At 69.1% G+C, this 57671-nt stretch carries 26 protein-coding genes (2 of these 26 cut by a window edge); 13 read left to right on the forward strand and 13 right to left on the reverse strand.

Features of this window, described 5'->3' with window-relative positions; translation table 11 throughout:
• The 5 genes from ACF8ME_RS22995 to ACF8ME_RS23015 all read left to right on the forward strand — a co-directional run.
• A protein-coding gene (locus ACF8ME_RS22995) for an amino acid adenylation domain-containing protein (RefSeq protein ID WP_392418312.1) crosses the window boundary here: on the forward strand, positions 1-635 show its 3' end. 4696 nt of this gene lie to the left of the window's left edge; the window shows 635 of its 5331 coding nt (coding positions 4697-5331); its start codon lies off the left edge, out of view; its stop codon occupies positions 633-635.
• Complete coding sequence (locus tag ACF8ME_RS23000; protein ID WP_392418313.1) at positions 635-5305, forward strand: SDR family NAD(P)-dependent oxidoreductase; 4671 nt, start codon at positions 635-637, stop codon at positions 5303-5305. The genes ACF8ME_RS22995 and ACF8ME_RS23000 overlap by 1 nt, the downstream gene beginning before the upstream one ends.
• 10 nt (positions 5306-5315) lie before the next feature.
• Positions 5316-15251 (forward strand): amino acid adenylation domain-containing protein, encoded by a 9936-nt coding sequence (locus ACF8ME_RS23005; protein WP_392418315.1) that lies wholly within the window; start codon positions 5316-5318, stop codon positions 15249-15251.
• A complete protein-coding gene (locus ACF8ME_RS23010) occupies positions 15251-33817 on the forward strand; it encodes a non-ribosomal peptide synthase/polyketide synthase (protein WP_392418317.1) in 18567 nt (6188 codons plus the stop codon). The genes ACF8ME_RS23005 and ACF8ME_RS23010 overlap by 1 nt, the downstream gene beginning before the upstream one ends.
• 183 nt (positions 33818-34000) lie before the next feature.
• Positions 34001-36400 (forward strand): TonB-dependent siderophore receptor, encoded by a 2400-nt coding sequence (locus tag ACF8ME_RS23015; RefSeq protein ID WP_392418319.1) that lies wholly within the window; start codon positions 34001-34003, stop codon positions 36398-36400.
• Positions 36401-36483: 83 nt separating this feature from the next.
• On the opposite strand, the gene ACF8ME_RS23020 is transcribed toward ACF8ME_RS23015, so the two are convergent.
• From ACF8ME_RS23020 to ACF8ME_RS23040, 5 genes are all read right to left on the reverse strand, one after another.
• Positions 36484-37518: a FecR family protein gene (locus ACF8ME_RS23020; protein WP_279494880.1), complete on the reverse strand. Its 1035-nt coding sequence runs from the start codon at positions 37516-37518 to the stop codon at positions 36484-36486.
• A gap of 12 nt (positions 37519-37530) precedes the next feature.
• Complete coding sequence (locus tag ACF8ME_RS23025; protein WP_046238052.1) at positions 37531-38130, reverse strand: RNA polymerase sigma factor; 600 nt, start codon at positions 38128-38130, stop codon at positions 37531-37533.
• Positions 38131-38344: 214 nt separating this feature from the next.
• Positions 38345-39643 carry a lysine N(6)-hydroxylase/L-ornithine N(5)-oxygenase family protein gene (locus ACF8ME_RS23030; protein ID WP_392418321.1) on the reverse strand — a complete coding sequence of 433 codons (1299 nt, stop codon included), beginning with the start codon at positions 39641-39643 and terminating at the stop codon, positions 38345-38347.
• Between the two features lie 11 nt (positions 39644-39654).
• Positions 39655-40767 carry a GNAT family N-acetyltransferase gene (locus ACF8ME_RS23035; protein ID WP_392418322.1) on the reverse strand — a complete coding sequence of 371 codons (1113 nt, stop codon included), beginning with the start codon at positions 40765-40767 and terminating at the stop codon, positions 39655-39657.
• 158 nt (positions 40768-40925) lie between these two features.
• Positions 40926-41891 carry an alpha/beta hydrolase gene (locus tag ACF8ME_RS23040; protein ID WP_392418324.1) on the reverse strand — a complete coding sequence of 322 codons (966 nt, stop codon included), beginning with the start codon at positions 41889-41891 and terminating at the stop codon, positions 40926-40928.
• A 245-nt stretch (positions 41892-42136) separates the two neighbouring features.
• Here ACF8ME_RS23040 and ACF8ME_RS23045 point away from each other — a divergent pair, with 245 nt between their 5' ends.
• Both ACF8ME_RS23045 and ACF8ME_RS23050 read left to right on the forward strand, forming a co-directional pair.
• The gene (locus ACF8ME_RS23045) at positions 42137-43852 is read left to right on the forward strand and encodes a cyclic peptide export ABC transporter (RefSeq protein ID WP_392418325.1); all 1716 of its coding nucleotides are present in this window, start codon (positions 42137-42139) and stop codon (positions 43850-43852) included.
• Between the two features lie 21 nt (positions 43853-43873).
• A complete protein-coding gene (locus ACF8ME_RS23050) occupies positions 43874-44716 on the forward strand; it encodes a N(5)-hydroxyornithine transformylase PvdF (protein ID WP_392418326.1) in 843 nt (280 codons plus the stop codon).
• 153 nt (positions 44717-44869) lie between these two features.
• Here ACF8ME_RS23050 and ACF8ME_RS23055 read toward each other — a convergent pair whose 3' ends face one another.
• The 3 genes from ACF8ME_RS23055 to ACF8ME_RS23065 all read right to left on the reverse strand — a co-directional run bounded on the left by ACF8ME_RS23055 (position 44870) and on the right by ACF8ME_RS23065 (position 47657).
• Positions 44870-45628, reverse strand: coding sequence for a 3-hydroxyacyl-CoA dehydrogenase (locus tag ACF8ME_RS23055; protein ID WP_034363673.1), 759 nt, complete (start codon positions 45626-45628; stop codon positions 44870-44872).
• A gap of 131 nt (positions 45629-45759) precedes the next feature.
• Entirely contained in the window at positions 45760-46806 is a 1047-nt protein-coding gene (locus ACF8ME_RS23060) for an extracellular solute-binding protein (RefSeq protein WP_016450487.1), read from the reverse strand.
• Between the two features lie 302 nt (positions 46807-47108).
• Positions 47109-47657: a phasin family protein gene (locus tag ACF8ME_RS23065; RefSeq protein WP_016450488.1), complete on the reverse strand. Its 549-nt coding sequence runs from the start codon at positions 47655-47657 to the stop codon at positions 47109-47111.
• Between the two features lie 323 nt (positions 47658-47980).
• On the opposite strand from ACF8ME_RS23065, the gene ACF8ME_RS23070 reads away from it, so the two are divergent.
• From ACF8ME_RS23070 to ACF8ME_RS23095, 6 genes are all read left to right on the forward strand, one after another.
• Complete coding sequence (locus tag ACF8ME_RS23070) at positions 47981-48442, forward strand: acyl-CoA thioesterase (protein ID WP_392418327.1); 462 nt, start codon at positions 47981-47983, stop codon at positions 48440-48442.
• A gap of 115 nt (positions 48443-48557) precedes the next feature.
• Positions 48558-49778 (forward strand): nicotinate phosphoribosyltransferase, encoded by a 1221-nt coding sequence (pncB, locus tag ACF8ME_RS23075; protein WP_392418328.1) that lies wholly within the window; start codon positions 48558-48560, stop codon positions 49776-49778.
• A gap of 61 nt (positions 49779-49839) precedes the next feature.
• Positions 49840-51267: a sodium:proton antiporter gene (locus tag ACF8ME_RS23080; RefSeq protein ID WP_026062206.1), complete on the forward strand. Its 1428-nt coding sequence runs from the start codon at positions 49840-49842 to the stop codon at positions 51265-51267.
• 37 nt (positions 51268-51304) lie between these two features.
• Positions 51305-52312, forward strand: a complete 1008-nt coding sequence (locus ACF8ME_RS23085) for a D-glycerate dehydrogenase (RefSeq protein ID WP_016450492.1) — start codon at positions 51305-51307, stop codon at positions 52310-52312.
• Positions 52313-52422: 110 nt separating this feature from the next.
• Positions 52423-53913 (forward strand): DNA recombination protein RmuC, encoded by a 1491-nt coding sequence (rmuC, locus tag ACF8ME_RS23090; protein WP_313281229.1) that lies wholly within the window; start codon positions 52423-52425, stop codon positions 53911-53913.
• A 1-nt stretch (position 53914) separates the two neighbouring features.
• The gene (locus ACF8ME_RS23095) at positions 53915-55096 is read left to right on the forward strand and encodes an MFS transporter (protein ID WP_392418330.1); all 1182 of its coding nucleotides are present in this window, start codon (positions 53915-53917) and stop codon (positions 55094-55096) included.
• 70 nt (positions 55097-55166) lie between these two features.
• Here ACF8ME_RS23095 and ACF8ME_RS23100 read toward each other — a convergent pair whose 3' ends face one another.
• The 5 genes from ACF8ME_RS23100 to ACF8ME_RS23120 all read right to left on the reverse strand — a co-directional run.
• A complete protein-coding gene (locus ACF8ME_RS23100; RefSeq protein ID WP_016450495.1) occupies positions 55167-56036 on the reverse strand; it encodes an LOG family protein in 870 nt (289 codons plus the stop codon).
• A 242-nt stretch (positions 56037-56278) separates the two neighbouring features.
• Positions 56279-56665, reverse strand: coding sequence for a monovalent cation/H(+) antiporter subunit G (locus ACF8ME_RS23105; protein WP_017404730.1), 387 nt, complete (start codon positions 56663-56665; stop codon positions 56279-56281).
• Complete coding sequence (locus ACF8ME_RS23110) at positions 56662-56940, reverse strand: K+/H+ antiporter subunit F (RefSeq protein ID WP_012206532.1); 279 nt, start codon at positions 56938-56940, stop codon at positions 56662-56664. The genes ACF8ME_RS23105 and ACF8ME_RS23110 overlap by 4 nt, the downstream gene beginning before the upstream one ends.
• On the reverse strand, positions 56937-57428 hold the full coding sequence (locus ACF8ME_RS23115; RefSeq protein WP_016450497.1) for a Na+/H+ antiporter subunit E: 492 nt from the start codon (positions 57426-57428) through the stop codon (positions 56937-56939). Before ACF8ME_RS23115 ends, ACF8ME_RS23110 begins: the two co-directional genes overlap by 4 nt.
• On the reverse strand, positions 57425-57671 hold the 3' end of the coding sequence (locus tag ACF8ME_RS23120) for a monovalent cation/H+ antiporter subunit D (protein WP_392418331.1). 1550 nt of this gene lie beyond the right edge of the window; 247 of the gene's 1797 nt are visible here — the last part of the coding sequence; the start codon falls outside the window, past its right edge — the gene reads right to left on this strand; it ends in the stop codon at positions 57425-57427. The genes ACF8ME_RS23115 and ACF8ME_RS23120 overlap by 4 nt, the downstream gene beginning before the upstream one ends.

Here is a 57671-nt window from a genome sequence, read left to right on the forward strand (position 1 = left end):
GCTTTCGCATCGAGCTGGCCGAGGTGGAGGCGCAACTGCTGGCCCACCCCGCCGTGCGCGAGGCCGTGGTGGTCGCCCGCCAGGCGGCCGACGGCGCGCGGCTGGCAGCCTTTGTCTCGGTGCAGCAGGGGCAGACCCTGGACATGGCCGCGCTGCGCAGCGCGCTGGCCGCAGCCCTGCCCGACTACATGCTGCCCTCGTCCATCACCGTACTGGATGCCTTGCCTCTGAACGCCAACGGCAAGGTGGACCGCAAGGCGCTGCCCGAGGCGCCCGCCCTGCCGGCCCTGGAGCGCCAGGCTTACGAGCCGCCCGAAGGCGGCGTGGCCGCGACCATTGCCGCCCTCTGGGCCCAGGTGCTGGGCGTGGAGCGCATAGGCGCCAGCGACAACTTCTTCGACCTGGGCGGGCATTCGCTGCAGCTCATCCGCGTGCATGGCCTGCTGGAGTCGCGGCTGGGCCGGGGGCTGTCCCTGGTCGATCTCTTCAAGCACCCCACGGTGTCGGCCCTGGCGCGGCGCATCGAGCAAGGAGCAGATGGCGAGGGCGACGGCGCCCGGGACGGCATGGACGCGGCCCAGCGCCGCCGCGAGGCGCTGCTGCAGCGCAAGCGCCACATCGAAAGGACCCTCTGATGTCTTCTTCCTCCGAAACCACCGGCCTGGAGATCGCCGTCATCGGCATGGCCGGGCGCTTTCCGGGCGCCGACGACATCGACCGCTTCTGGGCCAACATCCGTGACGGCGTCGAATCCGTGAAGCGCTACAGCGACGATGAGCTGCGCGCCATGGGCGTGCCCCAGGCCCTGCTGGACGATGCCGGCTACGTGAAGGCCGGCGTGCCGCTGGCCGGCATGGACCTCTTCGATGCCGACTTCTTCGGCTACACCCCGCGCGATGCCGAGCAGCTGGACCCGCAGCACCGCCTTTTCCTGGAATGCGCGTGGCAGGCGCTGGAGCATGCGGGCTACGAGGGCCGGCGCTACCCCGGCGCCATCGGCGTGTATGCGGGCACGGGCGCCAGCGTCTACCTGATGCGCCATCTGCTGCCCCGCCATGCGCCGGGCCCTGGCGCCCAGGTCGCCGATCTGCTGGGCCTGATGAGCGGCAACATGGCCGATGCCCTGGCCACGCGCGTGGCCTACAAGCTGGACCTGCGCGGCCCGGCCGTCACCGTGCAGACGGCCTGCTCGACCTCGCTGATGGCGGTGCACACCGCCTGCCAGGCGCTGCTGGGCCATGAATGCGCCATGGCGCTGGCCGGGGGCGTCTCGCTCAACCTGCTGCAAAACGGCGGCTACCGCTACCAGGCCGGCGCCATCTTCTCGCCGGACGGGCATTGCCGCGCCTTCGATGCCCAGGCCGCAGGCACGCTGCAGGGCAGCGGCGCGGGCATTGTGGTGCTCAAGCGCCTGGACGATGCGCTGCACGACGGCGACACCATCCACGCCGTCATCCTGGCCAGCGCCGCCAACAACGATGGCGCAGACAAGGTGGGCTTCACGGCGCCCGGCGTCAACGGCCAGGCCGCCGTGGTGCGCGCGGCGCAGGCCCTGGCGGGCGTGCCGGCCGACACCATCGGCTATGTGGAAGCCCATGGCACGGGCACCGCGCTGGGCGACCCCATCGAGATCGCGGCGCTGACCCAGGCCTTTCGCGCCAGCACGCAGCGCAGGGGCTACTGCGCCATCGGCTCGGTGAAGACCAATATCGGCCATCTCGATGCGGCCGCCGGTGTCACGGGCCTGATCAAGGCGGTGCTCTCGCTGCGGCATGCCACCTTGCCGCCCAGCCTGCATTTCGAGCGGCCGCATCCGCAGATCGACTTCGAGCGCAGTCCCTTCCATGTCAACACCGTGGCCAGGCCCTGGCCCCAGGCGGCCACACCGCGCCGCGCGGGCGTGAGCGCCTTCGGCATTGGCGGCACCAATGTCCATGTGGTGCTGCAGGAGGCTGCTGCCGCCCCTGCCACCTCTGCCGCCCCTTCCGGTACACAGGCGGATGCCGCTCGGGGCTGGCAGGTGCTGCCGCTGTCGGCACGCAGCCCCCGTGCGCTGGATGAAGCGGCGCGCCGCCTGGCTGCCCATCTGCAGCAGGCCGGCAGCGGCCTGTCGCTGGACGATGTGGCCCACACCCTGCAGCAGGGCCGCCGCGCCTTCGGCCATCGCCGTGCCGTGGTGGCCGACGGCATGGGCATGGCGGTGGAGGGCCTGCACCTCGCTGCTTCTGCTGCTGCGCCGCCAGGCCAGGCCACCGAGGTGCCGGCACAGCCGCCCGGCGTGGCCTTTCTTTTCCCGGGCGGGGGCGTGCAGCACGCCAACATGGGCCTGGACCTGTACCGCGACGGCGGTGTGTTCCGTCAGGAGGTGGACCGCTGCTGCGAGCTGCTGCAGGCCGAAACAGGCTGGGACCTGCGCCAGTGGCTGTTCCCCGCCCCGGGTGAAGAGGTGGAGGCCGACGCGGCGCTGTCCGCCATGGACAAGGCCCAGCCGGCCCTGTTCGTGATCGGCTATGCGCTGGCCCGGATGTGGATGGCGTGCGGCGTGCAGCCCGTGTCCATGCTGGGCCACAGCCTGGGCGAGTATGTGGCGGCCTGCCTGGCCGGCGTGTTCGAACTGCCGCATGCCCTGCGCATCGTGGCGGCGCGCGGCCGCCTGCTGCAGTCGCTGCCGCAGGGCGCCATGACCTCGGTGCCCCTGCCCGAGGCCGAGCTGCAATCGCTGCTGGATGCGGGCTGCGACCTGGGTGCCGTCAACGGCGAACGCCTGTGCGTGCTGTCCGGCCCGCTGGCCGCCATCGAGGCGGCCGAAGAGGCGCTGCGCGCGCGCGACATCACCGCGCGCCGGCTGCACATTGCCGTGGCCTCGCACTCGGCCATGACCGAGCCCCTGCTGGCGCAGCTGGAGCAGGTGGTGGCCAGCGTGCCCCGGCATGCGCCGCGCCTGGCCTTCATCTCCAGCGTGACCGGCAGGCCCATCACGGCCGAGCAGGCCATGAGCCCCGCCTACTGGGCCCGCCACCTGCGCCATACCGTGCGCTTTGCGGACGGGCTGGACGAGCTTGTGCGAAAGCCGGGCCGCGTGCTGCTGGAGGTGGGCCCCGGCCAGGCCCTTGCCGCCCTGGCTCGCCAGCATGCGCGCGCCGCCACGGCGGCCGGCATCTGGCCCAGCCAGGCCCATCCCCAGCAGACCGCACGCAGCGCGCAACTGCTGGCGCAGGCCGTAGCCGGACTGTGGTGCGCGGGCGTGGACATCGACTGGACTGCCTGCCGGGGCGGGCGGCCAGGCCGGCGCGTGCCGCTGCCGACCTATGCCTTCCAGCGCCGCTCCTTCTGGGTGCAGGCTGCGGGGCAGGGTGGCGATGCACCGAAAGCGGCAGGCACGGCAGGCCCCTCGGCGACCGCGGGTCCGTTCTACGCCGCCGCCTGGCAGCGCAGTCCCTTGCAGTGGGAGGCAGGCACCACCGGCGCAGCCCAGGTGGCCCTGGTGTTTGGCGACGGCAGTGCCACGGCCGAGGCCCTGGTGCACGCATTGCGCGCGCAGGGCACCGATGTGGTCTGCGTGGAAACGGGCGCCGCCCCCGCCTGCCTGGCCCCGGGCCGGCATGCCGTGCGCCCCGGCGAGCACCGCGATTGCGAGGACTTGCTCGATGCGGTGCAGGCGCAGTTCGGCCCCGTGGGCGCCATCTACCACCTGTGGGCCATGGATGCGGCCGCCCCTGCGCCGCTGGAGCGCGGCTTTCACAGCGTGCTGGCCCTGGCGCAGGCGCTGGAGGCCCGTGCGCACGGCGCTGGAGGCCCGCGCACACGGCGGCTGCTGCTGGTGGCCGCAGGCGGTTCGGAGGATGTGACCGGAGCGGAAGCGCTGAACCCCGAGATGGCCGCCGTCTTTCCGCTGTGCAAGGCGATAGGGCAGGAATGCCCGTCCATCGACTGCCGTTTCGTCGATGTGGTGCAGGCGGGTTCGCCCGCAATGCAGGCCCGGCTGGCGCGCCAGCTGCTGGACGAAGCCCGCGCGCCGCATGGGCTGCGCGCGGCCGACACGGCCATCGCCCTGCGCGGTGCCCACCGCTGGCGCAAGACCTATGAGCCCCTGCAATGGCAGGACGCCGCGGCGCCGCGCCTGCGCAGGCAGGGCGTGTACCTGATCACGGGCGGCCTGGGCGGCGTGGGCCTGGCGCTGGCCCGGCATCTGGCCGCGCACTGGCAGGCCCGCCTGGTGCTGCTGGGTCGCACGGCGCTGCCTGCGCGCAGCCAATGGGAGGCGCTGGCCGCCGATGACGGGCAGCCGAGCACCCTGCGCCAGCAACTGCTGCAATTGCTGGCCCTGGAGGCCGAGGGCGCCCAGGTGCTGACCCTGGCCGCCGATGTGGCCGACGCCGCGCAGATGCAGGCGGCGCTGGCGCAGGCGCACCAGCGCTTTGGCGCGCTGCATGGCGTGGTCCATGCCGCAGGCCATGCCGACAGCGGCATGCTGGCCACCCGCACGCGGGACGGCGTGGAGCGCACGTTCGCCCCCAAGCTGCGCGGCACCCGGCTGCTGCTGGACCTGCTGGGCACGCAGGGCACGCTGGACATGCAGGCGCCGGACTTCGTGCTGCTGTGCTCGTCCATCTCCAGCCTCACCGCAGGCCTGGGCAAGAGCGACTACGCCGCCGCCAATGCCTGCATGGATGCACTGGCGGCACTGGCCAGCCGCCAGCGCGCCTGGCCCGTCATCTCCGTGGACTGGGACGCCTGGCGTGACCTGGGCATGGCCGCCGGCATGCGCATTCCCGAGGGCATAGGCTGGAGCGGCGCAGAAGCGGCAGCGGTGTTCGAGCGCATCGTCAACGGCGATGTGCCGCACCAGGTGGTCATCTCCACCACCGACCTGCGGCAGCGCCTGGGCGAGATCGATGCCGGGCTGGTGGATGCGCTGGCAGAACCTGCCGCCGAAGCCGTCGCCGAACCTGCCAACGGATCGCAGGCCCGTGGCGGCCATCCGCGCCCGGCGCTGCAGACCGCCTACGTCGCGGCCGAAGGCGAGCTGCAGCAGGCCCTGGCCGCGCTGTGGACCGACATGCTGGGCATTGCCCCGGTGGGCGTGGACGACAACCTGTTCGAGCTGGGCGGCGACTCGCTGCTGGCCCTGCAGATCCTGGGCCGCGTGAAAAAGCGCTTTGGTGCCGAGCTGCACCCTGCGGCCTTCTTCAAGGCCCCCACCGTCGGCGAGCTGGCCGTGCTGGTGGAGACCCGGCTGATCGAGGAGATCGAGGCCACCGTTACCGATGAAGGCGATGCCCTTGCCGCCTTCGCATCTGCGTGAGAAGACCACCATGTCCCTGAACGATCTCGATTCCCGCAAGTCCCGCCTGTCCGATGCGCAGCGTGCCGCACTGGCCCTGAGGCTCCGGGGTGCATCCGGCGCACCCGCTGCATCCGACGCAGGTGGCGCAGGTGGCCTGCCGGACGGCGACGCCCGCAACACGGCCCACACCATCACCCGCTGCGACCGCACGCTGGCCATTGCCCTGTCCCCCGCGCAGCGCAGCCTCTGGCTCACCTGGCGGCTGGAGCCCGCCAGCCCCGCTTACAACATGGTGGGATCGCTGTCGCTCAAGGGGCCGCTGGATGCGTGGGCGCTGGAGCAGGCGCTGCAGGCCCTGGCCGAGCGCCACGAGATCCTGCGCACCTGCTATCCGGCCGGCGAGGACGGCGATCCCCGGCAGTCCATCCAGCCCGCCGCGCCCGTGCCCCTGCGCCACGTCGATCTGGGCGCATGGACGGACGGCGATCCGCAGGCCGAGGCGCAGCGCCAGGTACTGCTGCTGGCCCGCCAGCCCTTTGCGCTGGATACGGAAACGCCATTGCGCGCCGTCCTGTGCCGGCTGGGCGCGCAGGAGCATGTGCTGGGCCTGTCGCTGCACCACATTGCTGGCGATGGCTGGTCCAACGGCATCGTGGTCGAGGAACTGTTCCACCTGTACGAGGCCCTGCGCACGCAGCAGCCATCGCGCCTGCCGGCCATGGCCCTGCAGTTCGCCGACTACGCCGTCTGGCAGCGCCGCTGGTTCGATGCCGGTGAGCGCGAGCGGCAGCTGGCCTACTGGCGCGCCCGGCTGGGCACCGAGCATGAGGCCCTGGCCCTGCCGATGAAGCAGGCCAGGGCTGCCGTGCAGGAAGCACAGGAGCAGCGCCTGGAGTTCACGCTGCCCGCCGCGCTGGCCACCCGCGTGCGCGCCCTGGGCCGCGCGCATGGCGCCTCGCTGTTCATGGTGATGCTGGCGCTGCTCAAGCTGGTGCTGTACCGCTTCAGCGGCACGCGCGAGCTGCGCGTGGGCACGCCCGTGGCCAACCGCCAGAAGGCCGAGACGCATGGGCTGATCGGCTACTTCCTGAACCTGCTGGTGCTGCGCACGCACATCGATCCCGCGCAGGACTTCCGCGCGCTGCTGGCGCAGGTGCGCGAGGCGGTGCTGGGCGCGCAGGCCCACCAGGACCTGCCGTTCCACCTGCTGGTCGAGGCGCTGCAGCCGGCCCGCCAGCCGGGCGTTCACCCGCTGTTCCAGGTCAAGTGCACCCAGCAGGAAGACGCCTCGGCCGCGCGCCACATCGCCGGCCTGGAGATCGCCATGCAGGCCGTCTCCAGCGGCCAGGCGCATTTCGACCTGAGCCTGGACTTCACCGACCGGCAGGACGGCATCGACTGCGTGCTGATCTACGCCCATGAACTGTTCGACGAAGCCGTGGTGCGTGACATGGCCGGCGCATTCCAGGATCTTGCGCGGCAGGTCACCGGCGCAATCAGCGACAGGCAGCCCAGGCTGGGCGAGCTGTCGCTGCCAGGCCGCGTGTCGGAGTCTGCAGGCCCGGTGCAGGCCTTTGGCGCCGACAGCGTGCTGGAGCTGTGGTCGCGCGCCGTGCAGGCCCATCCCGATGGCACGGCGGTCAGGGACGCGGGCTCGGCCCTGGGCTACGCGCAGCTGGACCGGCAGTCCGACCAGTTGGCCCGGGCCCTGGTGGCGCGCGGCGTGGGGGCCGATGTGCGCGTGGCCCTGCATGCCGAGCGCAGCTGCGCCTTTGTGCTGGGCCTGCTTGCCGTGCTCAAGGCCGGTGGCACCTATGTGCCCCTGGACCCCGGCCTGCCGGCGCAGCGGCTGGCCTGGCAGCTGCGCGACAGCGGCGCGGTGCTGATGCTCTGCCAGCAGGCGCCCGCCTGGGACGCGGGCGTTCCCCTGCTGAGCCTGGACCCGAATGCCTGCCAGGAGCCGTGCATTGCGGGGCAGGCGCTGCCGGCCGCGCCGCCGCATTCCGCACAGGGTGCCTATGTGATCTACACCTCGGGATCGACCGGGCAGCCCAAGGGCGTGGTCGTCAGCCACGGGGCGCTGGCCCACTATGTGCAGGCCGTGCTGCAGCGGCTGGACCTGCCCGATGCGGCGCGCAGCATGGCCATGGTCTCGACCGTGGCGGCGGACCTGGGGCACACCGTGCTGTTCGGCGCGCTGTGCTCGGGGCGCGCGCTGCATCTGATGGCGCCCGAACTGGCCTTCGACCCCGACGGCTTCGCGCGCTACATGGCAGAGCACCGGGTGGACGTGCTCAAGATCGTGCCCAGCCATCTGCAGGGGCTGCTGAATGCCGGCATGCCCGCTGACGTGCTGCCTGCCAGCCGCCTGGTGCTGGGCGGCGAGGCCACGCGCTGGCCGCTGATCGACCGCATCGCCGCGCTCAGGCCCGGCTGCCGCGTGCTCAACCATTACGGCCCCACCGAAACCACGGTGGGCATCCTCACCCAGGAGGCGGGCGAGGCGCTGCGCGGCGGCGAAAGCCTGCCCGTGGGCAGGCCGCTGGCCAATAGCCGCGCCCTGGTGCTGGATGCCGACCTGCAGCCCGTGCCTCGGGGCGCCAGCGGCGAGCTGTACCTGGGCGGGCCGGGCCTGGCGCGCGGCTACCAGGCCCGGCCCGGGCAGACGGCAGAGCGATTCGTGGCCAGCCCGTTCCAGCCGGGCGAGCGCCTGTACCGCACGGGCGACCGCGTGACCATGCTGGCCGATGGCAGCCTGCAGTTCCTGGGCCGCATGGACGACCAGGTGAAGGTGCGCGGCTACCGCGTGGAGCTGCGCGAGGTGGCGCTGGCGCTGCAGGCCGTGCCCGGCGTGGCCCAGGCCGAAGTCGTGGCGCGGCTGGATGGGGAGGGCGGCGGGGACGGGCGCATGCAGCTGCATGCCTATGCCGTGTCCCAGGCGGGCGTTCCCGCCGACAGGCAGGGGTGGGCCGCCGCGCTGGCGCAGGCGCTGCCCGAATACATGGTGCCCGCCAGCATCACCGTGCTGGAGGGCATGCCCCTGACGGCCAACGGCAAGATCGACCGCAAGGCCCTGCCCGTGCCGGAGCAGGCGGCCGCCGATCTGTTCGAGGCGCCCCAAGGCGAGGCCGAGCAGGCGCTGGCCGCCGTCTGGGCCGACCTCTTCGGCCTGGAGCGCGCGGGCCGGCATGACGACTTCTTCGCGCTGGGCGGGGACTCCATCCTCGCGCTCAAGCTGGTGGCGCGCGCCCGCAAGCGCGGCGTCAAGCTCACGCCCAAGCAGCTGTTCACGGGCAAGACGCCCGCGGGTGTGGCACGGCTGGTGGAGGGGCCGGTTGCCGGCGCCGAGCAGACCGAAGGCACAGCGCCCCTGCCCAGGGCCGACCGCAGTGGCCCGCTGCCGCTGTCCTTTGCGCAATTGCGCCAGTGGTTCCTGTGGCAGCTGGAGCCGGCCGGCACCGCCTATCACATCAGCGGCGCGCTGCGTCTGCTGGGCACGCTCGATGTGCTGGCGCTGCAGCAAAGCTTCGACGCGCTGGTGGCGCGCCACGAGTCGCTGCGCACGGTGTTCCGCATGGGCGGGGACGGGCAGGTGGTGCAGGTGATCGCCGCACAGGGCGGTGTGCGGGTCGAGCAAACGGATCTGTCCGAACTCCCCGCTGCGCAGCGCCAGGAGCAACTGGAACAGGCGGCGGCCGCCGTGCACCGCCAGCCCTTCGACCTGCAGGCCGGGCCGCTGCTGCGCGTGGGCCTGATCCGGGAGTCGGCCGAGGCGCATCTGCTGGTCGTGGCCATGCACCACATCGTCTCCGACGGCTGGTCCATGCAGATCATCGTGGATGAATTCGTGCAGCAGTACCGCGCACGGTGCCAGGGACAGGTGCCGCAGGCCGCACCCCTGCCGCTGCAGTACGCCGACTACGCGGCCTGGCAGCGCCAGTGGCTGGGGGCCGGCGAGCGGCAGCGGCAACTGGCCTACTGGCGCGCCCAGCTGGGCGACACGCACCCCGTGCTGCAACTGCCCACCGACCACCCGCGCCGGCCCGGCGCGGACCATGTGGCCGCCAGCCATGGCCTGCAGCTGCCGGCCGAACTGGTCGGCAGCCTGCGCCGCCGCGCCCAGGCGCAGGACGCAACGCTGTTCGTGCTGCTGCTGGCGGGCCTGCAGGCCGTGCTGCACCGCTACACGGGCCAGGAAGACATTCGCGTGGGCGTGCCCATTGCCAACCGCCACCGGGTGGAAACGCAGGGCACGGTGGGCTTTTTCGTGAACACCCAGGTTCTGCACGCCACGCTGGACGGGCGCATGGGACTGGCGCAGCTGCTGGACCAGGCCCGGCAGGCCGCCCAGGGCGCGCAGGCCCACCAGGACCTGCCCTTCGAGCAACTGGTCGAGGCGCTGCAGCCCGAACGCAACGCCGGCACCCAGCCGCTGTTCCAGGTGCTGTTCAACCACCAGCGCCAGGACCGCAGCGCGCTGCAGCAACTGCCTGGGCTGGAGCTGCAGGAATATGCGCTGCAGGGCCAGGGCGCCCAGTTCGAGCTGACCGTGGACACCACCGAGGATGCGCAGGGCTGCCTGCATCTGCGCCTGACCTATGCCCGCGAATTGTTCGAGGCCGCCACCATCGGCGCGCTGGCCGGCCACTATGTGGCCATGCTGCAGGCGCTGGCCGATGATCCGGCCCGCAAGGTGGGCGAAGTCGCCTTGCTGGGCGCGGCCGAACTGCACAGGCAGCAGGCCTGGGGCCGCGCCGCTGCCCTGCCTGCCGGCCGGCCGGCCGCAGCGCAGACGCTGCACGGCCGCTTCGCCAGCCAGGCATTGGCGCGGGCCGGGGCGCAGGCGCTGTCCTTCGAGCACCACGTTCTCGGCTACGCCGAACTCGACGCCCGGGCCAACCGTCTGGCCCACCGCCTCATCGCCCTGGGCGTGCGCCCGGAGACCCGCGTGGGCATCGCCATGCAGCGCTCGGTGGAGATGGTGGTCGGCCTGCTGGCCATCCTCAAGGCCGGTGGCGCCTACGTGCCGCTGGACCCGGATTACCCTGCCGACCGGCTGGCGCACATGGTGGCCGACAGTGGGATCTCCCTGGTGCTGACGCAGGCTGCGCTGCGCGAGCGCATTCCCGGCGCTGCTGCGCTGCAGGTACTGGAGATCGACATGCTGGACCTGTCGGGCGAACCCGATACCGATCCGCAGGTTGAAGTCTCGGCAGACAGCCTGGCCTATGTGATCTACACCTCGGGCTCCACGGGCCGCCCCAAGGGCGCACAACTGAGCCACCGCAACGTGGCGCGGCTGCTGGATGCCACCGATGCCTGGTTCGGCTTCGGGCCTGACGATGTCTGGACCCTGTTCCACTCCTACGCCTTCGACTTCTCGGTCTGGGAGATCTTTGGCGCGCTGTGCACGGGGGGCAGGCTGGTGGTGGTGCCGTACTGGGTCAGCCGCTCGCCCCAGGACTTCCTGGCTTTGCTGTGTGCGGAGCGCGTAACGGTTCTCAATCAAACGCCCTCGGCCTTCGGGCAGTTGGTGCATGCCGTGGAGCAGGATGAAGAAGGCGGCGCTGGCCTGGCGCTGCGCCAGGTGATCTTCGGCGGCGAGGCGCTGGAGCCCGAGAGCCTGCGGCCCTGGTTCCACCGCTTCGGTGACCAGGGCCCCCAACTCATCAACATGTACGGCATCACCGAGACCACGGTGCATGTGACATACCGGGAGATCACCCGGAAGGATCTGGAGGGCGGACGCAGCCCCGTGGGCGTGGCGATTCCGGACCTGGGCCTGTACGTGCTCGATGGCAGCCTGAACCTGCTGCCGCAGGGCGTGGCGGGAGAGTTGTATGTGGCGGGTGAGGGCTTGGCACGCGGCTATCTCAACAGGCAAGGACTGACGGCAGAGCGCTTCATTGCCAACCCGTTCAGCGAGACAGGCGAGCGCCTGTACCGCACGGGCGATCTGGTGCGCTGGAACACTCAGCGCGAACTCGAATACCTGGGCCGTGCCGACCAGCAGGTCAAGATCCGGGGCTTCCGCATCGAACTGGGCGAGGTGCAGTCGCAGCTGCTGGCCCAGCCCGAGGTGCGCGAGGCCGTGGTTTTGGCCAAGGATGGTGCAAGGCTGATCGCCTATGTCTCCCTGCGTGACGCGGTGGAGGAAAGCCAGCTCAAGCAGCGGCTGGGCCAGGCGCTGCCCGACTACATGGTGCCCTCGGCCATCGTCGTGCTCGAAGCCCTGCCGCTGACAGCCAACGGCAAGGTGGACCGCAAGGCGCTGCCCGAGCCGGAGATGGCGAGTGCGCAGGAATACGAGGCACCGCAAGGTGAACTCGAAGAAACGCTGGCGAAGATCTGGGCCGAGGTGCTGGGCGTGGAGCGCGTGGGCCGGCAGGACGGCTTCTTCGAGCTGGGCGGGCATTCGCTGCTCGCCCTGGGCCTGCTGGAGCGCGTACGCGCCCAGGGCCTGCGCGTGCAGGTGCGCACGCTGTTCCAGCATCCGAGGCTGGCGGAGTTTGCGCAGGCGGTGCGGCAGGAGCAGCAGGGTGAGCAAGGGGAGGAGGTGGCCGGCGAGATCGACGTGCCACCCAACGGCATCCCCGAAGGCTGCACGGCGATCACGCCGGACATGCTGACCCTGGTGGCGCTGGATGAAGATGAGATTGCACGCATTGCCGCTGCGGTGCCCGGTGGGGCGGCCAACATCCAGGACATCTACCCGCTGGCGCCGCTGCAGGAGGGAATTCTGTTCCACCACCTGCTGCAGTCCGGGGGCGATGTGTTCGTCTCGCCCAACCTGCTGAGCTTCGGGGCGCGCGAGCAGCTGCAATCCTTCGTGCACAGCCTCAACCAGGTGATTGCGCGCCATGACATCCTGCGCACGGCCGTGCTCTGGGAAGGGCTGTCCGAGCCGGTGCAGGTGGTGCTGCGCCAGGCACCGCTGCAGCTGCAGTGGCCTGATGCGGATGAGGCACATGAGGCGCTGGTGCCGCAGATGCTGGAGCAACTGCGCAGCCACGACCTGCGCCTGGACGTGCGGCAGGCGCCGATGATAGGGGTGCGGGCCGCGCACGATGCCGGGCAAGGCCGCTGGCTGCTGCAGCTGCTGAGTCACCACCTCGTGATGGACCGCATCACGCTGGACCTGCTGCTGCAGGAAGTGCTGCGGCTCCAGCAGGGCCGCGTGGCCGAGCTGCCGGTGCCCGTGCCCTTCCGGCGCTTTGTGGCGCAGGCGCGCCAGGGCGTGGCGGCCGAGGCGCACGAGCGGTTCTTCCGCCGCATGCTGGCCGATGTGCAGGAGCCCACGGCCGCCTTCGGCCTGCTGGATGTGCAAGGCGATGGCCGTGGCATGGAGGAGGCCCGCCTGCGGTTGGACGCCCCACTGGCCCAGGGCATGCGCCGCCAGGCGCGTGCGCACGGGGTCAGTCCCGCCGCGCTCTGCCACCTGGCCTGGGCGCTGGTGCTGGCCCGCACCAGCGGCAGGCAGGAGCCGGTCTTCGGCACCGTGCTGATGGGCCGCATGGACGGCGGCGCCGGTGCGCAGCAGGCGCTGGGCATGTTCATCAACACCTTGCCGCTGCGCCTGCCGCTGGGCGAAGGCAGCGTGCTCCAGGGCCTGCGCAGCACAGCGGCGGCGCTTGCGGCGCTGCTGCAGCACGAGCATGCCAGCCTGTCGCTGGCCCAGCGCTGCAGCGGCCTGCCTGCGGGAACGCCGCTGTTCAGCGCATTGCTGAACTACCGGCATGGCGCGGCCGAGGGTGCTGCGCAAGAGCTGGCCCGGGCCGGCGTGCAGGTGCTGGGCCGCCCCGAGCGCAGCAACTATCCCGTGGGCATGGCCGTGGATGACGAAGGCCAGGGCTTTGTGCTCGTCGCCCAGGTGGTTCGCAGCGTGGGGGCCGGGCGCGTCTGCGCCTACATGCAGCGGGCCCTGCAGGCGCTGGTGCAGGCGCTGCAGCAGCAGCCCGGCCGCGACCTGCGCACGCTGGACGTGGTGCCCCCGGCCGAGCGCCAGGCGCTGCTGGCGCAGGCCGGCAACCCCCGGTCCTGGCCGCAGGCCTTGCCGGTGCACCGCATGTTCGAGGCGCAGGCAAGGCAGCGGCCCCAGGCCCCGGCCCTGGCCGCGGACGGGCAGGTGTTCAGCTACGGCGATCTGGACCGGCGGGCCAGCCGCCTGGCGCAGGTCCTGATCGCCCAGGGGCTGCGGCCCGGGCAGCGCGTGGGCCTGGTGGCCGAGCGCGGGGCCGCCATGGTGGCCGGCCTGCTGGCCATCCTCAAGGCGGGCGCCGCCTACGTGCCCGTCGATCCGGCCCTGCCCGATGAGCGCATGCAGTACATGCTGCAGGACAGCGGGGCCTGCCTGGTGCTAGCCTCGGGCCTGGCGCCGGGCCGGCTGGCCGTGCTCGCCGCCAGCGTGCCGAAGGTGCTGGAACTGGAGGCGCTGGAGGTGCTGGAGGCAGTGGAGGCAAGGGAGCCAGGGCCGCAGGCAGGCACGGAACGCGCGCCCCGCGTCGAGGTGCATGGCGACCAGGCGGCCTATGTGATCTACACCTCGGGCTCCACCGGCCGGCCCAAGGGCGTGGTGGTGCGGCATGCGGCCTTCTCCAACTTCCTGCAGTCCATGGCGGCACAGCCGGGCCTGCAGGCGCAGGACGTGGTGCTGGCCACGACCTCCGTGTCCTTCGACATTGCGGGCCTGGAGATCTTCCTGCCCCTGGCCGTGGGCGCGCAGCTGGTGGTGGCCGGGCGCGAACAGGTGCGCGACGCGGCCGCGCTGGCGGCGCTGCTGGAGCGCAGCCGCGCCAGCGTGATGCAGGCCACGCCCTCGGGCTGGCGCCTGCTGCTGGCCGGTGGCTGGAAGGCGGCACGGCCCCTGAAGGCGCTGTGCGGCGGCGAGGCGCTTGCGCCGGACCTGATTGCCCTGTTGCGCGCGGCGGGCGTGGACCTCTGGAACCTCTACGGCCCGACCGAGACCACGATCTGGTCCAGCCTGCAGCAGGTGCAGGGCGATGCCGCCACGCTGGGCCAGGCCATCGCGGCCACCCGGCTGCTGGTGCTTGACGAAGGACTGCGCTGCGTGCCGCAAGGCGTGGCCGGTGAGCTGTTCATTGGCGGCCAGGGCCTGGCGCGCGGCTACTGGCAGCGGCCGGGCCTGAGCGCAGAGCGTTTTGTGGCCGATCCTTTCGCGGGACCGGGCGCGGCTGGCGAACGCCTGTACCGCACGGGCGATCTGGTGCGCCGCAATGCCGATGGCGCGCTGGAATACCTGGGCCGGCTGGACCACCAGGTCAAGATCCGCGGCCACCGCATCGAGCTGGGCGAGGTGGAGGCCGCACTGCTGGCCCAGCCCGAGGTGCGCGAGGCCGTGGTCACGGCAGCGGGGTCCGGCAGTGATACGCGCCTTGTGGCGCACATATCTCTACATGCATCGCTGCATGCGTCGCTGCATGCACCGCTGCATGCAGGCCCGCCCCTGGACGCTGCGGCACTGCGCGCAAGACTGGCCAGCGGCCTGCCCGACTACATGCTGCCGTCCGCCATCGTGGTGCTGGACACGCTGCCGCTGAACAACAGCGGCAAGGTGGACCGTGCCGCGCTGCCTGCGGCGCAGGCACCGGCCGGGCAGTCCTACGAGGCGCCCTCGGGGCAGGCCGAGGAAATGCTGGCCGGGCTGTGGTCCGAGCTGCTGGGTGGTGGCCGCGTGGACCGCCGCGACAGCTTCTTCGAGCGCGGCGGGCACTCGCTCAAGGTGGTGCAACTGCTGGCGCGACTGCAGGGGGCAGGCGCTGCGGGGCTGACCGCCCAGGACGTTTTCCGCACCCCGGTGCTGCAGGACATGGCGGGCCTGGTGCGCCTGCCGGCCCATGGCAGCGCGGATGCTGCGGGTGCAACAGGCACGACAGGCACGACAGGCGCGGACGCGCAGGCGCTCGATGCGCTGGATTCCTTTCTCGAAACTCTGGGAGATATCTGATGGACCGTGGCCGCCTGCGCCAAATCGCCGAGCGCTTTGCAAGCCTGAGCCCTGCCCAGCGCACGCTGGCATTGCAAAAGATCCGGGCCGAGGGACTGGATCTCTCGCATTTCCCCATCCCGGTCCGCACACCATCGTCCGACCAGACCGAAGCCCTGTCCCATGCGCAGCTGCGCCAGTGGTTCCTGTGGAAGCTGGACCCGCAAAGCTCGGCCTACCACATCGCCCAGGCCTCGTGGATGCATGGCGAGCTGGATCTGGCGGCCTTGCGGCAGGCGTTCGGCGTGCTGCTGGAGCGCCACGGCGGACTGCGCACGGTGTTCGAGGAAAGCCCCGACGGCCTGGCGCGGCAGCGCATCGTGCCGCAGCTGGCCCTGGAGCTTCCGCTGATCGACCTCAGTTCCCTGCCCGCCGCGCAGCGCCACGACCGGGCCCTGGCCGAAGCCGAGCGCCTGTGTCTCACGCCCTTTGACCTGACGCGCGGACCGCTGCTGCGCGTGGCCGCCGTTCGCCTGGACAGCCGCCAGCACCTGCTGGTGGTGGTGATGCACCACATCATCTCCGACGGCCGCTCCATGCAGATCCTGCTGGAGGAGTTCGCCGGCCTGTACGCGGCACTGGTGCAGCAGCGCCCGACCCGCCTGCCGCCGCTGCCCATTGCCTACGCCGACTACGCCGCCTGGCAGCGCGACTGGCTGGAGGCCGGGGAAAGGCAGCGCCTGCTGGACTACTGGCTGCCCGAGCTGGCCGGGGGGCAGGACCTGCATCTGGAGCTGCCCTCCGACCATGCCCGCGCGCCGGGCGCCGAGACCCGCTGGCATGCCGCTTGGCACCGGCTGGAACTGCCCGCCAGCCTGGTGGCCGGACTGGAGCAGCGCGCCCGCGAGCAGGGCACCTCCCTCTTCGTGGCGCTGCTGGCCGGTTTCCAGGCCCTGCTGCACCGCTATACCGCCGAGACCGATATCCGCGTGGGCGTGCCCGTGGCCAACCGCAACCAGCCCGAGGCCGAGCCGCTGGTCGGCTTCTTCGTCAACACGCTGGTGATGCGTGGCCGGCTCGATACCCGCATGCGCCTGCAGGAGCTGCTGGCCCAGCTGGCCGAGCGGGTCCGCCTGGGCCTGGCCCACCAGGACCTGCCCTACGAGCAACTGGTCGAGGCGCTGCAGCCGCGCCGCAGCCTGGACGGCAGCTCGCTGTTCCAGGTGATGCTGAACTACCAGCACGAAGAGGCGGCCGGCCTGGCGGGCCTGGAGATCCAGAAGCTGGAGCTGGACGGCCTGGCAGCCCAGTTCGAGCTGACCCTGCACGCCAGCCGCCGCGCCAACGGCAGCCTGCAGCTGGGCTTTGCCTATGCGCGCGAGCGCTTCGAGCCGGCCACGGTGCAGCGCATGGGCGCGCATCTGTCGCTGCTGCTGCAGGCGCTGGCGCATGCGCCGCAGTGCACGCTGGACCAGGTGCAGCTGCTGCCCGGCGATGAGCAGGCGCGGCTTCTGGACCGCAGTGCGCGCCGCAGTACCCGCAATGGACCTGTCCTCAACCATGCGCAGCCCGCCTGCCTGCACCAGCGCTTTGCCACAAGCGCGCAGCAACGGCCGGAGGCGGTGGCGTTGACCTGCGAGTCCGCACGACTGACCTACGCCGAACTCGATGCCCAGGCCAACCGCCTGGCCCGCCGCCTGATCGCTCTGGGCGTGCGCCCGGAGACGCGCGTGGGCATTGCCATGCAGCGCTCGGTGGAGATGGTGGTCGGCCTGCTGGCCATCCTCAAGGCCGGTGGCGCCTATGTGCCGCTGGACCCGGATTACCCGGCGGATCGTCTGGCACATATGGTCGAGGACAGTGGCATTGCCCTGGTGCTGACGCAGGCTGCGGTGCGCGAGCGCATTCCCGGCGCTGCTGCGCTGCAGGTGCTGGAGATCGACACGCTGGACCTGTCGGGCGAACCCGATACCGATCCGCAGGTCGATGTGAACCCGGACAGCCTGGCCTATGTGATCTACACCTCGGGCTCCACGGGCCGCCCCAAGGGCGCGCAACTGAGCCACCGCAACGTGGCACGGCTGCTGGACGCCACCGATGCCTGGTTCGGCTTCGGCCCGGACGATGTCTGGACCCTGTTCCACTCCTACGCCTTCGACTTCTCGGTCTGGGAGATCTTTGGTGCGCTGTGCACGGGCGGCAGGCTGGTGGTGGTGCCGTACTGGGTCAGCCGCTCGCCCCAGGACTTCCTGGCCTTGCTGCGTGCGGATCACGTAACGGTTCTCAATCAAACACCTTCGGCCTTTGGGCAACTGGTCCATGCCGTGGAGCAGGATGAAGAAGGCGGCGCTGGCCTGGCGCTGCGCCAGGTGATCTTTGGCGGCGAGGCGCTGGAGCCCGAGAGCCTGCGGCCCTGGTTCGACCGCTTCGGTGACGAGCAGAGCCCCAAGCTCATCAACATGTACGGCATCACCGAGACCACAGTGCATGTGACGTACCGGCAGATCACCAAGGCGGATCTGGATGGCGGGCGCAGCCCCGTGGGCGTGGCGATTCCGGACCTGGGCCTGTATGTGCTCGATGGCAGCCTGAACCTGCTGCCGCAGGGCGTGGCGGGAGAGTTGTATGTGGCGGGCGAGGGCTTGGCACGCGGCTATCTCAACAGGCAAGGGCTGACGGCAGAGCGCTTCATCGCCAACCCCTTCGCGGAGTCCGGCGAGCGCCTGTACCGCACGGGCGATCTGGTGCGCTGGAGCGCCCAGGGCGAACTTGAATACCTGGGCCGTGCCGACCAGCAGGTCAAGATCCGGGGCTTCCGCATCGAGCTGGGCGAGGTGCAGTCGCAGCTGCTGGCCCAGCCCGAGGTGCGCGAGGCCGTGGTACTGGCCAAGGAGGGTGCAAGGCTGATCGCCTATGTCTCCCTGCGTGACGCGATGGAGGAAAGCCAGCTCAAGCAGCGCCTGTGCCAGGCGCTGCCCGACTACATGGTGCCTTCGGCCATCGTCGTGCTCGAAGCCCTGCCTTTGACGGCCAACGGCAAGGTGGACCGCAAGGCGCTGCCCGAGCCGGAGATGGTCAGCGCCCAGCAATACGAGGCACCGCAGGGCGAGTTGGAGGAAACGCTGGCGCAGATCTGGGCCGAGGTGCTGGGCGTGGAGCGCGTGGGTCGGCAGGACGGCTTCTTCGAGCTGGGCGGACATTCGCTGCTCGCCCTGGGCCTGCTGGAGCGCGTGCGCGCCCAGGGCCTGCGCGTGCAGGTGCGCACGCTGTTCCAGCACCCGAGGCTGGCGGAGTTTGCGCAGGCGGTACTGGAGGAACAGCAGGAGCAGCAGGGTGAGCAAGGGGAGGAGGTGGCCGGCGAGATCGACGTGCCACCCAACGGCATCCCCGAAGGCTGCACGGCGATCACGCCGGACATGCTGACCCTGGTGGCGCTGGATGAAGATGAGATTGCTCGCATTGCCGCGGCGGTGCCGGGAGGCGCGGCCAACATCCAGGACATCTACCCGCTGGCGCCGCTGCAGGAGGGAATTCTGTTCCACCACCTGCTGCAGTCCGAGGGCGATGCCTATGTCACCTCGCACACGCTGAGCTTCGACTCGCGCGAGCGGCTGCAGCGGTTTGCCGAGAGCTTTGACCAGGTGGTCGCGCGGCATGACATCCTGCGCACGGCCGTGTTCTGGGAAGGCCTGGCGACGCCCGTGCAGGTCGTCTGCCGGCAGGCCCGCCTGCCGCTGTCCTGGCTGGAGGAGGGCGGCGCGGCGGCATCATCGCAGGACGCGCTGGCCCGGCTGGCCGCCTGCGCCCAGGGCTACCGCATCGACCTGCGCAAGGCGCCGCTGATCCACCTGGTGGCCGCGCACGACGCGCCGGGCCAGCGCTGGCTGCTGCAGATCCTGGCCCATCACATGGTGGACGACAACACCACGCTCAAGCAGGTGATCGGTGAGATCGCGCTGATCCAGCAGGGCCGCTCCAGCGCGCTGCCCCGGCCGCTGCCGTTCCGCCAGTTCGTGGCCCATGCGCGCTCGGGCGAGGGCACGGCCGGGCATGAGGCGTTTTTCCGCACCATGCTGGGCGATGTGCAGGAGCCCACGGCGCCCTTCGGGCTGCTGGATGTCCAGGGCGACGGAGCGCGCACGAACGAGGTGCGGCAGGTGCTTGACGGCGGCCTTGCCGCCCGGTTGCGGCAGCAGTCCCGGCGCCACGGCGTCAGCGCCGCCGCGCTGTTCCACCTGGCCTGGGCCCTGGTGCTGGCCAGGACCAGCGGCAGGGACGACGTGGTGTTCGGCACCGTGCTGTTTGGCCGCATGCAGGCGCAGCAGGGCGCGGCCCGCGCGCTGGGCATGTTCATCAATACGCTGCCGCTGCGCGTTCGCCTGGCCGGTCGTGGCGTGGCCCAGGCCCTGCGCCAGACCCAGTCCGCGCTGACGGACCTGCTGCACCACGAGCATGCCAGCCTGTCGATGGCCCAGTCCTGCAGCGGCCTGGCCGGCGGGGCGCCGCTGTTCACGGCCCTGCTCAACTACCGGCACACGGCGCTGCAGGACGCGGACGCTGGCGATGCCTGGAGCGGCGTGCAGATACTGCAAAGCCACGAGCGCACCAACTTCCCGTTCGGCCTGTCGGTCAACGACACGGGCGAGGGCTTCACGCTGATCGCGCATGTGATCGATGCGGTGAATGCCCACAGCATGTGCGGCTACATGCACCAGGCCCTGGACGGCCTGGCCGATGCCCTGGCGCGCGACCCCGGCCAGCCCGTGACCGCGATTGCGGTGCTGCCCGCGCATGAACGGGACAGGCTGCTGCAGTGGAGCCTCAATGGCAAGTCCCATCCCCAGGCCCTGCCCGTGCACCGGGAATTCGAGGCCCGCGTGCGGGAGCAGCCCGATGCCGTCTGCCTGGTCCATGGCGACGAGGCGCTGACCTCGGCCCGGCTCAACGCCCGTGCCAACCGGCTGGCCCACCGGCTGATGGCCCTGGGCGTGGGGCCGGACGTGCGCGTGGGCGTTGCGCTGGAGCGCTCGGTGGACATGGTGGCCGGGCTGCTGGCGGTGCTCAAGGCCGGCGGCGCCTACGTGCCGCTGGACATGGAGTACCCGGTGGACCGCCTGGCCTACATTGCCCAGGACAGCGGCATTGCCCTGCTGCTGACCGAGCGCAAGGCACGCGAGCGCCTGCCGTTCGCGCAGGCGCTGAACGTGGTCGAGCTCGACGGCCTGGACCTGGACGCGGGGCCTGACCACAATCCCGGCGTGGCGATCCATGGCGACCATCTGGCCTATGTGATCTACACCTCGGGCTCCACCGGCCGGCCCAAGGGGGCGGCCAACCGGCATGCCGCGCTGTCCAATTGCATGGCCTGGATGCAGGACCACTACCGGCTCACGCGGGCCGACGCGGTGCTGCACAAGGCGGCCTTCGGCTTCGATGTCTCGGCCTGGGAAATCTTCTGGCCGCTGACGGCGGGCGTGCGCCTGGTGGTGGCCCGGCCCGGCGACCACCGCGATCCCGAGCGCATCGTCGCGCTGATCCGCCGCCACCAGATCACCACGCTGAACTTCGTGCCGGCCATGCTGCAGGCGTTTCTGGCCCATGAAGGCATCGAGGAGGAGACCCGCCTGCGCTATGTGATCTGCGGCGGCGAGGCCATGCCGGCCGAGACACAGCGCGAGGCCCTGCGCCGCCTGCACGGCGTCAGCCTGCAAAACCTCTATGGCCCGACCGAGGCCGCCATCCACGTGACGCACTGGACCTGCCGCGACGATGGCCGCAGCCCGGTCCCCATCGGCCGCCCCGTCAGCGCGACCAAGGCCCTGGTGCTGGGCCAGGATCTGGGACTGGTTCCCGCAGGCGTGGCCGGCGAACTCTATCTGGGCGGGCAGGCGCTGGCGCAGGGCTACCTGGGCCGGCCCGGCCTGAGCGCCGAGCGCTTCGTCGCCGACCCGTTCGACCAGGGCGGCGGCCGCCTGTACCGCACGGGCGACCTGGTGCGCTGGAACGATGAAGGCCAGCTGGAGTACCTGGGGCGCCTGGACCATCAGGTGAAGATCCGAGGCTTTCGCATCGAGCTGGGCGAGATCGAGGCCCGGCTGCTGGCCCAGCCCCAGGTGCGGGAGTCCGTGGTCGTGGCCCGCAAGGACCCGGCGGGCATGCACCTGGCGGCCTATGTCTCGGCGCATGAAGGGCAGCAGGTCACGGCGGCCGAACTGCGCGAGCGCCTGGCCCTTGAACTGCCGGACTACATGGTGCCGGCCGCCATCATGGTGCTGGACCGCCTTCCCCTGAATGCCAATGGCAAGGTGGACAGGGCCGCCTTGCCCGAGCCTGAACTGCTGGCCAGCCTGCACTACGAGGCGCCCGTGGGCGACGGCGAGCAGCGGCTGGCCGCACTCTGGAGCGAGGTGCTGGGCGTGGAGCGCGTGGGGCGCCACGACCATTTCTTTGAGTTGGGCGGGCACTCGCTGCTGGCCCTGAAGCTGCTGGAGCGCATGCGCGCCCAGGGCTGGGTGACGCAGGTGCGCACGCTGTTCCAGCACCCCCGGCTGGCGGATCTGGCACTGGCGCTGCGCCGCGAGCAGGGCCTGCCCCGGCATGAGGTGCAGGTGCCGCCCAACGGCATCCCCGAAGGCTGCACGGCCATCACGCCCGCCATGCTGACGCTGGTGGCACTGGACGCGCAGGAGATCGCACGGGTCGAGGACGCCGTGCCCGGTGGCGCGGCCAACATCCAGGACATCTATCCGCTGGCGCCGCTGCAGGAAGGCATTCTGTTCCACCACACGCTGCACCAGCAGGGCGACGCCTATGCCACGCCCACGCTGCTCGGCTTTGACACGCGCGAGCGGCTGCTGGGCTTTGTGCAACGGCTCAACCAGGTCATCGCACGCCACGACATCCTGCGCACGGCCGTGCTGTGGGAGGGGCTGGCCGAGCCTGTGCAGGTGGTCTGCCGGCAGGCGCAGGTGCTGCTCGACTGGCTGGACGAGAGCGAAAAGGGTAGCGAAGGGGAGGTTGCGGACGTGGCAGGCCGGCTGCAGGCCGTGCTGGACCCGCGCGTGCAGCGCATCGATGTGCGCCGTGCACCCATGATCCGCGCCGTGGCGGCGCAGGATGCGCGCAACGGCCGCTGGCTGCTGCAGCTGCTGACCCATCACCTGGTGCTGGACCACACGACGCTGGAACGCATCGTCGAGGAGATCGCGCTGATGGCCCAGGGCCGCGAGGCGGAGCTGCCCAGGCCCCTGCCGTTCAGGCGCTTCGTGGCCCAGGCGCGCCTGGGCGTGAGCACCAGCGAGCATGAGGACTTCTTCCGCGCCATGCTCGGCGATGTGGATGAGCCCACGGCGCCGTTCGGCCTGCTGGATGTGCAGGGCGACGGCAGTGCGGTGCAAGAGGCCAGGCTGGCCTTGGACGAGCCCCTGGCGCGCAGCGTGCGGCGGCAGGCACAGCGCCATGGGGTGAGTGCAGCCAGCCTGTTCCACCTGGCCTGGGCGCTGGTGCTGGGCAGGACCACGGGCAAGGACGACGTGGTGTTCGGCACCGTGCTCTTTGGCCGCATGCAGGGCGGGGAGGGCGCGCACAGCGCGCTGGGCATGTTCATCAACACGCTGCCGCTGCGCATACGGTTGGGCGGTCGGCTGGGCGGGCGCAGCGTGCAGGAATGCCTGCGCCAGACGCATGAGCTGCTGACGGGGCTGATGCACCACGAGCACGCCACGCTGTCGCTGGCGCAGCGCTGCAGCGCTCTGGCGGGGGGAACGCCGCTGTTCTCGGCTCTGCTCAACTACCGCTACAGCGTGGCCCCGCAGGAGGGGGCCGCAGCGGGCGCATGGGAAGGCATGACGGCGCTGGGCGGACAGGAGCGCACCAACTACCCCGTGACCGTGTCCATCGATGACCTGGGCGAAGGCTTTGGCATCGTGGCCCAGGCCGATGCTGTTCTGGGGGCTGAACGGCTGTGTGGATACATGGCGGCGGCCGTGGCCTCCCTGGTCCACGCGCTGGAAAGCGAGCCCGGCCTGGAGGCTGCGGCGCTGGACATGCTGGACGGCAAGGAATGGGCGCAGCTGCAGGCTTGGAGCCTGGGCGCCCGAACCGAACCGGGGATGCAGCCCGTGCACCGGTTGATCGAGCGCCAGGCCCAGGCACGGCCGGATGCCGTGGCGCTGGTCTTTGGCGATCAGGTGCTGAGCTACGACCAGCTCAACCGCCGCGCCAACCAGCTGGCACACCGGCTGATGGCCCTGGGCGTGAGGCCGGAGACCCGGGTCGGCATCGCCATGGAGCGGTCCATCGAGATGGTGGTGGGCCTGCTGGCCATCATGAAGGCCGGTGGCGCCTATGTGCCCCTGGACCCCGATCACCCGCCCGAACGGCTGGCGCAGATGATCGAAGACGGCGCCGTGCGGCGCCTGCTCACCCACAGCGCGCTGCGCGAGCGCCTGCCCGCAGGCGAGGATCTGCAGTGGCTGGACATCGACCGCATCGATGTGGCCGGTGAATCGCAGCGCAACCCGGTGGTTGCCGTGCATGGGGAGCATCTGGCCTATGTGATCTTCACCTCGGGCTCCACGGGCCGTCCCAAGGGCGCGGCCAACCGGCATGCGGCCCTGCACAACCGGCTGGCCTGGATGCAGCAGGCCTATGCGCTCGATGCATCGGACGCCGTGCTGCAAAAGACACCGTTCAGCTTCGATGTGTCGGTCTGGGAGTTCTTCTGGCCCCTGATGGCCGGCGCCCGGCTGGTGATGGCCGCGCCTGGCGATCACCGTGACCCCGCAAGGCTGGTGGCGCTGATCACGGGCCATGGCGTCACCACCGTGCACTTCGTGCCTTCCATGCTGCAGGCCTTTGTGGCGCACGCGGGCGTTGCAGCATGCACGGGCCTCAGGCGCATCCTGTGCAGCGGCGAGGCCCTGCCGGCCGAGGCGCAGAACGCCGTCTTCAGGCTCCTGCCCGGAGCCGGTCTCTACAACCTCTATGGGCCTACCGAGGCGGCCATCGACGTCACCCACTGGCGCTGCCGCGACGACGGGCGGCGCCAGGTTCCCATCGGCCGGCCCATCAGCGGTATCCGCACCTATGTGCTGGACTGCGCCATGCGGCCGGCGCCACAGGGCGTGGCCGGCGAGCTGTACCTGGGCGGCATGGGCCTGGCGCGCGGCTATCTGAACCGCCCCGCGCTGACGGCCGAGCGCTTTGTGGCCGACCCGCTGGACACGCAGGGCGGCCTGCTGTACCGCACGGGCGACCTGGTGCGCTGGAACGGCGAAGGCCAGATCGAGTACCTGGGGCGCCTGGACCACCAGGTGAAGATCCGCGGCCTGCGCATCGAGCTGGGCGAGATCGAGGCCCATCTGCTGGCCCAGCCCGGCGTGCGCGAGGCCGTGGTGGTCGCGGCGCAAGCCACATCGGGCGCGGCGGGCGCACGCCTTGTCGCCTATGTGGCCGGTCCGGACGCCGATGCGGGGCTGGCCGAAACCTTGCGCCAGGCGCTGGCCCGGCGGCTGCCGGACTACATGCAGCCTTCGGCCATCGTCGTGCTGCCTGCGCTTGCGCTCAATGCCAACGGCAAGGTGGACCGCAAGGCCCTGCCGCAGCCCGAATGGGCGCAGCGTGGATACGAACCGCCGCACAACGGGGTGGAGCAGCAGCTGTCGGCGATATGGGCCGAGCTTCTGGGGCAGGACCGCGTGGGGCGGCGCGACAACTTCTTCGAGCTGGGCGGGCACTCGCTGCTGGCCATGGGCATGCTGGAACGCATGCGCGCGCATGGCCTGTCGGCCTCGGTGCGCAGCCTGTTCCAGCATCCGCAGCTGGCGGATTTTGCGGCGCAGCTGATGCAGGCGGACGACGCCGCCCAGGTGCAGGTGCCGCCCAACGGCATCCCCGAAGGCTGCACGGCCATCACGCCCGCCATGCTGACGCTGGTGGCACTGGACGCGCAGGAGATCGCACGGGTCGAGGACGCCGTGCCCGGTGGCGCGGCCAACATCCAGGACATCTATCCGCTGGCGCCATTGCAGGAAGGCATTCTGTTCCACCACACGCTGCACCCGCAGGGCGACGCCTATGCCACGCCCACGCTGCTGGGCTTCGACACGCGCGAGCGGCTGCTGGGCTTTGTGCAACGGCTCAACCGGGTCATCGCACGCCACGACATCCTGCGCACGGCCGTGCTGTGGGAGGGGTTGGCCGAGCCCGTGCAGGTGGTCTGCCGGCAGGCGCAGGTGCTGCTCGACTGGCTGGAGGAGAGCGAAGGTGAAGGGGAAGGAACGGATGTGGCCAGCCGGCTGCAGGCCGTGCTGGACCCGCGCGTGCAGCGCATCGATGTGCGCCGTGCACCCATGATCCGCGCCGTGGCGGCGCAGGATGCGCGCAATGGACGCTGGCTGCTGCAGCTGCTGACGCACCACCTGGTGCTGGACCACACGACGCTGGAGCGCATCGTCGAGGAGATCGCGCTGATGGCCCAGGGCCGCGAGGCGGAGCTGCCCAGGCCCTTGCCGTTCAGGCGCTTCGTGGCCCAGGCGCGCCTGGGCGTGAGCACCAGCGAGCATGAGGACTTTTTCCGCGCCATGCTCGGCGATGTGGATGAACCTACGGCGCCGTTTGGCCTGCTGGATGTGCAGGGCGACGGCAGCGCGGTGGAGGAGGCCAGGCTTGCGCTGGATGCACCGCTGTCGCGCGAGCTGCGCCGGCAGGCGCAGCGCCATGGGGTGAGTGCAGCCAGCCTGTTCCACCTGGCCTGGGCGCTGGTGCTGGGCAGGACCACGGGCAAGGACGACGTGGTGTTCGGCACCGTGCTCTTTGGCCGCATGCAGGGCGGGGAGGGCGCGCACAGCGCGCTGGGCATGTTCATCAACACGCTGCCGCTGCGCATACGGTTGGGCGGTCGGCTGGGCGGGCGCAGCGTGCAGGACTGCCTGCATGAGACGCATGCGGGGCTGACGGGGCTGATGCACCACGAGCACGCCACGCTGTCGCTGGCACAGCGCTGCAGCGCTGTGGCGGGGGGAACGCCGCTGTTCTCGGCCCTGCTCAACTACCGCTACACCGCAGCGCCGCAGGAGACGGAGGCAGCGGGCGCAGCCTCGGGCGCGTGGGAGGGCATGACGGCCCTGGGCGGACAGGAGCGCACCAACTACCCGGTGGACATGTCCATCGATGACCTGGGTCAGGGCTTTCGCCTGGTCGGGCAGGCCAGCAAGACCGTGGGCGCGCAGCGCCTGTGCGCCTACATGCTGGCCGCAGTGGAAGGCATTGTTGCGGCCCTGGCCGAAACGCCTGCGCTGCCGGCCTGCGATATCGAGCTGCTGGACCGGGACGAATGGGCGCTGCTGACGCAATGGGCGCAATCGGGGCAGTCCGGATGCAACCCGCAGAGCCGCGACGCCCAGCCCCTGGTGCACAGGCTGTTCGAGCAGCAGGCGGACGAGCAGCCCCAGGCCACGGCCCTGGTCTTTGGCGACGAATGCATCAGCTATGCGCAGCTCAACCGGCGTGCCAACCGCCTTGCGCACCGCCTGATCGCCGAGGGAGTGGGCGCGGAGGTGCGCGTGGGCATTGCGGTGGAACGCTCGGTGGAGATGGTGGTGGCCGTGCTGGCCGTGCTCAAGTCGGGCGCGGCCTATGTGCCCCTGGACCCCGGCTATCCGGCCGAGCGCCTGGCCCACATGGTCGAGGACAGCGGCATGGCCTGCCTGCTCACGCAGTCCCGCCTGGGGCTGGAGGTGGCCGGTCGCGTGAAGGCGCTGGACCTGGATGCCATCGGCGCGATGCCGGGGCCCGACCACAACCCCGGCGCCGCCGTGCATGGCGAATGCCTGGCCTATGTGATCTACACCTCGGGCTCCACCGGACGGCCCAAGGGCGTGGGCATCTCCCACCGCTGCCTGGCCGAGCAGGCGCAGCTGGCCGTCGGCTTTGCCGCGCTGTCGCCGCAGGACCGCGTGCTGCAGTTCGCCACGCTGAATTTCGATGGCTGCATCGAGCAGCTGTTCGCGCCGCTGGTGGCCGGCGCGGCCATGGTGCTGCGCGGGCCCGAACTCTGGGACAGCGCCACCTTCTACAGGGAACTCATGGCCAGGCAGATCAGCGTGGCCGATCTGACCACCGCCTACTGGCTGCTGCTGGTCCAGGATTTCGCGCGCCAGGGCCTGCGCGGGTATGGGCGGCTCAGGCAGGTGCATGTGGGCGGCGAGGCCATGCCGGGCGCCGGCCTGCAGGCCTGGCGCGATGCCGGGCTGGGCCATGTGAGGCTGCTCAATGCCTACGGCCCGACCGAGGCCACCGTCACGGCCTCCCTCTTCGACTGCACGGGCCTGGTGGAATGCGCCGGCGCGGCGCCGCAGGCGCTGCCGTCACAGGACCTTCCCATAGGCCGGCCCCTGGCGGGCCGGCACATGTGGGTGGTGGACGACCGGATGCGCCCCGTGCCCCTGGGCGTGGCCGGCGAGCTGTGCATAGGCGGGCCCCTGCTGTCGCGCGGCTACCTGAACCGGGCAGGGCTCAGCGCGGAGCGCTTTGTCGCCGACCCCTTCGGCCGCGATGGCGCAAGAATCTATCGCACGGGCGACCTGGTGCGCTGGAATGCGCAGGGCCAGCTGGAGTACCTGGGGCGGGTGGACCACCAGGTCAAGATCCGCGGCCTGCGCATCGAGCTGGGCGAGGTGCAGGCGCAACTGCTGGCGCTGGACGATGTGCGCGAGGCCGTGGTCGTGGCCGGCGAGGGACCGGCGGGCACGCGGCTGCTGGCCTATGTGTCTGCCCGCAGCGGGCGGACCCTGGACGGGCAGGAGATGCGCGAGCGCCTGGCCACGGTACTGCCCGACTACATGGTGCCGGGCGCCATCATGGTGCTGGACCAGTTGCCGCAGAACGCCAACGGCAAGCTGGACCGGCAGGCCCTGCCCGCGTTCGGCATGCCAGCCGCCAGCCAGGCGCCCGAGGGCGAACTGGAGGCGCTGCTGGCCCGTATCTGGGCCGAGGTGCTGGGCCTGGAGCGGGTGGGGCGCAGCGACAACTTCTTCGCGCTGGGGGGTGATTCCATTCTGAGCCTGCAGATCGTCTCGCGCCTGCGCCGCTTCGGCTGGAAGCTGTCGCCACGGCAGCTGTTCGAGCGGCAAAGCATTGCCGAGCTGGCGCGTGTGGCCGAGCCCGTGCAGGACGAGGCCGTGGAGCAGGAGACCCCGGTCCAGGGGAGCGTTCCCCTGCTGCCCATTCAGGCGGAGTTCTTCGAAACGGACGTGCCGCAGCGATCCCACTGGAACCAGGCCCTGCTGCTGCGCAGCACGCAGCCGCTGCAGCCTGCGCCGCTGCGCCAGGCCCTGGCCGATTTGCTGGCCCGGCACGACAGCCTGCGCCTGCGCTTTCGCCCCACGGCGCAGGGCGCCTGGGAGCAGGCCTACGCAAGCCCGTCCGAGGCCGACCTGCAGGCACTGCTGTGGGTGCGCCAGGCACGGGATGCCGGCGCGATCGAGGCCTTGTGCGAACAGGCGCAGCGCAGCCTGGACATCGTCCACGGGCCGCTGCTGCGCGGGCTGTGCATCGAGGTGGGCGACGGCAGCTGGCGCCTGCTGCTGGTGGCCCACCATCTGGTCGTCGATGGGGTCTCCTGGCGCATCCTGCTCGAAGACCTGCGTTCGGCCTATGCCAGCCGGCTGCAGGGCCTGGAGCCCGCCAGGGTCCACAAGACTGCCAGCTACCAGCGCTGGTCGCAGGCGCTGCAGGCCCATGCCGCGCAATGCGGCGGCGAGCTGGCCTTCTGGCAGGCGCTGGCCCAGGTGCCGGCCGTCCTGCCCTGTGCCCGCCCCGGGGGGGCCAACACCCTGGCATGGCAGTCCAGCGTCGAGCTGCGGCTGGACCGCGAGCGCACCGAGGCCCTGATCAGCCGCGTGCCAGCGGCCTACAGGACGCAGATCAACGACATCCTGCTGGCCGCCCTGGGGCGCGCCCTGTGCGCGTGGAGAGGGCAGCAGCGCATCCTCGTGGACCTGGAGGGCCATGGCCGCGAGGAGCTGTCGGCCGGCGTGGACGTCTCGCGCACCGTGGGCTGGTTCACCAGCGTGTTCCCGGTGGCGCTCGATGCGGGCACAGGCCCGGGCGACGCGCTCAAGCGCGTCAAGCAAAGCCTGCGCGAAGTGCCGCTGCACGGCCTGGGCCATGGCGTGCTCAAGTACCTGGGCACGGCGCAGCAAAGGCAGGCCATGCGGGCCTTGCCCCAGGCCAGCCTGGTCTTCAACTACCTGGGGCAGTTCGATGCAAGCTTTGACAGCGCGGCCCAATGGCTGCCGGCTGCCGAGGGCAGCGGCATGCCGGCCGACGCCTCGGCGCCGCTGTCGCACGAGTTCACCATCAATGGCCGCGTGTACGACGGCGAGCTGGTGATGACGGCCGCCTTCAGCACGGCGCGCCACGACACGGCCGATGTGCAGGCCTGGATGGGGCGCTACCGGCAGGAGCTGGAAGGGCTGATCGACCACTGCCTGAGCGGCGCGCAGGGGGTGACGCCCTCGGACTTCCCGCTGGCCCGGGTCACGCAGGCGCAGCTGGACGGCCTGGACCTGCCTGCGGGCAATCTGGCGGACCTCTATCCGCTGTCTCCCATGCAGTCGGGCATGCTGTTCCACAGCCTGTCCGATCCCTCGGGGCTGTCCTATGTCACCCAGCTGCGCATCGACGCGCATGGCCTGGATGCCGCGCGCTTCCGAAAGGCCTGGCAGGCGGTGCTGGACCGCCATGCCGTGCTGCGCAGCGGCTTCCTGGCCGATGCGTCCCTGCCGCTGCAATGGGTGGCCAGGCAGGTCCTGCTGGACATCACCGAGCATGACTGCCGGCACAGCGAGGATGTGGCGGGGGCCCTGGATGCCCTGGCCGCCGGGCAGTTCGCGGCCTTCGACCTCAGCAAGCCGCCGCTGATGCGGCTGGCCCTGGTCCGCGTGTCCGATGGCAGCCACCACTGCATCTGGACCGCCCACCACCTGCTCACGGACGGATGGAGTTCATCGAGCCTGCTGGGCGAGGTGCTGCGCGACTACAAGGGCATTGCCGTGGAGCCCGTGGACACCAGCTACCGCGACTACATCGCATGGCTGCAAGGCCTGGACCACGGGGCCAGCGAGGCCTACTGGAGGCGCCTGGTGCAGCCGCTGCACGAGCCCACCTTGCTGGTGGATGCGCTTGCCCGGCCTGCTGTCCGGCCTGGTGCCTTGCCTGCAGCCCGGCAGGGGCACCACGAGGCCGGCGCCGCGCTGGATGCCGGTGCCACGCAGCAGCTGGTGGAGTTTGCCCAGCGCGAGCGCGTGACGGCCAACACCCTGGTGCAGGCCGCATGGTCGCTGGTGCTGGCGCGGTACACGGGCCAGGCCACGGTGGCCTTCGGGGCCACGGTGGCAGGCCGCCCGCCCGAGCTGGCCGGCGTGGAAAGAATGCAGGGGCTGTTCATCAACACCTTGCCGGTGGTCGTGGCCTGCGACGGCGCGCTGGAGCTGGGCCCCTGGCTGCGCACGCTGCAGGCTCAGAACCTGGCCTCGCGCGAGCATGAGCAGACGTCGCTTTCGGACATCCAGCGCTGGGCGGGCAAGGGCCAGCGCGGCCTGTTCGACAGCATCCTGGTGTTCGAGAACTACCCCATGGATGCGGTGCTGTCCGCGCACGACGACCCGCATCTGCGGTTTGCGGTGACGCATGCCATCGACGTGACCTCCTATCCCATGGACCTGGAGGTGCGGCTGGGCGATGTGCTGTCGCTCAAGATGATCTACCAGCGGAGCAGCTTCGGCGATGACGCCGTGCAGGCCCTGCTGCGGCAACTGGTGCAGGTGCTGGCGTCCATGGCGGGCGAGGGCGTGCACTGCCTGCGGGACATCGCCTTGCTGCCCGAGCCCGGACGCGATGGGCCGGCGGGCACAGGCACGGGCACGGGCACGGATGCCTGCCGCCCGCCGTTCCTGCCCGTGCATGCCGGCATGGCGCTGCAGGCGCGCCGGGACCCGGGTGCGGTGGCGCTGCTCATGGGCGAGCAGACCATCAGCCATGGCGAGCTGCAGGCGCGCAGCAACCATTTCGCCAACCGCCTGGTGCAGTCCGGCGTGGGGCGCGGCGCCATCGTCGGCATCGCCATGGAGCGTTCGCTGGAAATGGTGATCTGCCTGCTGTCCGTGCTCAAGGCGGGAGCGGCCTACCTGCCCCTGGACCCGGCGTCGCCCGCCGAACGCCAGAGGTTCATGCTGGCAGACAGCGGTGCATCCCACCTGATCGCCCACAGGGCGGCGCTGCACAAGCTGGGCACGCCGGCCGTGGCCCATCTGGTGGTGGCCGAGGAGGTGGACTTCACCCAGGCCTGCAACGCGGCGCCGGCCCATGCCGTGCATGAGCGCGACCTGGCCTATGTGATCTACACCTCGGGCTCGACCGGGCAGCCCAAGGGCGTCGTTGTCGAGCACGGGCCGCTGTCCATGCACTGCGCGGCCACGGCCGGGATCTACGGCATGCGGGCGAACTCGCGCGAGCTGCATTTCATGTCCTTCTCCTTCGACGGCGCCCACGAGCGCTGGCTGACGGCGCTGAGCATCGGCGCCGGCCTGGTGCTGCGCGAGCCGCAGATGTGGACGGCGGAGCAGGCCTGCGAGGCCCTGCGCCACCATGGCATCTCCAATGCCGCGTTCCCTCCGGCCTATCTGGCGCAGATCGCGGACTGGGCCGCAGAGCAGTCGCAGGAGCCGCCGCCGGTGGAGTTGTATGTCTTCGGTGGCGAGGCCATGCCCAAGGCCGCCTACGACAAGGTGCGCCAGAGCCTGCGCCCGCGCCTGCTCATCAACGGCTACGGCCCCACCGAGACGGTGGTGACGCCGCTGATCTGGAAGGCCGAGGCCAGCGAGACCTTCGACTGCGCCTACGCCCCCATTGGCCGGCCGGTGGGCGAGCGCACGGTGCACATCCTGGATGCCGACCTGCACCGGGTGCCGCACGGCGTCGTGGGCGAGCTGTACATCGGCGGCTACGGCCTGGCGCGCGGCTATCTGTCGCGCCACGGCCTGACGGCCGAGCGCTTCGTCGCCGACCCCTTCGACGACGGTGGCGGCCGCCTGTACCGCACGGGGGACCTGGTGCGCGAGATGCCGGACGGCAACATCGAGTACATCGGCCGGGCCGACCACCAGGTCAAGATCCGGGGCTTCCGCATCGAGCTGGGCGAGGTCGAGAAGGCCGTCCGGGCCGTGCCCGGCGTGGTCGATGCCGCCGTGCTGGTCCAGGATGCCGGTACAGGCAAGCAGCTGGTGGCCTATGTGGTGGGGGAGGAGGGCACCGCCGCGCAGACCCTGGTCCAGCGCATCCGCCAGCAGACAGGCGAGCACCTGCCCGACTACATGCTGCCGGCCCATACGCTGGTCCTGCCCGCCTTGCCAAGACTGGTCAGCGGCAAGCTTGACCGTGGTGCGCTGCCGCTGCCGCAGGCAGATGCCGGGCGGGTTCACGTGCCACCGTCCACAGCGTCGGCCATGGCGCTGGCCCGCATCTGGCAGGAGGTGCTTGGCGTGGAACGCGTGGGCGAGACCGACAACTTCTTCGAACTGGGCGGGGACTCCCTGCTCAGCCTCAGGATGCACGCCAAGGTGCGCAAGCTGGGCGATCCGCAGCTGGACTTCAAGCTGCGCGACCTGCTGCAGCGGCCGACCATTGCCGGCCTGCTGGAGCTTCGCTCAGCCGGCGCCGGTGGAGCTGGGGGAGCTGGAGGAGTCGTGGCGCTCAACGCCGTGTGCGAGGCTGCACCACCGCTGTTCTGCGTGCATGCCGGGTTCGGCACGGTGTTTGACTACCAGCCGCTGGCACGGGCCTTGCAGGACCGGCGCACCGTCCACGCCATACCCTGCCGCAGCCTGGGCGATCCCGGCTACCGCGACCGCTCGCTGGAGCAGATGGCCGACGACTACTGCGCGATGGTGAGGCAGGTACAGCCCGCCGGCCCCTACCACCTGCTCGGCTGGTCCCTGGGCGGCAGCCTGGCGGCCCTGATCGCGGCCCGGCTCGAAGGCCAAGGGCAGACGGTGGGTTTCCTGGGACTGGTGGACCCGTTCGTGCCTGCTGGCGATGCGGCCGGGTCCGCGTCGTGGTGGGATGACTTCCGGCTCTTCGTCTCGCAGATGCTGCCCTTGGCGCGCATCGAGGACCTTGCGGACATCGATGCATCGGTGCCGCCCCGCGCCGATCTGCTGGCTGCCGCGCTGGGCCGCGAAGCTGCAAGGCAGGGACCGGGGGGACCGAGCGGCCATGCCTGCATGGACGGCGCCGACCTGGCCCAGGCCTTTCTGACCACCCTGCACCTGAAGCACCTGGCGCTGCAGGCGCAGGCCCTGGCGCCCGTGCAAGCGGCGGCAAGCCTTTGGTGGAGCGATGAAACCGCGGCCGGGCACCGGCTGCGGCTCGCGCACCAGCTGCGCCAGGAGGGGGCCGAGGGGGTCGAAAGGGCCGAAAGGGCAGAGGGCGCGGTGATCCGCGCCGACCACTACGCCATCATGAGGAACGAGGGGCTGACGGCCGAAATCCTCGACGCCTTGGCGCTGGAGTACGCGCTGGACTGAGGGGCAACGGCGGCCGGGGTGCCTCCCGGCCCGCCCCGTCCCGGGTCTTTTTCGTGAAAACCGGGTTACACCTTGTCTCCATTTTTGCGCGCAGAACGTCTTTGGAATGCACAACAACCCGGGCGGAGGTCCGTGTCCGGTTGGTAACCAGTCTCATTCAATGCCTTTGGAAATTCTTCAGCCATGCGTTCCTTGCCCCGTCAACATCTGCTGAGCCTGGCCCTTGCCACGGCCTTTGGTTCCGTCTCGTTCTGGAGCACCGGGGCGGTGGCCCAGGCCACAGGGCAGGAGGCTGCCCAAGTGTTCGATATCCATGTACCGTCCCAGGCCCTGGCTTCGGCCATCAACGAGCTGTCCCGCCAGACGGGAACCCAGATGTTTGCCGCAGGCGACCTGGTTGCCGGGCTCAGTTCCCGCGCCGTCAACGGCCGCCTGACATCGGAGCAGGCCTTGCGGGAGCTGCTGGCCGGCACGTCCCTGGAAGCCATCAGGACGAACAACGGAGGCTTCGCCATCCGCCGTCCCGCGGTCTCCGGCGCGACCTTGCCGACCATCAACGTCACGGACAGCGAAACCGCAGCCGGCCCCGTGCAGGGCTATGTCGCCCGGCGCAGCTCAACGGGCACGAAGACCGATACGCCCATCCTGGAGACACCGCAGTCCATCACGGTCATCGGTGCCCAGGAGATCGAGACGCTGAAGTCGCAAAGCCTGCAGGATGCGCTGGGCTACGCCGCCGGCGTCACCCGCGCCGAGGGCCTGGACCGTACCTCGGACAGCCTGTACCTGCGCGGGTTCCGCACCACGGGCATGTACCGGGACGGCAGCCTGTTCACGGCCAACATCTACGACGGACGGCAGGAGCCCTACGGCCTGGAGCGCATCGAGCTGCTCAAGGGCGCCTCTTCGGTGATCTTTGGCTCGGTCTCCCCGGGCGGCGTGGTCAACACCGTGAGCAAGCGGCCCACCACGGAAAAAATCCGGGAATTGAACATCGACGCCGGAAGCTTCGGGCGCAGGCAGGTCTCGGGTGATTTTGCGGGCGCCCTGGACGACGAGGGCAAATGGTCCTACCGGCTGGTGGCGCTCAAGCGCGACAGCGACAGCTTCATCGACCATGTGCCCGATGACAGAACCTATATCGCCCCGTCGCTCAAATGGCAGCCCGATGCGAACACCTCGCTGACACTGTTGGCCGAGGTCCAGAAGGACCGCACCGCCTACGTCTACGGACTGCCCGCCTACGGCACGCTGCTGCCCAACATCAATGGACAGATTCCCCGCAACCGCTTCATCGGAGAGGCGGGACGGGACAAATTCGATCTGGACCGCTACTCCATCGGCTATCTCTTCGAACATGCCTTTTCCGAGAAACTCAAGCTCAGGAACAGCATGCGCTACTACAACGCAAAGAGCAGCTACTTCAGCACGGACGGCTGGGGCCTGTCCGCCGACCAGCGCTCGGTGGTGGAGCGCTACTTCCAGCCGCGCTGGGACCGTTCGTCGGCCTTCGTGACCGATACCTCGCTGCAGTACCAGCTGGACCAGGGCCGCGTCAAGCACACCATGCTGGTGGGCTTCGACTACGCCCTGCCAAAGCACGAGACCGAGCGCTATGAACAGCAGGCCGCCGACCTCGATGTCTTCAACCCGGTCTATGGCAAGCCGGTAGGGCCTGTCTCCCCCTACTACCGCTCGTCCTGGAAGAACGACTACAAGCGCCTCGGCATCTATGCGCAGGACCAGATCAAGATCGATGACAAGTGGGTGGTCCTGCTGGGCGGCCGCTATGACAAGGTCCGCTTCAACGAGACGAACTTCTTCACCGGGGACGTGAGCGCGGCCAATGAGAAAAGCTCGGCCTTCACGGGCCGGGTGGGCGTGGTCTATCTCGCCGCCAATGGCCTTGCCCCCTTCTTCAGCTACAGCGAGTCCTTCGAGCCCACCCAGGGCCAGGACCGCCTCGGATCGCGGTTCAAGCCGACGACGGGACAGCAGTACGAGGCCGGGGTCCGCTACCAGCCCAGCGGCTCCAGGGCCATGGTTTCGGCAGCGGTCTTCCAGCTCACCCGCCAGAACCTGCTCGTGCCCGATCCCCAGGACGCCAGCAGGGCGTTCAACATACAGGCCGGTGAAGTCCGCTCCCGCGGCTTCGAGCTGGAGGCGCGAAGCTCCATCGGCCGCAATGTGAACATCATTGCCGCCTATGCCTACACGGATGCGCGCACCACGCAGGCAAGCCCCCTGCAGCCGGACGAGCTGGGCAAGCGCTCCATCGGCGTGCCCTACAACCAGATATCGCTGTGGGGCGACTACAGCTTTGGCGACTTCGGGCTTGCCGGCCTCAAGGTGGGCATGGGCGCCAGGTACCTGGGCCAGACACGCGGCCTGGCCTATGGCGTTCCCGTCTCGCTGCCGGCGTTCACCCTGGTGGATGCCATGGTCAGCTACACCACCGGACCCTGGCGCTTCGCCCTGAACCTCACCAACCTGACCGACAAGACCTATATCGCCAGCTGCTCCTACGGCTGCTTCTACGGCGAGCCCCGCAAGGTGATCGGCACGGCCACCTATCGTTGGTAAGCGGGCATGGGCCATGGGCCATGGGCCACGGCTGGAGCGATCCGGCCGTGGCCTTTTCTTTGTCGGGGAACCGAAGGCGCCGTTCAGAGCGCCTGCAGCTGCACGCTGCCATCGGCCTGCGCGCGCACCCTCAGCGGCAGGATGGAGGGCAGCACGGCCAGCAGGCCGGCCGAGTCATTGGCGCGAAAGCGCCCCGTCAGGCGCAGCGCGGCCACGCGCGCATCGGCGGCTTCGATGGGCTGGGTGCGGTAGGCGTTGACGGTGGCCAGGGCCTCGGCCAGCGGGGTGTTCTCGAAGACCAGCCAGCCTTCGCGCCAGGCGGACAGCGTGGCGGCATCGGCCTGGCGCACGGCCTCGGGCTGGCCATTGCGGATGTCCACCACCTGGCCTGGCAGCAGGTCCAGCGTGGCCGCCGCCTCGGTCGCCGGATCCTGCGCATCCCTGCCCAGCACGCGGACCCTGACATGGCCATGCTCCACGCCCACCGTGACCGTGCCGCCACGGTCGCGCACGGTGAACACCGTACCCACGACCTCGATGCGCGCCTCGCGCGTGATGACCTCGAAGGGGCGGTCGGGGTCCGAGGCCACTTCGAATCGCGCTTCCCCGCGCGACATGGATACGCTGCGGCGCTGGCGGTAGAGCGTCACGGCAATGGCGCTCTGGGGCGCCAGCTCGATGCGGCTGGCCTGCAGCGGCGCCTTGCCGTCGGCCAGCGTGACCTTGAGCATCTGCGAGTTTCGCGTGGCATAGGCCGAGGTGTGCAGGGGCTGCTGCCAGTACCAGTAGGCGCCCCGGCCCGCCAGCGCGCCGGTGCCCAGCAGCCCTGCAATCGACAGCAGCAGCTTGCGGCGCCGGACGGTCTGGGTGGAGCGCGAGGCCCGGTCGGCCAGCAGGGCGGTTTCCTGGAACTGCTCGCGCAGGCCGCCGGACAGGCCGCCGAGCATGTTCCAGCGCAGGTGCGCCTCGCGTGCGGCGGCATCGTGACGGGCTGATTTCTCGCGCCATGCGCCCAGGGTCAGGCGTGCCTGGTGGGCCACCGGGTCGGGAGCGATTTCGCTTTGAACGATCAGCGTCAGCGCATGCTCGACCATGCGCTCGCTAGGTGCACTTGCCATGGAAAGGGGGGGTCAGGATGCGTCGTCGGTCAGTGTACTGTTGTCGAAATCCATGGCGCTGCCCAGCGCATGGTCCTCGATCAGCTCGGAGCGCAGCTGGGCCAGCACGCGCGAGCAGTCCAGCGTGGCGCGCACCATGTGCTTGGCGACGGCCATTTCGGTGATGTGCAGCTGCTCGGAGATCTCTGCCCGCGTGTAGCCGTGCGCGCGAAAGAGGATGAAGACTTCGCGCCGGCGCGGCGGCAGGCTTTCCAGCGCCTGGACGACGCGGTCCAGGATCTGGCGCTGGGCGGCCAGGGTTTCGCTGGAGGGTGCGCTGTGCTGCACCGCCATTTGCTGGCGCGTCCAGTCCTGGGAGGTCTTGCGCTTGCGCGCATCGTCTATGCACAGGTTGCGTGCCACGCGAAACAGCAGGGCGCGCGGGGATTCGATGTCGGCATCGGGCAGCGCCTCGGCCTTCTTGCCGCTGCGCAGGCCCAGGGCGTGCACATAGACCCGCTCGAAGCTCGATTGCGCGATGTCGGCCGCATAGTGCGGATCCCGGAGATCGCGCGTGAGCTGGCGGCGCAGATCGCCATAGTGAGCCACGAGTTCCTGGATCAGGTCACGCATCCGGATACCTGCCTTTCCGCAAGGGCGATGGGTTGGAACCCCTGGGTCCGTACAGAGATGGGCCTACCGGATGCCGCAACCCCGGCCAGGGCCGGGGCGGTGCAGCAGCGGGTATGGGATTCAGCGGCGCAGGTGATTCGAATTCAAATGCAAATGGTTTGCATTCAAATTATGGCATGGGAGATTCGTGCGCCATCATGCCCGGTGCGATCTTTCAGTCCTGCAGCGCCAGCTGTTCTGTGCGCGCAACATCGGGTTTTTGGGCTTGCGCTGCCAGCAGGGCGTCGCCGATTTCGCCGGTGCGCACCGAGGTGACCGACAGCAGGGTGTCGCTGAGGCCGTGGGAGCCCTCGCAGGCGCCCTGCAGGAAGATGGCGGGGCGAAAGTCCGGCGTGGTGTGCACCTGGTAGTCGCGGCTCACGGAGAAGTCGCCCAGGTAGGGGGCCAGCGGGTCCAGCAGGGTCTTGTGGTGCTCGCGCGCATAGCCGGTGGCCAGCACCACCACGTCGTAGCGCGATGCATGGTCGATGCCGCTGTTGAGGTCGCGCAGGCCCAGGTGGATGCCGTCGCTGGCAGCGCGCGCATCCTGCACCTCGTGGCGGCGCAGGAAGCGGTGGCGCGTGTCGCCGACGACCTTCTGTTCATAGAACACCTTGAAGATGCTCTCGATCAGCTCCAGGTCGGGACAGGCGTAGTTGGTGTGCCAGAACTCGCGCAGCAGAGCGCCGCGCTCGTCGTGCGGGCGGCTGTAGACATGGTCCACGAAGTCGGCGTTGAAGATTTCGTTGACGAAGGGGCTGTCGTCCGAGGGGCGGATGGAGCGGGCGCGCATGACCAGGTCGATCTCGGCCTTGGCGTAGCGGCCGTGCAGGTCCATGAAGATTTCGGCGGCGCTCTGGCCCGCGCCCACGACGGCGATGCGCAGCGGCCTGGCATGCTCGGCAATGCTGCGCAGGTAGGCGCTGGAGTGGAAGACGCGCGCATCGCCGCGCAGGGGCTTGAACTGCTCGGGAATGCTGGGCGTGCCGCCGATGCTCATGACCAGGTTCTGGCCCAGGCGCTCATGCACGTTGCCGGCCGCATCGCGCGAGCACACGCGCAGCAGCTCCACCTTGCCGTCGCGTTTTTCAGGCAGCACCTCGATGACTTCCTGCCCGTAGACGCAGCGGTCCTCGAACTTGGAGGCGGCCCAGGCCAGGTAGTCGTTGAACTCGTGGCGGCTGGGAAAGAAGGTCTTGAGGTTGATGAAGTCCTGCAGCCGGCCCTTCTCGTGCAGGTAGTTGATGAAGGTGAAGCGGCTGGTGGGATTGCGCAGCGTGGCCAGGTCCTTGAGGAAGGACACCTGCATGTGGGCCTGCTCCAGCAGCATGTCCTTGTGCCAGGCGAAGCGCGGCTGCTTTTCGATGAAGACGGGGTGCATGGCCCGCGCGGTGGTTTCGCGCTCCTTGAGGGCGATGGCCAGGGCAATGTTGGAGGGGCCGAAGCCGATGCCGATCAGCGGGTGGGTTTGCATGGAAGGTCCTTTCATTGGGTCGATGCGTCCAGTGCGTCCGGCGCGGCTGCGTCGGTCTGCGGTATCCACAAGGCGTCTGCGAAAAAGCGTTCCCTGAGCAGCACTCCCAGCACGGCGCGCTTGTGCGGGAAGTCGAATTCCTTGACCAGCGCATAGCCGCAGCGCGGCAGGCTTTTGCGCATCTTGCGGTTGTCGGCGCGCGGCTCCACGACGATGCGCTGCGTGCGGCAGTCGTCCAGAAAGAGGTAGTGCGACAGCGAGGGCAGCCAGGCCGTCAGGTAGGGTCTGCCGCGAAACGGTGCCTCCCCCACCAGCGCATGCCAGCCCCGGTCATGGTCGCCCGCGTCATAGAAGGGGGCGATGCGGTCTTCCTTGGCCCAGTAGGCCTCGAAGTAGCCGAAGGGCTCGCCGTCGAAGCAGCCGATGAGGCCGAGCGCATGCGGGTCGCCGGCCATGCGTTGCAGATAGGCGCGATGGTGGGCAAGGTCGCCGCTTTCCTCCCAGAAATGCGCGACGACCGGGTCGTTCATCCAGCGGTGGATGAGGGGCAGGTCGGCCTCGGGCTCCACGGTGCGAAAGCTCAGCGTGCGGCCCAGCCAGGGGATGAAGCGGCGGTAGACCTCGCCGCGCGGCTTGTGCAGGCGCACGGGGTGGCGCCGGCCTTCGCTGATCGTGTAGTGCAGCGCATAGGGTGGGCGCGGGCGGGGCAGCCACAGGGGCTGCTGCCAGAGCACGTCTCTTGCCACGCGCGCAGCCTGGCCCGGCTGCACCGTGGCGATGCTGTCGCGCAGGCCCGGTGGCAGGCGGGGCAGGGACAGCTCGATTTCCCGGGCATCCGGGTGCAGGCCGAAACCGGCCTGCAGCGCGGCCAGCAGTTCATCGGCTTCGGGCATGCCCGAGCAGGGCCCCATCCATTGCAGCCGCAGCAGGCCTGGCGCGGCCGCGGGTGACAGGTTCCAGAGACTGTGCTTGCCGGGCCTGCCGGCATCCACGGACCCCGAACGCTCCAGGCGCAGCCGCTGTCCGTCGCCGAAGACGCTGATCGTCTCGGCGCCTGCATGGGCGAGGTAGCTGGCGCCGGAGGCGTCCGGTGACGGTGTAGCGGTGGCTTCGACTGGACGCACGTGGACTCTTTCAGATGGAGTGCCCCGCGTGCAGGACACGGGTCGGGGCTCGGGCAAGGGCACAAGGGGCGCAAGGGGCACAAGGGACACAAGGGACACAAGGCAGCCTCATGACCGGGATGACGCGCAGGCGCGGCAAATGTTCATGCCAGGGCCGTTCATGCCAGGGCCGGGATCCGGGCCGCCTGGAAGGCATGGGCCAGTGCCTTGCAGAGCCGGTCGCGCAGCACCTCGGTCTCTTCGGTGAGGGCGCCCAGCCGCGCAAAGTCATGGACCATGCCGGCGTAGATCTGCAGGTCCACGGCCACGCCGGCGGCCTGCAGCCGCTCGGCATAGCGCTTTCCTTCGTCGATCAGCGGGTCGTACTCGGCCAGCACCATCAGCGTGGGGGCCAGCCGGCCCAGGTCGGATGCCTGCAGCGGGGCAAAGCGCCAGTCCTGCCGGTCCGCATCGCTGCGCAGGTATTGGCCGAACATCCAGGCCAGGGTGTCACCTTCCAGCAGATGGCCGGTGGCCAGGCGCGCATGCGAGTCACTGTCCTGCTGCGCTGCCGTGCAGGGGTAGAGCAGCAACTGCAGCAAGGGCTGGGGCATGCCCGCGTCGCGCGCGGCGATGCACAGGGCCGTGGCCAGCGTGCCCCCGACGCTGTCGCCGCCAATGGCCAGGCGCCGCGCGTCCAGGCCATGGCGGCCGCCGTGCTCCAGCAGCCAGGCCAGGGCGTCCTGAGCGTCGAGGAAGGCGGTGGGAAAGCGGTGCTCTGGCGCCAGCCGGTAGTCGATGGCCAGCACATTGCAGGGCGTGCCCAGCGCCAGGCTGCAGCACAGGCTGTCATGGGATTCGAGGCCGCCCAGCACATAGCCGCCGCCGTGAAGGAACAGCAGGCAGGGCGCGGCTGTGTGTCCAGGGGCTGCGCGGTAGAGCCGGGCACGGATACGCGCGCCGTCGCGCGTGGGCAGCTCCAGGTCCTCGGTGGGCAGATCGTCGCCCGGCAGGTCCAGCGCCAGCGTGGCGTTGTCGTAGGCGGTGCGCGCCTGCGCTGCCGTCATCTGGCTCATGCGCGGGCGGCTGGATGCCTGGGCGTTGGCGAGTTTGAGAAATGCTTGCAGGTCGGGGTGGAGAGCCATGGCGTCCTTCGGGTGTGCGGCAGACAAGGCAGGGCGGGCCGGTGCAGGGCATGGCGCCCGCGCTGCCCCTTCCCCGTGATGACGCTGGGCGGCGGAATTTGTTCATCGCCTGGGCGGTGAACATTTTTGGCGCACGCACGTCTTGCAGGGAGTAGGGAGCGCTCGCCGTGCGCCGCGCTCCAGGAAACGCCGGGCCTCGCCGGCATTGCAAGGTCATGCGCCCATGGGCGCCAGAGGAATCCCTTATGGAAAACGCCAGCCGACCGCCCTCCGAGGTACTGCGCCTGCTCAGGCCCTTCCTGCCGTGGATGGCGCTGTCCGTGGTCACGGGCATTTGCGCGGGTGGGGCCACGGTGGCGCTGCTGGCGACCATCAACCAGGTGCTCAACCGCCCAGGCGGATTGGCCGGCGGGCTGCTGCTGACCTTCATCGCCCTGTGCGCCACCGTGCTGGTGTGCCGGGCCGCGTCCGACACGTCGGGCAATTTCGTGGGGCAGCGCCTGGTGGCCCGGCTGCGCAAGGAGCTGGCCAGCAAGATCCTGGCCGCGCCCATCGACGCGCTGGAGCGCTACCGCACGCACCGCCTCATGCCCGTGCTCACGCAGGATGTGGACATGATCAGCGACGTGGCCTTCGTGCTGGCCTCCAACGTGATCGCCCTGGCCATTGCGCTGGGCTGCCTGGCCTATCTGGCCCTGCTGTCGCCGCCGCTGTTTGCCATGCTGGTGGTGGCGCTGGTGCTGGGCGTGAGCCTGCAGGCGCTGGCGCAGTCACGCGGCGTGGCGGGGTTCTGGAAGGCGCGCGATCACGAGGAAGTGCTGCACAAGGCCTACCGCGCCATCAGCGAAGGCGCCAAGGAGCTGCGCATGCACCGCGCGCGCCGGGGCCGCATCTTCGACGGGCAGATCGGCGGCACGGTGGATGCCATCCGCCGCATCAACAGCCGCGCCATCAACACCTATGTGCTGGCCTCGGCCTTCGGCTCGGCGCTGTTCTTTCTGTTGATCGCCCTCATCCTGGGCTGGGCCGCGCTGCGCACCACCGAGCCCGTGGTGCTCAGCGGCTTCGTGCTGGTGCTGCTGTTCCTCAAGGGCCCCATGGACCAGATCGCGGGCGCGCTGCCCAACCTGGGCCGTGCCAAGGTGGCGCTGCAGCGCATTGCCGACCTGTCGGCGCGCTTTGCCAGCCCCGAGCCGCACCTGCACCTGGACAGTCCGCCCGACGAGGTCCGCCTGGACCACGGCCTGGAGCTGCGGGGCGTGCGCTATGCCTTCGATGCGCCCGAAGGCGGCAAGGCCTTCGAGATCGGTCCCATCGACCTGAAGCTGGACAAGGGCGAACTGGTCTTTGTGGTGGGCGACAACGGCTCGGGCAAGACCACGCTGATCAAGCTGCTGCTGGGCCTGTATGCGCCCCAGCAGGGCGAGATCCTGCATGACGGCCAGCCCGTCACGGCACAGACGCGCGATGACTACCGCCAGCTGTTCACCACGGTGTTCTCGGACTTCTACCTGTTCGAGGACCTGGTGGCCGGTGGCGAGGAAGGCCAGGCCGCCGCGCTGCCCGAGGCCGCGCTGCCCTACCTGCAGCGGCTGGAGATCGCCCACAAGGTCAGCGTGCGCAACGGCAGCTTCAGCACCATCGACCTGTCCACCGGGCAGCGAAAACGGCTGGCCCTGGTCCACGCCTATCTGGAGGGCCGGCCCGTGCTGGTCTTCGACGAATGGGCGGCCGACCAGGATCCGAGCTTCCGCCACCTGTTCTACACCGAGCTGCTGCCCGAGCTGCGCGCCAGGGGCCACCTGCTGGTGGTCATCTCCCATGACGATCGCTACTTCCACCTGGCCGACCGCATCGTGCGCATGGAGGCCGGCCGCATGGTCCTGCCGCAAGACGGGGCGCAGCCGGTGGCGGCTGCATCGGCCAGTCCCGCCAGTCAAGGCGTGCTGGCCGACATCTGAATTCCTGCTGAATCCACGAACATGGCAAAGACAAAACTCGTCTACATCTGGTCCCTGAGAAACGCCGCCGCCGACCAGGCCGGCCAGCACATCGCCTACAAGGGCGCAACGCGCTACATGAAGTCGCCGCTCGAATACCTGGGCGAGCTGTTGGACACCAGCCCGCTGGGCGATATCTACAGCCTGGAGGCGGTGATCCACGACGACGACGAGGCCTCGCCGCGCGACCGCGAAAAAATCGGCGACTACGGCTTCAGCTACCAGCCTGGCGGCCGCTGGTTCTATCCGCCGGACCTGCGCATCCAGGGGCGCAGGGTCAATGACCTGCTCATGGCCGTGCCGTCTTCCTACCGGCGCCTGCCGCTGAACGATCCGCAGCGCGCCGTGGGCAAGCAGATGTTCGAGGCGCAGTTGCAGGACAGGCTGGTACAGCTGGGTGCCGAGCGGGTGGTGCTGGATGGCCTGCTCGTCATCCTGGACCGGCTCGTGCGGCCCGGTGCCCTGTTCCACCGCAGGATCGCCAACATCCACCCCGGCATCACGCGCCTGGAGTCACCCTATGAACGCCGGGGCGCCTGCGCCACGCTGGACGCGCTGCATGGCGCACAAGGCTACAAGATCGTGGACTGGAAGACCATGGAACAGCGCCCGGTCCCGCCCCTGTTCAAGACCGGCGCATCCTTTCACTACGTGGACAACGGCATCGACTCCGGCGAAGTCATCGCCGACGTGCTGGGCACCGACATCGATCCCCAAGACACGATTCTTGAGCTGCGCTGGAACAACTTCCAGCACAGCCTGTTCCCTGCATTGCGCAAGGGGCTGGAGATGATGGCCAGAGCGCCTGCACGCACCACGGCCTGACAACGCGCGTATCTCCAAAAACGGCGCGGCCCAACGCGAGGGACACCGAGCAAGGGCCTATGCCGGCCGCGCCGCCCCGCCGCGAGGGTGTCGTCCCCCTCCCTCGCGAAGCGAGAAAGAGAGGGGGAAGCGGCGCAGCCGCTCAGGGGGTGCTTACTTCGGCGCCAGACGAATGGCCCCGTCCAGCCGGATCACCTCGCCATTGAGCATGTCGTTGTCCAGGATGTGGCGCACCAGCTTGGCATAGTCCTGGGGCGTGCCCAGGCGGCTGGGGAAGGGCACGCCGGCGGCCAGCGCATCCTGCACTTCCTGCGGCATGCCGAACAGCATGGGCGTGCCGAAGATGCCGGGGGCAATCGTCATGTTGCGGATGCCGTTGCGTGCCAGGTCGCGCGCAATGGGCAGCGTCATGCCGACCACGCCGCCCTTGGACGCCGCATAGGCCGCCTGGCCGATCTGGCCGTCGTAGGCTGCCACGCTGGCCGTGGAGATCAGCACGCCGCGCTCGCCCGTGCTCTCGGGCTCGTTGGCCGACATGGCGGCGGCGGCCAGGCGGATCATGTTGAAGCTGCCGATCAGGTTGACCGTGATGGTCTTGGAAAACAGCGCCAGGTTGTGCGCGCCGTTCTTGCCCACGGTCTTCTCGGCGGGCGCAATGCCTGCGCAGTTGACCAGGCCTGCCAGCTTGCCCAGGCTCACGGCCTTGTCCACCACAGCCTGGCCATCGGCCTCCTGGCTCACGTCGCATTTGACGAAGACGCCACCGATCTCGCGCGCCACGGCCTCGCCCTTGTCCGCCTGCATGTCGGCGATCACCACCTTGCCGCCCTCGGCCGCCAGCATGCGCGCCGTGCCTTCGCCCAGCCCGGAGGCGCCGCCCGTGACGATGAATACCCGGTCCTTGATCTGCATGGAATGTCTCCTTGGTTATCTGACGTTGACGTAAACGTAACTCCCAAATTATGCATGCAGCCCCGGCCGCAGCCATGTCGCGCCCAAGAAAAAGCCCGGCAGTGCCGGGCTGGTGATGGGCGCGATGGGGGTTACTGGAACCCGGCACGGTCCAGCATTTGCTGGACCTTGGTCATGTTCTTGCCCACGGCCGTGATCGGGATGGTCTCGCTCTTGAAGGGCTTGCCGCCGGTCATTTCCTTGAGGGCAGGGTTGTCCAGTTCCACGCCCTTGGCTGCTGGCCACTCGTTGTTGCCGTTGGCAAAGTAGTTCTGGGCGGCGGGGCTGGCCAGGTACTCCAGGAACTTGACGGCGTTGTCCTTGTTCTTGGCATGGCGTGCCACGGCGCCGCCCGCGATGTTCAGGTGCGTGCCCCAGCTGGACTGGTTGGGGAAGACCACGCCGATCTTGCCGACCACGGCCTGGTCCTCGGGCTTGCCCGAGCGCATCATGCGCGCCAGGTAGTAGCTGTTGGTCACGCCGATGGTGCATTCGCCCGAGGCCACGGCCTTGATCTGGTCGGTGTCGCCACCCTTGGGCGGGCGGGCCAGGTTGGCCTTCATGCCCTGGATCCAGCCCTCTGCCTTTTGCTCGCCCATGTGTTCGACCACGGTGCCGAACAGGCTCAGGTTGTAGGGATGCGAGCCCGAGCGGATGCACAGCTGGCCCTTGAACTTGGGGTCGGCCAGCGATTCGTAGTTCTGCACGTCGGCAGGCTGGACCTTGGCCTTGTTGTAGACGATGACGCGGGCGCGTGTGGACAGGCCGAACCAGCTGATGCCATCGGCCGTGGGTTGGGCGCGCAGGTTGGAGGGAATGGCGTCTTCCAGCAGCTTGGAGTGGATGGGCTGGAACAGGCCATCCACCTCGCCGCGGTACAGGCGCGCGGCATCGACCAGCAGGATCACGTCGGCCGGCGAGGCCTGGCCCTCGGCCTTCAGGCGCGCAATGATGCCGGCGTCGTCGCCGTCCACGCGGTTGATCTTGATGCCGGTGGCCTTGGTGAAGCCGTTGTACAGCTCCTCGTCCGTGGAGTAGTGGCGCGCGGAGTAGAGGTTGACGACCTGGGAGTCGGCAATGGCTGTGCCGGCAGCCACCAGGGCGCAAGCGGCAAACAGGGCTTTCAGGGATTTCGACATGAAGACAGGCCTCTCTTTGTTGGCAAAGCGCGATGATAGGCCAGACGCGAATTGTTCTTAATAAAGGGTGGGGCCCGTCTAAGGGCTTGTGCGCGGTGGTCCCTGGTGGGCCGCGAGCCATGGCGCGCGAAAAATCGCACGAAAAAAAACCCAGTCCAAGGACTGGGTTTTGAAAGGATCCAGAAACGGGGGTTTCGAGAGGATCCAAGGAGACAACTGGTCAGGTCTTGCGACCCGGGATGCATGCAATTATGAGGGTAATCACTAATTCTTGCACGCAGTCCTGTTGTAAGACGGCGTGATCAACGCTTGCGGGTCTGGGCCGACTGGACGGCTTCGCTGGCGGTGTTGGTCACGGCCGTGAAGTTGGCTTCCGCCAGGTCCGAAGCCTGCTTGACGGCCTTTTGCACCGACTCGAAGGCATTGTTGGCAGCCGACACGGCGCTCTTCATCACGGCCACGGCGGTTTCGGAACCTGCGGGTGCGTTCTTGGCGGTGGTGTCCACCAGGGCGCTGAAGTTCTTCTGCAGATCGGACGCCTGGCTTTCGAAGGCCTTGGCCAGCTCGGCACCGGTGCCGCTGGCGATGTCGTACAGGTGGCGGCTGTAGGCAGCGGTCTTTTCAGCCAGGGGCTGGAACAGGTTGGCCTGCAGCGACAGCAGCTCCTGCGCATCCTTCACGCTCAGGACGGCCTGGGTGTGCTGGGCGGCTTCGTTCAGTGCGGCGCGCGAGGCGGTCACATTCAGTTCCACCAGCTTTTCAACGCCTTCGAAGGCCTTGCTCGTCAGGCCGAACAGGGTCTCCAGGTTGGCCTTTTGTGCGCTCAGGATTTGGTCAGGGGTCAAGCTCATGTCAGTCTCCAGAAAAACGGACCACAGGGGTCTCGGGTTACGGGGAATTGCCTGCGCTGACCTGACTGAGTGTCATGTTGCAGTGCAGCATGGGTCTTATTGTAGGGATTGCAAAAAAGGAATCAAGTACCTGATGCTGCGGTGCAGCAAAAAAATCGGCAAAGCTGTGGGTTTTTTGTAAGTCTTTGATTTTGAATTGGTTTTATGTCGGTTTGACGACATTTTTCGGTTTGCATGCTTACTCGCTTGGCGAGTGATTGGCAGCAGTGCGCGTCGTGATGGCGACAGTGGCTGGGGACAGGGCGCATTCGGCCGGCGGCACAATGGCCGCCATGAATGAATCGCCCCCGAGCCGCCCCGCGCCGCAGCCCCGTTCGGCCTATGCGGCATTCCGACGCATCAGCACGCGCTGGTCGGACAACGATGTCTACGGGCACGTCAACAACGTCGTCTATTACAGCTGGTTCGATACGGCGGTGAATGCCCATCTGATCGAGCAGGGCGCGCTGGATATCCACGCGGGCGAGACGATAGGCCTGGTCATAGAGACGCAATGCAATTACTTTGCGTCGCTGGCCTTCCCGCAGGAGGTGGAGGCCGGTATCCGGGTGGCCCGCATCGGTGGCTCCAGCGTGCGCTACGAGGTGGGGCTGTTCGCGCAGGGCGAGCCATTGACGGCGGCAGCCGGGCATTTCGTGCATGTCTATGTGGACCGGCATACGCGCCGGCCTGCCCAGATTCCGCAGGCGCTGCGACAGGTGCTGGAGCCGCTGCTGCGCGGTTGATGGCGTTCGGGGCGCATGCAAGGCGCCCGCTCGCAGCGCGGCAGCGTGTGTATGGCCTACACTCGAAAGCTGTCTGCCATCTGACCGCTGGGGCGCTTACCGCCCGGCTCTGTCCATGATCATCACCAGCCTGCTCGATACCGACCTGTACAAATTCACGATGATGCAGGTGGTGCTGCACCAGTTTCCCGGAGCACAGGTCGAGTACCGCTTCAAGTGCCGCAACCCCGGCGTGCAGCTCGCACCCTATGTGAACGAGATCCGCTCCGAGATCCGCTCGCTGTGCAGCCTGCGTTTCCAGGACGCGGAGCTGGCCTATCTGAGCTCGCTGCGCTTCATCAAGAGCGACTTCGTCGATTTCCTGGGCCTGTTCCACCTCAACGAGAAATGCATCACGGTGCAGGCGCTGCCCAATGGCGAGATCGACATCACCATCCGTGGGCCCTGGCTGCACACCATCCTGTTCGAGATTCCCGTGCTGGCCATCGTCAACGAGGTGTACTTCCGCAACACCCAGCCGGTGCCCGATTTTCCGGAAGGCCGGCGCCGTCTCGACGCCAAGATTGCGCTGCTGCAGCAGCCCGGCCTGGAGCAGCTCAAGATTGCCGACTACGGCACGCGCCGCCGCTTTTCGCGGGCCTGGCATGAAGAGGTGCTGCGCGTGCTGTGCGCACGCCTGGGCCGGCCCGGCGCATCCGCGGAGACCGAAGGCCAGTTCGCCGGCACCAGCAATGTGCTGTACGCCATGAAGCTGGGCGTGCGGCCCCTGGGCACGCTGGCGCATGAATACCTGCAGGCCTGCCAGTCCCTGGGCCCGCGCCTGCGCGACAGCCAGATCTTCGGCTTCGAATCCTGGGCGCGCGAATACCGGGGCGACCTGGGCATTGCGCTGTCGGACGTCTACGGCATGTCGGCCTTCCTGCGCGATTTCGACCTGTACTTCTGCAAGCTCTTCGACGGTGCGCGCCACGACAGCGGCGACCCGTTCGATTGGGGCGAGCGGCTGCTGGCCCACTACCGTGCCAACCGCATCGATCCGCTGACCAAGACGCTGATCTTCAGCGACGGCCTGACGGTGCCGCGCACCATCGAGCTGTTCCAGCGCTTCCATGGCCGCTGCCAGCTGGCCTTCGGCATAGGCACCAACCTGACCAACGACCTGGGCGACGCGCCCGACCATGTGCCGCTGCAGATCGTCATCAAGATGACCCGCTGCAACGGCCAGCCCGTGGCCAAGCTCTCGGACACGCCGGGCAAGAGCATGTGCGATGACGAGAAGTACCTGGCCTACCTGCGTCAGGTGTTCGAGATTGCGCCGCCTGCGGCGCAGGCTTGATTGCGGCACCACCTGCCGCCAGGAGGGGACAGTGAATAGAGAACAAAGAGGAGACGGGACCATGAAGGCATTGCGCGGATTGCTGGCGCTGCTGGCCACCTGCGCGCCATCCTGGGCCCTGGCCGCCGATATCGACGGCGGCCAGCTTTCGGTACTTTGGGGCGTGCCGTTTGCGGGCATGCTGTTGTCCATCGCCCTGGTGCCGCTGGCGGCGCCCCATTTCTGGCACCGGCATTTCGGCAAGGTGACGGCCGCCTGGGCGCTGGTCTTTCTGCTGCCCTTCGCGGCGGTGTTCGGCGTGGGCGCGGCCATGGCCAACCTGGTGCATGCCCTGCTGGCCGAATACCTGCCGTTCGTGATTCTGCTGACGGCGCTGTACACGGTGTCGGGCGGCATCTATGTGCGCGGCAATCTCAAGGGATCGCCGGGGCTGAACACGGCCATTCTGGCGATCGGCGCCGTGCTGGCCAGCTTCATGGGGACCACGGGCGCCTCGATGCTGCTGATCCGGCCGCTGCTGCGCGCCAACGACAACCGCAGGCACCAGGTGCATGTGGTGGTGTTCTTCATCTTCATCGTCTCCAATGCCGGCGGCTCGCTGACGCCGCTGGGCGATCCACCGCTGTTCCTGGGCTTTCTCAAGGGGGTGGATTTCTTCTGGACGGTACGCCACATCTTCACCGAGACGCTGTTCCTGGTGGGCGCGCTGCTGGCGCTGTTCTACGCAATCGATGCCTGGCTGCTGCGCAAGGCCGGCGAAGCGGATCTGCCCGATCCCACGCCCAGCGTCGATGCCTTGGGCCGCGCCAGCCGCCTGGGCTTTGATGGCGGCGTGAACTTCGTGCTGCTGCTGGCCGTGGTGGCACTGGTGCTGATGAGCGGCCTGTGGCGTACCGATGCCGGCCTGGTGCTGGCCGGCACGCATGTGGGCCTGCCGGGTCTGGTGCGCGATGCGGGCCTCGTCGCAGTGACTGTGCTGTCCCTCAGGCTCACGCCGCGCAGCGTGCACCAGGCCAATGAATTCGGCTGGGGGCCGATGCAGGAAGTGGCCAAGCTGTTCGCGGGCATCTTCCTGACCATCATTCCCGTGATCGCCATGCTCAAGGCGGGAACGGCCGGACCCTTCGGCGCCATCGTGGGGGCCGTGACGCGTGCCGACGGCACGCCTGATCCGCTGATGTATTTCTGGGCCACGGGCCTGCTGTCCTCGTTCCTGGACAACGCGCCGACCTACCTGGTGTTCTTCAATACGGCGGGCGGAGACGCCGCTCAGATGATGACGGCCATGGCCTCGACGCTGGCCGCCATCTCGGCGGGCGCGGTGTTCATGGGCGCCAACACCTATATCGGCAATGCGCCCAACCTGATGGTCAAGGCCATTGCCGAGGAGCGCGGCGTGAAGATGCCCAGCTTCTTCGGCTACATGGCCTGGTCGCTGTGCATTCTGGTGCCGCTGTTCGTATTGATGAGCTTCATCTGGTTCCGCTGAAGAACCGCCTAACGCCAAGACAAGGAAAGAGACAGACATGGCAAGCAAACCCCGCATCCTGATCGCCCGTGCCATCCCGCCCGAAGTGGTGCGCAAGCTGGAGCAGCACTTCGAGGTCGAGTCCAACCAGGATGACGTGGTCTGGAGCCCGCAGGAACTGGCCCGGCATCTGCAGGACAAGGATGGCGTGCTGACCACGGGCTCGCAGACCATCGATGCGGCGCTGCTGGCCGCCTGCCCGCGCCTGAAGGTGGTGGCCAACATGGCCGTGGGCTACAACAACTTCGACGTGCCTGCGATGACGGCTGCAGGTGTGCAGGGCACGAATGCCCCCGACGTGCTGACCGAGACCACGGCCGATTTCGGCTTTGCCCTGCTGATGGCCACGGCCCGCCGCGTGACCGAAAGCGAGCACTACCTGCGCGCAGGAAAGTGGAACTCCTGGCGCTACGACCTGTTTGCCGGCTCGGAAGTGCACGGCAGCACGCTGGGCATCATCGGCATGGGCCGCATCGGCCAGGGCATCGCCAAACGCGGGGCGCATGGCTTCGGCATGAAGGTGGTCTATCACAACCGCTCGCGCCTGTCGCCCGAGCTGGAAGCCGAATGCAAGGCTGGCTACGTGGGCAAGGATGAACTGCTGGCCATGGCCGACCATGTGGTGCTGGTGCTGCCCTACACCAAGGAAAACCACCACACCATAGGCGCGGCCGAGATCGCCCGGATGAAGCCCACGGCCACGCTGATCAACATCGCGCGCGGCGGCATCGTCGATGACGCGGCGCTGGCCAGGGCACTGCGCGACAGGACCATTGCTGCAGCAGGCCTGGACGTGTTCGAGGGCGAGCCCTCGGTCCATCCCGACCTGCTGACCGTGCCCAACGTGGTGCTGACCCCGCACATCGCCAGCGCCACCATGGGCACGCGCAGCGCCATGGCCGAGCTGGCGGCCGACAACCTGATCGACTTCCTGTCCGGCAAGGGCCCGCGCACGCCCGTGAACCAGCCCGAAGCGGCGGCCGCCGGCGCGCGCGCCAAGGCCTGAACACCGTGTTGTGACAATCGCGGGAAGGCTGGCCGTGGCCGCTTCCCGCTGCATGGAGCGCAAGCAAAATCTTGACCCAGATATCCGGAGTGTGGTGGGCGGCCTGGGCCGTGCTGCTGTTGGGGCAGGTGGCCGTGATCTGGCTGCTGTGGAGGCGCTCGGCGCAGCGCGAGGACGGGGTGGCGCCCCAGCAGGTGCTGCAGGCGCTGCAGATGCTGGACGTACGGCTGCAGCAGCTCGAGCGCGGTGCCCAGGCCACGCAGATGGCCGTGGCCAAGAGCGATGGCGGGCTGGACCGCGTCTCGCAGCAGCTGCAGGCCCATCTGGCCCAGGCCCAGCTCGATGCCCAGGCGGCGCGGCGCGAGCAGGGCGAGGCGCTGGCAGCCTTTCGCATGGAACTGGGCCGGCTCACCGTGCGGCTGGCCGCCGACAGCGCCCAGGCCCGCGAGGCCCAGGGCGAAAGCACGCAGCGCTTCAACGCCCATGTGCAGGAGCGCTTCGAGGCGCTGGCGCAGACCACGCGCAGCACGCTGGACTCCCTCAAGAACGACATCCAGCAGCAGCTGGGCGGGCTGGCGCAATCCAGCCAGGTCCATGCCGAGCAGCTGCGCGGCACGCTCAACGAGCGGCTGGCCACCATCCAGTCGGACAACGCGGCGCGCCTGGAAGAGATGCGGCGCACGGTGGACGAGAAGCTGCATGCCACGCTGGAGCAGCGCCTGGGCGAATCGTTCAAGCTGGTCAGCGACCGGCTGGAGCAGGTGCACAAGGGCCTGGGCGAGATGCAGACGCTGGCCGGCAGCGTGGGCGATCTCAAGCGCGTGATGACCAATGTGAAGACGCGCGGCACCTGGGGCGAACTGCAGCTGGGCGCCATCATCGAGAACGTGCTCACGCCCGAGCAGTACGCGCGCAACGTCAAGACCGTGCCCGGCAGCGACGACATGGTGGAGTTCGCCATCCGCCTGCCCGGACGCAGCGACGAGACGCCGGTCTGGCTGCCCATCGACGCCAAGTACCCGGTGGAGCAGTACCAGCGCCTGCTCGACGCCCAGGATGCGGCGGACAAGGCGGCCATTGCCGCGGCAGGCAATGCCTTCGAGGCATCGATCAAGTTCGAGGCGCGCAAGATCCACGGCAAGTACGTGAGCCCGCCGCACACCACGGACTTTGCCGTGCTCTACCTGCCCACCGAAGGCCTGTTTGCCGAGGTCATGCGCCGCCCCGGCCTGGTCGAGGCCGTGCAGAACGGCTGCCGCGTGATGGTCACCGGCCCGGCCAACCTGGCCGCCATGCTCAGCAGCCTGCAGATGGGCTTCAAGACGCTGGCCATCGAAAAGCGCTCGTCCGAGGTCTGGGCGGTGCTCGGCCAGGTCAAGACCGAGTTTGCCAAGTTCGGCGAGGTGGTGGATGCCACGCGCAAGTCCATAGACGCGGCGGCCAAGCGCTTCGAGCAGGTGGGCGTGCGCACGCGCGCCATCCAGCGCCAGCTGCGCGACGTGCAGGAGCTGCCCGCGCCGACCTCTAGTGCAGCGCGGCCCGGCCTGCCGGATGACAAGGATGCTGCGGCAGGAATGGAGCCGGGATCGGATCAGGATTGAGATGAACCTGGCCCTGTTCAAGGTCATCATGGCGCAGGTCAGCGTGCATGCCACCATGGCCGGCATGCGGCTGGCAGCGCCCTTGCTGGCCCTGCAGCAGGGCTATAGCGCAGCGGCCGTGGGCATCTTGCTGGCGCTGTTCGCGCTGACCCAGGTGTTCCTGGCGCTGCCGGCCGGGCGCTTCGCGGACAAGCATGGTTTTCGCAAGCCGTTTTTCCTGTCCATGCTGGCGGCCAGCGGGGGCTGCGCGCTGGCGCTGGCATTGCCGCTGTATCCGGTGCTATGCCTTGCGGCGTTGTTGACGGGCGGAGCCAGCGGCGCCGTGGTGATCGCCGTGCAGCGCCATGCGGGCCGTGTCACCCACGATGCCGTGGCGCTCAAGAAGGTGTTCAGCTGGCTGGCCATAGGCCCGGCCATCTCCAACTTCATCGGGCCCTTCAGCACCGGGCTGCTGATCGATCACGCGAATTTTGGCGGCAAGGGCAGCACCATGGGCTACCGCGTCGCCTTCGGCCTGCTGGCCCTGGTGCCCGTGCTGGCCTGGAGCTGGGTGCGCCACACGCAGGAATTGCCGCCCGTGCGCGCGCCCATCGGCGGCCCCAGGCAGCATGCCTGGGACCTGCTGCGCGACCGCAACTTCCGCAACCTGCTGCTGGTCAACTGGCTGCAGTCCGCATGCTGGGATGTGCACACCTTCGTGCTGCCGCTGCTGGGCCATGAGAAGGGCCTGAGCGCCTCGGTCATCGGCACGCTGCTGGGCATTTTTGCCGTGGCGGCCGCTGCCATCCGCCTGGCCATGCCGCTGGTGGCCGAGCGCCTGCGCGAAGGCGCCGTGATCTCCGGTGCCATGGCCATCACCGCCTTCGTCTTTGCGCTGTACCCCTTCATGGACTCGGCGCTGACCATGGGCATGTGTTCAGTGATGCTGGGTTTTTCACTGGGATCTGTGCAGCCCATGGTCATGAGCATGCTGCACCAGATCACGCCCGAGCACCGCCATGGCGAGGCACTGGGCCTGCGGCTCATGGCCATCAATGCCTCCAGCGTGGCCATGCCCGTGCTGTTCGGCTCGGCGGGGGCATTGATCGGCGTGTCTGCGCTGTTCTGGGTGGTGGGTGCGGCCGTGGCCTCGGGCATCCGCACGGCCTGGTTCATGGGGCTGACGCCGCGCAAGCCGGAATGAAAAAAAGCGACCTGCGCCTTGGTGCGCAGATCGCCTTGCGACGCGGTGGCGGCCTGCCGGCCGCTGCGGCTTACCAGCCGCCAGCGTGGAACTGCTTGATCAGCGCCCAGGCCTCGACCGGATCATCGGTATAGCGGAACAGCTGCAGGTCCTTGGGCGAGATCGTGCCTTCCTCGATCATCAGGTCGATGTTGAGCAGGCGCTTCCAGAACTCGGTGCCAAAAAGGATCACGGGCACCGAATGCGTCTTGCCGGTCTGCATCAGGGTCAGCACCTCGAACAGCTCGTCCAGCGTGCCGAAGCCGCCGGGGAAGGCCACCAGGGCCTTGGCGCGCATCATGAAATGCATCTTGCGCAAGGCGAAGTAGTGGAACTTGAAGCTCAGGTCCGGCGAGATGAAGCGGTTGCCGTTTTGCTCGTGCGGCAGCTCGATGTTCAGGCCGATGCTGGGCGCACCCACGTCATGGGCGCCCCGGTTGGCCGCCTCCATGATGCCGGGACCGCCGCCGGTGCAGATGTAGAGGCGCTCCTCGGGCGGCTGGTTCAGGCTGTCGGCGGCCACGATGCGCGTGAAGGCGCGGGCCTGTTCATAGCGGTGCGCATTGCGCACGGCGCGCTCGGCCAAGGCAACGCGCTGGGGATCGCCGCTGGCCTGTGCGTCGGCCAATTGCTGCTCGGCCTGCTCCAGGTCCACGAAGCGGGCACTGCCATAGACCACGACGGTGTGCTCGATGCCGCGCTCGATCTGGGCCAGGTCCGGCTTGAGCAGCTCCAGCTGCATGCGGATGCCGCGGGTTTCGCGGCGGAACATGAATTCCGGGTCCGCGAAGGCCAGGCGATTGGAGTTCTGCTGCAATGCCATGCCGTTGTGTGCCTGGTTGTGAAGGGCCGACCAGCCGTTGGCCAGATCGGTATCGGTCAGGGGGGAAGAGATTTGCATGAACCCTCGTACACAGGAAAAACCAGGGCGGCCACGCCTGTGGCCGTTCCATCAAATACGTTGCCAGCGCAGATGATGACTGCACTATACGCTCACAAACTCATAGCCGCGGGGCTCGCGCACCGGGTGCTTTGGCGCATTGACGCAGCCGTGGGCGAATTCGTATGCTGGACAGTTGGCAGTAGGGCTTTTGCCTGCCGCTGCCTGCCGCATCGGCGGGTATTTTCAGGCCCGATTGCGCTTCAGACGTCCGGGTGTTCGGCCGGCTCGTTGCGCACGACGCTGCTCAGCGGCGGCGGCACGTCCTGGCCCGCACGGCGTGCGCGGAACAGGGCTGCACGCATCAGGAAGATGGTCGTGATGGGAACGGTCACCGAGATGAACACCGCAATCAGCAGCGCATGCACGGCCAGGCTCTGGCCGCTGACGGAAAAGTAGATCCAGGTGGCATGCATGATCAGCCAGCAGCCCATGGTGGCGATGATGGAAGGCGCATGCACGCGCTCGAAATAGCTGTCCAGGCGCCACAGGCCCATGGAGCCCAGAAAGGCGATGATGGCGCCGCCCAGCGCCAGCGCAGCCACCAGGATCTGGCACCACAGCGGCAGCGTGGTGGTTTCCGGCATCATTCGATCACCTCGCCGCGCAGCAGGAATTTGGCCATGGCCGTGGAGCCCACGCAGCCGAACAGCGCAACCAGCAGGGCGGCCTCGAAATAGCTGGTGCTGTCATAGATGATGCCCATCAGCAGCATGGCCAGCATGCCGTTGAGGTACATGCAGTCCAGCGCCAGCACGCGATCCTGGGCGTGCGGGCCCTTGAGCAGGCGCAGCACGGCGCAGCCCATGGCGGCGACCAGCAGGCCCAGCGCGAACATCAAAGTCCAGTGGAACCAGGGCATCATTCGAAAATCTCCATCAGGGGGCGCTCGTAGGAGCGCTTGACGTGCTGGACGATCTCTTCGGGATCATCGACCTCCAGCACATGCAGCATGAGCTGGGAGCGGTCGCGCGAGATCTCGGCCCAGGCCGTGCCGGGCGTGATGCACACGATCATGGCGAGCACGGCCAGGCCGTTGGGGTCGCGCAGTTCCAGCGGGATGCGCACGAAGTTGGCCGGGTGCTTGCGCATGCCCGGAAACAGCATGAACCGCACGACGTTGAAGTTGGACACCGAGGTGTCCCAGACCACGCGCAGCCCCAGGCGCACGATGGTCAGCGGATGGCGCACGCGCACGGGCAAGGGGCGCAGGCCGCGCAGCAGCAGCGGCAGCAACAGGCCCAGCAGGGCGCCCAGCAGGATCTGGCCGCTGCTGAACGAGCGGTTGAGCAGCAGCCACAGCAGGAACAGCGCCACCGACAGCAGCGGCGCGGGCAGCAGGGTTTTCATCATCGGGAATCCTCCTTGCCGGCCGTTGGGCCTGCATCGCCTATGCCTGCGGGCATGGGGGCGCCGCTGGCCTGGGCAGCGGCGCGCGCGGCGCCTTCGGGGCCGGCTTCCAGCCGCGCCTTCTTTTCTGCCGGGCTCGGCTCCGGCTGCGTGCCCATGACGGAGCGCACATAGACATCGGGCGCCAGCAGCGCATCGGCCGCACTCTGCGTGTAGCCCATCAGCTGGCCACCCTGCACGGTGAGC

This window comes from Delftia sp. WSY_7, assembly GCF_043104845.1.
Classification (GTDB): domain Bacteria; phylum Pseudomonadota; class Gammaproteobacteria; order Burkholderiales; family Burkholderiaceae_C; genus Comamonas; species Comamonas tsuruhatensis.

Excerpts from the sequence above, each read along its gene's own strand:
- ACF8ME_RS23020 (WP_279494880.1), bottom strand. The coding sequence starts at position 37,518 with ATGGCAAGTGCACCTAGCGAGCGCATGGTCGAGCATGCGCTGACGCTG.
- ACF8ME_RS23005 (WP_392418315.1), top strand. The coding sequence starts at position 5,316 with ATGTCCCTGAACGATCTCGATTCCCGCAAGTCCCGCCTGTCCGATGCG.
- ACF8ME_RS23110 (WP_012206532.1), bottom strand. The coding sequence starts at position 56,940 with ATGATGCCCTGGTTCCACTGGACTTTGATGTTCGCGCTGGGCCTGCTG.
- ACF8ME_RS23040 (WP_392418324.1), bottom strand. The coding sequence starts at position 41,891 with ATGGCTCTCCACCCCGACCTGCAAGCATTTCTCAAACTCGCCAACGCC.
- ACF8ME_RS23045 (WP_392418325.1), top strand. The coding sequence starts at position 42,137 with ATGGAAAACGCCAGCCGACCGCCCTCCGAGGTACTGCGCCTGCTCAGG.
- ACF8ME_RS23015 (WP_392418319.1), top strand. The coding sequence starts at position 34,001 with ATGCGTTCCTTGCCCCGTCAACATCTGCTGAGCCTGGCCCTTGCCACG.
- ACF8ME_RS23050 (WP_392418326.1), top strand. The coding sequence starts at position 43,874 with ATGGCAAAGACAAAACTCGTCTACATCTGGTCCCTGAGAAACGCCGCC.
- pncB (WP_392418328.1), top strand. The coding sequence starts at position 48,558 with ATGATCATCACCAGCCTGCTCGATACCGACCTGTACAAATTCACGATG.
- ACF8ME_RS23060 (WP_016450487.1), bottom strand. The coding sequence starts at position 46,806 with ATGTCGAAATCCCTGAAAGCCCTGTTTGCCGCTTGCGCCCTGGTGGCT.
- ACF8ME_RS23025 (WP_046238052.1), bottom strand. The coding sequence starts at position 38,130 with ATGCGTGACCTGATCCAGGAACTCGTGGCTCACTATGGCGATCTGCGC.
- ACF8ME_RS23055 (WP_034363673.1), bottom strand. The coding sequence starts at position 45,628 with ATGCAGATCAAGGACCGGGTATTCATCGTCACGGGCGGCGCCTCCGGG.
- ACF8ME_RS23030 (WP_392418321.1), bottom strand. The coding sequence starts at position 39,643 with ATGCAAACCCACCCGCTGATCGGCATCGGCTTCGGCCCCTCCAACATT.
- ACF8ME_RS23085 (WP_016450492.1), top strand. The coding sequence starts at position 51,305 with ATGGCAAGCAAACCCCGCATCCTGATCGCCCGTGCCATCCCGCCCGAA.
- ACF8ME_RS23065 (WP_016450488.1), bottom strand. The coding sequence starts at position 47,657 with ATGAGCTTGACCCCTGACCAAATCCTGAGCGCACAAAAGGCCAACCTG.
- ACF8ME_RS23010 (WP_392418317.1), top strand. The coding sequence starts at position 15,251 with ATGGACCGTGGCCGCCTGCGCCAAATCGCCGAGCGCTTTGCAAGCCTG.
- ACF8ME_RS23080 (WP_026062206.1), top strand. The coding sequence starts at position 49,840 with ATGAAGGCATTGCGCGGATTGCTGGCGCTGCTGGCCACCTGCGCGCCA.
- ACF8ME_RS23095 (WP_392418330.1), top strand. The coding sequence starts at position 53,915 with ATGAACCTGGCCCTGTTCAAGGTCATCATGGCGCAGGTCAGCGTGCAT.
- ACF8ME_RS23100 (WP_016450495.1), bottom strand. The coding sequence starts at position 56,036 with ATGCAAATCTCTTCCCCCCTGACCGATACCGATCTGGCCAACGGCTGG.
- ACF8ME_RS23070 (WP_392418327.1), top strand. The coding sequence starts at position 47,981 with ATGGCCGCCATGAATGAATCGCCCCCGAGCCGCCCCGCGCCGCAGCCC.
- ACF8ME_RS23115 (WP_016450497.1), bottom strand. The coding sequence starts at position 57,428 with ATGATGAAAACCCTGCTGCCCGCGCCGCTGCTGTCGGTGGCGCTGTTC.
- ACF8ME_RS23105 (WP_017404730.1), bottom strand. The coding sequence starts at position 56,665 with ATGATGCCGGAAACCACCACGCTGCCGCTGTGGTGCCAGATCCTGGTG.
- ACF8ME_RS23000 (WP_392418313.1), top strand. The coding sequence starts at position 635 with ATGTCTTCTTCCTCCGAAACCACCGGCCTGGAGATCGCCGTCATCGGC.